Genomic DNA, 43,703 nt, shown 5'->3' on the forward strand with positions numbered 1-43,703 from the left:
AGTCACACCAGAAACCGAGGTGATCTGAACCGCTTCTTTGATCCCACACGCCTTGATCTTTCCGGGTACACGACCGACCGGTTTACCCTGAATGGCGATATCCCCACAAACCGAGCTTTTGCGCAGCTTGCGCTTTTTGAACAGCGCCTCTTGCTCTAACGCCTTTGGCCGCAGATAGGGCATCAGCGAGGTATCCGGCCCCAGCAAGGGTAAATTTGCAGGACGAGCAGCGACTGCCAGGGCTTGCGGAGACACTGGGCGCAGAGCCGGGCGAACCTTGACGTTTGGTACGGAGGACGCGAAAGCAAAGGATGTCCGCGCGACGGGAACCAGCGACTGTTCCGGAGGGGAGGCGTTGGACACTGTCGCACTAACGGCCACGCATCCGATCACCAACATCCTCCAGAGGTGTCTCATGGCTTCGCCTTTCCCCTTCCGAAATCCGGCGCATCCGTATCCTGCCCCGCGTCGATGATCCCACGGCGGATCGCGCGCGTACGGGTGAAGTAGTCGAACAGATGCTCGCCATCACCGGTACGGATAGCACGTTGCAGCGCAAAAAGCTCTTCGGTGAAGCGGCCTAGAATTTCCAGCGTCGCATCCTTGTTCGACAGGAACACATCCCGCCACATGGTCGGGTCCGAGGCGGCAATCCGCGTGAAATCCCGGAAACCGGCAGCCGAGTATTTGATAACCTCGCTGTCCGTCACCCGGCGCAGGTCGTCTGCCACACCCACCATCGTATAGGCGATCAGGTGCGGCGCGTGCGAAGTGACAGCCAGAACCAGATCATGATGCTCTGCGTCCATTTCATCTACATAAGACCCCATGCCCTCCCACAGCGCACGCAGACGAGCAATGGCGTCGGGATCCGAATCTGCAACCGGCACCAACAAGCACCAGCGGTTGTCGAAAAGCTCGGCAAACCCAGATTCGGGGCCGGAATGCTCGGTCCCGGCCAATGGATGGGCCGGAACGAAATGCACGCCATCAGGAACATGGGGTGAGACCGCCTGAATCACATGCCCTTTGACAGACCCCACATCAGTGACGGTCGCCCCCGGCTTCAAGGCCGGTGCAATTTCCTCGGCCACTGCGCCCATCACCCCGACGGGAATACACAGAACCACCAGATCGGCGCCCTCGGCCGCCTCTTGCGCTGTCTCACAGACCCGATCGCACAGGCCGATCCGCCGTGCAGTCTCACGGGTCGCCTTGGACCGTGCATAGCCGGTGACCTCATTGGCAAGGCCCGCGCGTTTGATAGCCCAAAACATGGATGACGCAATCAGACCCAGTCCGATCAGAGCGACGCGGTCATATACCTGACTCATGCGGCACCCCTTTTGAACGCGGTAATGGCCGCGACGACACGACGGCAGGCCTCTTCGTCACCCACGGTGATGCGCAGTGCGTTCGGCAGGTTATACCCTGCGACGCGCCGCACAATCAGACCTTGGGTCTTGAGAAAGTCGTCACAGGCCTCGGCCTCGGCCTGATCGGCAAAACGCGCGAGGATAAAGTTGGTGCATGAGGCATCCGAGGCAACGCCAATCTTGGCCAGTTCATCTGACAACCACACGCGCAGGCGCGCATTCTCGGCCTGACAAAAGGACAGAAAATCCTGATCAGCCAACGCCGCTTCGGCCGCAGCCAACGCCGTCAAAGACAGGTTGAAAGGCTGGCGCACCCGGTTCAGCACATCGATGATTGCCTTCGCGGCATAGCCCCAGCCAACGCGCATTCCGCCCAGCCCGTAGACCTTTGAAAACGTCCGGGTCATGATCACATTCTCGAACCGATCCACCAGCGATGCGCCGCCGTCAAATCCATCGACAAATTCGGCATAGGCCCCGTCAATCACCATCAGGCAGGTCTGCGGCAAAGCCTCGGCCAGTCTTACCAGTTCAGCCTCGGCAATCATGGTCGAGGTCGGATTGCCCGGATTGGTCACGAACACGATCCGCGTTTCGTCGGTGAGGGCGGCAAGAATATTGTCCACGTCCACGCGGCGCTCACGCTCTGGCACCATGACAGGCGTCGCCCCGGCCATGCGGGCGATGATCGGATACATCGAGAAACCATGCTCAGTATAAATGACCTCATCCCCCGGCCCGGCATACGCCTGAGCGACGAACTGCAGTACCTCATCGCTGCCAACGCCGCAGACGATCCGCGCGGGGTCCAACCCGTGACGCTTTCCAATCGCTGCCCGAAGACTGGCGTGGTCCGTACTTGGATAGCGGTGCAGCGTTGCCGCACTGTTTCGCACGGCCTCAATCGCTTTGGGGCTGGGACCGAAAGGGTTTTCGTTCGAGCTGAGTTTGATCACATGCTCAACCCCGGCCAGATGCGACTGGCCGCCCTGATACAGCGCGATGTCCATAATGCCGGGTTGAGGTGTGATCTTGTTCATAAGAGGCTCCGTTTATTGAAGCCTCTCATACCTGTCTCAACGGAGTGAGAAAAGCGGCAATTCCGTCACGCCGCCCGGAAACGGGCCGTCGCCGGGTCAGCGCTGTAAAACGGTGCAAATTCTTCGGTTCGGCGCGACAGGTCGTTAACGCTGTCGATGATGAACTGAACGGTATCCTCATGCATCAGATACGAAAAGTTCAGCCGCACCCAACCGGGCTTTTTCATCTCTTCCCCCGCAGACAGAGATGCATACAGCTGGTCCGACGCTGCACGGTCAATCCCCAGCAGACGATGCGCATACGGCCCGGCACAGGCACACCCGCCCCGTGCCTGTATGCCATAAACATCGCTAAGCATTCGGGTAAACAGTTGCTGGTGTACGGGCTGACCTGAATTGTCGCGTACAAGAAAGGAAAATATCGGCAGGCGATGCGGGTTGCCCGTGCCCAACAGGGTCAGGTTCGGGTTTCCGCGCCAACCTTCCAACGCCATATGGTTGTACTGCGCCTCGCGGCGGGCGATCTCATCGGTGCCGACAACATCCTTGACGATGAAAGCAAGCGCTGCACGAATGTCTCCGATCACATTGGGCGTACCGGCCTCTTCCCGCGTAGCCAGATCTTCGCTGTAGTCATGCCGCCAGGGCGAGACAAAGCTGACCGTGCCGCCACCGGGCCAACTGGGGCAAGCCCGCTTTACGGCCTTCTGGTTGACGATCAGGACACCTGAGGCCCCCGGCCCACCCGGAAACTTATGCGGTGAAACAACGATGGCATCCTTGCGCGCATCCTCGGGGCCCATGTCCATCGGCAGGTAGGGGCCGCCACCTGCGTAATCCCACACCGAAACTGCCCCATGCGCCTTGAGCAACCGCGTTATCGGGTCCGGATCGGTGATGATTCCCGTCACGTTTGAAGCCGCCGAAAAGGATCCGATAACCAGATCCGATGCGGCGTTCTCGACCAGAATTTGTTCCAGTACAGCCAGATCAACGCCCCCGTCAGCCGCCTCGGGCACCTCGATTACGCGCGCCTTGCTTTCACGCCACGGCAGGATGTTCGAGTGATGTTCATACGGCCCGATCAAGACAACCGGCCGGTCAGCTGTATTTACACCCAACAAGCTGACCAGCCGGTTCAGGCCCGCAGTGGCACCGGACCCGGTGAAAATCACCGCATCCTCTCCCCGTGTCGCACCAACGATGCGGGCTATTTCTGAACGCGCCTCGCGGCGTAAGCGCGTCATGTATGATCCGCAATAGGAGGCCTCGGTGTGGCTGTTCGCATAGAAAGGCAGCACCTGTTCGGCAACAAACCTTTCAACCTGACGCAGCGCACGCCCCGAAGCGACGTAATCCGCATAGACCAGCGGCACGTCCCCGTGCAAACCCGGGATCAGAACGTTGTCTCCGATCAGCCCATCACGCAGGCTAGCAATGCGAGTGGTGGTTTGGATGTCTGCGCGAAACTTGGACAGGGTCATGGTTTGGGCTCCGTATTGCACCACCCAATATGATTGAGGTGCTGCGCAGATACTTCACAATATTTTGCTGAATTTCTCCCTATTTTGTGTCAAATGACTTCATATGAATGAAAATTTAGATCGAATCGACACACGCATCCTGAAAGAGCTTCAGCAGGACGCCACCCTGTCCCAACGCGAGCTGGCCGACCGAGTCGGCCTGTCACAGAACGCCTGCTGGCGGCGGCTCAAGTCACTGAACGAAAACGGCGTACTGATTGGGTCAACCGCGAGAATCGCGCGTGAGAAACTTGGATTAAGCCTTGTGGTTTTCGTCATGCTGCGCACGCGCCATCACTCGGCCGAGTGGCTGCAGGCCTTTCGCCGCCACGTTCTGACCATCCCCGAGGTAGTGGATTTTCACAGGATCGGTGGTGACTACGATTATCAGCTGAAAGTAGTCACACAGGATATGACGTCATACGACAAGGTCTACCAGCGCCTGATTGAAAAGGTCGAACTGGACAGCGTGACCTCTTACTTCGCAATGGAAGCAATCGCCGAGGGGCGCCCGCTGCCACTCTGATCCGCTCTTCATCTGGCCGAAAATATCCCGGGGGAATCGCGGCCTGACGCGATGGGGGCAGCGCCCCCCTTTAACAAAAAAGACCGCGCCTTCCGGCGCGGCCTTTCGGAATTCGATATCAGCGAAGATTAGTTCTTCGCGTAGAATTCGACGACCAGGTTCGGCTCCATAACAACCGGGTAAGGCACATCACTCAGGCCCGGTGCGCGGACGAAAGTTGCCGTCATCTTCGAGTGGTCGGCGTCAATGTAATCAGGCACATCACGCTCGGCCAAAGCGGCAGCTTCCAGAACAACGGCCAGTTGCTTGGATTTGTCACGCACTTCGATAACGTCCCCTTCCTTCACACGGTAAGACGGGATGTTGACCCGCTTACCGTTTACTTTGACGTGACCGTGGTTCACGAACTGACGTGCAGCGAAGACAGTCGCTACGAACTTGGCGCGGTAAACAACAGCGTCCAGGCGGCGTTCCAGCAGACCGATCAGGTTTTCACCGGTGTCGCCTTTGACACGCTCAGCTTCGGCGTAGATGCGGCGGAATTGCTTCTCGGTCAGGTCGCCGTAGTAACCTTTCAGCTTCTGCTTGGCGCGCAGCTGCAGACCAAAGTCCGACAGTTTGCCCTTGCGGCGCTGACCGTGCTGGCCGGGGCCATATTCACGACGGTTGATCGGGGATTTCGGACGACCCCAGATGTTTTCACCCATCCGGCGGTCAATTTTGTACTTGGCAGACGTGCGTTTGGTCACGGCTGATCTCCTTCTTTAGTGGCATTGCAGCTTGATCCGAAAACCGGTTCCCACTTTTCGGGCTGCAATAGCGTCTCCGCTCAACCCGATGCGAGATAGTTTCGGCCGCACCGCAACAATGAAGGGCGTTGTCCTCTTGAGGTTTCCCCCATGACAGGCATCCCCTTGCGGGGGCCACCAACACCAATGAAGCCGCGCTTATATATGCGAAACCGGCGGAGTCAACAGAGCAAACCATGCGACGCAGGAATTTCCTCGGAAACTCATCCTTATCGGGGCTTCAATCGACCCTGCGACCAACTAAAACCGCTTTCCTTGGATCCAGATCGCCCACATCCGGCGTTGGCCTGAACGGAAACGCAACGATGGTCCTGTCCTGTTCAGCTGCTTCGTCGCTTTGGTTTTCGATCTCGATGAATTCACTGATCCAGAATTCCTGATCACGCCCCGGACATGCACCTTCGAAGATGAGTATTGGAGCCGATTCACCCGAAACAAGAAAGACGTGCCCCGTGAAGGTCTGGGCACCATTTGTCAAAACGATCAGTCCACGCGCTGCGTCCGGCAGGTTCTGTATCTGAACGTTCCGAACCGTTGGTGCCGCTTGGGTGCCGGCCACTCTGCCCAACTCCAAAGGCTGCGCGGCGGGCTCCGCCAGATACCGCGCCTGACCGCGCCATGACCACGCTGCTCCGACACTCAGAAAGGACAAGGGCGCAGCCTCAAGCCCATCGATTTCCGTCTGAGTCCAGAAAATGGCTACTCGACCGCTTGCTCCGGTTCTCATTTGACCGCCTGTACCGTTCAACTTATCACTGCTCACGTTTTTCATCCTTATCAGCGCAAAATGAGGCGGAAAAGAGACATCAATACAGTGATCGTTAAACTGTTGCGTAAGAGATTCAATTCACGTTCCCTTGTGGATCGGTAACGCACAGGGCGTGATATCAGCACTTTCTCGTGCTTGGCACGGGTTTCGCGGGCTCGTCGGCAGATACACCGAACGTTCGGCTTTGTTCACCGTCGCATTGGCACTTGCCGCGCCTCACCTGAAACCCGCAGGCGCGCTGCACGACCGAGGTTCCTCGGTCGTGTCTACAGACAGGTTCAAAGCAGATATTTTCGGGCTACTGCAAACTGCCACCCGAAGGCGGCAATCTGGATGGTGCTTATGCTGGGAGGTCAGATTTCCAAGGATTTGGGCAGGTCCACCCTTCGGTAGAGAATCGCGCCCGGGGTTTTCGGGTCGAAAGCCGGTTTAATTTCGTGAGCAGCCAGCATCCGTTTCAACTGAGGCTGATTGCATTTCGCCTCGATCAGAAGGCTTTTGAAAGTCACATATCTCCTGCGGAAGCAGGCCATGGCGGCGGGTGTGACCCACGCGTCTTCTTCACCTTGAACGCTGACAGTTTTCAAAACCGTCTGGCCAAACTGGGCTGAGATCAGCCGCTTACCGGCAGCCACTCCGATACCCAGCATCATGAACGCAAGACCAGCACTCATGCCTGTCAGGCCGCGCGGCGTAAGGGATTTCACCTCCCGCGGATCGACCAGGAGGCCGCTGAGGCCGGGCTCATTTTCGAGCCGCATGACGCGCCGCAGCCGGCCGCCAAATACAGCGGAAAGGACCAGCTTCATCTTCTGAGATGACGCCTTTGGCCCAGAGCACATTCTTGAGCGTGACATTATTCATCGGATTTGTGTCGATGGCACCGTATTGCAGCCCGACGCGGCACCGAACATGGCCTGATCGCCTGTTGATCCAACCGTTGCCTGCCTGATCGCAGGCCTTCGAGGTCCCGCGGGGACGTGGGTCCGATGATGCTGTGGTCCGGACCGTCGCTGACACCAATCAAGCAAGCCAATGAGATGGGCAGATCGGAACTATATCGAACCAGCATCATGTTGGCAGCCAAGGCGCTGAGCACGAACCGAAGCATGGACCCGAAGGACCCCAATCGAAGGCCGCGACAGAAAGCAGGGCGGGCAAGATTAGACACAGCGACACCGCCATCGCGGACCAATCATGCTGCGCAAAACAGCTTGACTGAGGCATCCCCGATGCAGAAGCCCGGGGCCTAGGCAGATTTCATTTTTTCACTGGTCTATCTGTAGGCAACTCAGTGCTCAATTTCTCTTCGAAGGCTTGCGGAAAGGTCTTGCTTCTCCACCCTTGCCGTTTCTGCTTTTTGAACGCGGCACGTTTGAGTCTTTGTGGTTGGCCTTTTGGCGCGCCTTTGGCGCTCGCAGAGATTTGGATGTGTCAGCGGCGTTCTTTTCTCGTTTTTGTCGCTTCTTTTCCCTCGCGGCGGGCTGTAGTTTTGCCTTTCCGTGCTCGCTTGTCGGCTGCCTATGCAGAGCTTTGTCCTGCTTTGGCGTATCCTCGCTTGCTTGTCTACTCGATGTGCTTGCAGCGGATATTCTTCGGCCCTTTGGGCGCTCGGATGCAATCCGGGCATTTTGGTTGGAATGTTCGGAGCCGCGCGCAGACTTCGACGGCTTGCCTGCACGAGGTCCTAGGTTTTTGACTGCTTTGTCTGATGAATTTGGTGCCGCAGGCGGTCCCTTAGGAGAGGCATCGAAATCTGGTGTGCCTGCCAGCTCAGTGAGGGTCGCACCTTGTTCTAAGGTGAGCTCGGCCCCCAATTCCTGTTTCATTGCGGGCACAGCATCATTGGCAATCTCGACAAAGGTCTCTTGGTATTGAACGCGGATTGCGCCGATGGCGTCTTTGGATAAACCCGCGTTGCGGCACAGCATTGGCAACAACCAACGCGGCTCCGCACGCTGTTTGCGCCCCAAAGAAAGTGAGAACCAGGTGCTTGGCCCAAACGCCGCGCGCCTATCAGTGTTGCGTTTTCCGGGCTCTGGCGCCGTTCCTATGATCTCCGGTGCCGAGTGGCGCTCTCGGTAAAGGCGCATGTAGGCTGCAGCGACCTGCTCTGGAGTTCTTCCGCTGAGCAGCCGTTCTGCAAAAGCCGTTTCCTCGGCACTTGGCGGCTCATCCAGGGCGGGATTGGAAATGATGCGTTCCTCTTCCCGTGCGAGCACCTCGTCCGCAGAGGGCGGGGCGCCCCATTCGGCCTCCAACTTGGCTGATTTCAGCAATCGTTGCGCCTTTGAGCGTTGTCGACCTGGCACAATCAGGATGGACATTCCTTTGCGCCCGGCGCGACCTGTCCGCCCAGAGCGATGCAGCAAAGTTTCCGCATTTGAAGGAAGATCTGCATGGATCACCAACTCCAGCCCTGGAAGATCAATGCCACGGGCGGCCACGTCCGTCGCAACACAGACCTGCGCGCGCTTGTCACGCAGGGCCTGCATCGCATTGGTGCGCTCTGTCTGGCTGAGCTCCCCCGACAGTGAGACGACAGCAAAACCCCGATTGGAGAATTTCGCGGTCAGACGCGCAACCATGGATCGGGTATTGGCGAACACAATTGCGGTCTCTGCGTTGTGATAGCACAGCAAATTGATGATCGCTTTTTCGATATCTGACGGGGCCACGTTCAGGGCACTATAGGTAATGTCCGAATGCTGTGCTTCTGCACTTCCGACCTTGATCCGCTGCGCATCTTCTTTCTGGTAAGTCTGGGCCAGCTTGGCAATGCCTCGCGGAACAGTGGCAGAGAACATCAAGGTGCGCCGGCTCTTGGGCGTTTGATCAAGGATGTATTCAAGGTCTTCGGCGAACCCCATGTCCAACATTTCGTCGGCCTCGTCGAGAACAACAGTCCGCAAATCACTCAGGTCGATCACACCACGCGCGATATGATCGCGCAGGCGCCCAGGCGTGCCGACCACGACATGTGCACCACGTTCGAGTGTCCTGCGTTCTGCGCGCGCATCCATACCACCCACCGCCGACGCAGTGACTATCCCGGCCTCAGCAAACAGCCAGTCGAACTCTCGTCGAACTTGCAGGGCCAGTTCGCGCGTGGGTGCGATAATCACGGCCAATGGCGCCGCTGGTCGGTCAAACCGACCGTACTTATCAAGAAGTTCCTCCGCCATTGCCAGCCCGAAGCCCACGGTCTTACCTGAACCGGTTTGTGCTGAGACAAGCAGATCTTTTCCTGCCAGCGCTTCATCTGACACAGCCTCTTGTACGGGGGTCAAGCCGCTATAGCCTTTTTGGGTCAGCGCAATGGATAGGGTTTTCGGGAGGGCTGAGAAATCTTGCATGGGTCACCAAATGCCGGGAAAGATCTGGCGATAGTAGTATTTGGGTCAGATGTATAGCCCGGAACGTGCGCCCGAAAGAGAAATGCGTCAGTCACGGGATTGCTGCGCTGCCTCCGAACTCTGGAACGAGCCCGAAGCGGATACTTTTTTGAAATGTAAAAATTGTGACACCAAACCTTTCGCGGTCGAGGAACGCCATGAGTTTGAAGCAAGGTCAATCAGGTCATTAAATGGTCAACAATCCCACACAGGTAATGTTTCTCTTTCGTATGAACTCCACTTCTGGCGCAGTGACGGTCTGTCCGTTGATTTGGATGTTCGGCATCAATACTTTAAAACTTGGTGGGAATTTTTTCTTGCCGAGGCTCAACGCATCCCCAATACGCCCAGCCAGATTTCTTGAGCTATCCTCCGGAATTTCGATATAGACATTTTCCCCTAAGACTTTTGGCCAATGGTAGTCTGGGTCACTAAAGCGATCTGCAAATTCAGTAATATAACCCTTGTCTATTAGCTCCTCGCCATTCGGGCTTCGAACGCTAATAATCTGTTCTGGGACTACAACGACAGCGTTGTATGGATTAAAGAAATCGAAAATGAAATGACACTCCTGCTCCCCGGCGAAGTTGCTTTGAGTACAGCTTACCCACATTTCTAAATTCACACCGTCTGTAAGCGGATAGACTGCTCGGGGAGTTAGATTCGCTCGCGGATAAAAAAATTGCTTTGGATCTTTTATCGTGGCGCCTTGTACCGAAGGTATATAATAAGGCCAGCTTACTGGAATTGCGCACGCGATGGTTACGTAAAAGATGAGACAAAGGGCTAAAAAGCCGACCGGCACAAGCAGAACCAAAGTTTCAACTCGTTTGAGCGAAGGCATTGCATAAACCCAGAATTTTCTGTCCGGCTGACCAAACTATCAATTACACTATTGGTCGAATTATTGTTTGATCGACATCAATTGCACTGCAAAACGAATTCCGCTTCGCTGCCACTGGCCTAGCACGCAGTTTCAGCCCGTTCCGCCACCACTTGCTTGAGGACTGCTATTCACCTCAGGGAACCGCTCCATAAAACGCAACGCCTCATCTGTGATGCAGTGGTCTTGAGCCTGCATATGCGGCTCATTTTCTGTGGATTGAGCGGACGGAGAAACTGCGTGCTCAATGATGGACCCCAGCCGCCTCCATCCCTTCACCCCTTGTCAGCATCCGGCTAACGTGCCGAAGGTTCAGCTCCGCACCGCGTCCGGAAATTTCCAACGCCTCAGCCACGGCCTCAACCGACGCCTGCGTCAATCCACGGCGTCGCACCTCACGACGGGCAAATTCGGCCAATTCCGTGACAGGAATTGAAGGAAGGTGAATAAGCCCTGCTCAAAACCGCCGTTTCAGTCAACAGGAGGTGCTGATCTTCGGAGGGGGAAACGCACCCCTTCAGCATGCAAAAGGCGGAGATCGCATAAGCTATTGTTTTAAAACAAAACCACCGGCCGAATTTCGGCCGATGGCAATTAACCTCGTGTCAATATGGCAGGAAACCCTTGCCAATGGCAGTTAATTCATGGGTCCGACATATGTCTAAGCTGCGCAATTACCCACACTTGGAATGACCGCAGCTTCGGCAGGTCATGCAGCCTTCAATCATCACCATGTCGTACTGACCACAAGACGGGCAGGCCTTTCCACGCGGCGCATCCATGTTCACAACCTGCGCTTGAGGGTCGGACTTGAGGCCCATGCCCTCACCTTCAAGGAAGCCTATGGCGACCATATGTTGCTCGATCACGCCACCAATTGCCGCCAAGATCGACGGGATGTACTTGCCCTGCACCCACGCACCTCCGCGCGGGTCAAAAACGGCTTTCAATTCTTCGACGACAAACGAGACGTCACCCCCACGCCGGAACACGGCCGAGATCATGCGGGTCAGCGCAACGGTCCAGGCGAAGTGCTCCATATTTTTCGAATTGATGAAAACTTCGAACGGGCGGCGACGTCCACCGATGATTATATCGTTAATCGTCAGATAGATGGCGTGCTCACTGTCGGGCCATTTCAGTTTGTAAGTCGAACCTTCAAGTGACTGCGGCCGGTCCAGCGGTTCAGACATATAAATGACGTCGCCGCCTTCGACTTCTTGCGGGGCATCCGCGCTTTCACCCGGCGCTTTGTCCGAGTTTTCCGACACACTCAAAACGCTTCCGGTTACATCATTCGGGCGATAGGTGGTGCAACCTTTGCAGCCCTGATCCCATGCCTGCATGTAGACATCCTTGAAGTCATCAAACCCGATATCTTCCGGGCAGTTGATCGTCTTCGAGATCGAACTGTCGATCCATTTCTGCGCTGCGGCCTGCATCTTGACGTGATCCGCGGGCGTCAGAGTCTGCGCATTGACGAAATAGTCAGGCAGCTCCACGTCGCCGAACTTGTTACGCCACATCTGCACGGCATAGTCCACGACCTCTTCCTCGGTGCGTGACCCGTCTTTCTGCAGCACTTTACGCGTATAGGCATAGGCAAACACCGGCTCGATCCCGGACGAAACATTGCCCGCGTAAAGCGAAATCGTTCCCGTCGGTGCGATCGAGGTCAGCAGCGCATTGCGAATACCGTGTTCCCGGATTGCATCGCGCACGTCTTCGTCCATTTGCTGCATCGTACCGCTGGCCAGGTATTTCTCGGTATCGAACAGGGGAAACGCCCCCTTTTCCTTAGCCAAATCGACCGACGCCAGATACGCGGCGCGGGCGATCGCGTGCAACCAGCGCTCGGTCTGACGCGCCGCCTCGTCGGAACCATAGCGCAGCCCAAGCATCAACAGGGCATCGGCCAGACCCGTAACGCCCAAACCGATGCGGCGTTTGTCCTGCGCTTCGGCCTCTTGCTCGGCCAGCGGAAATTTCGACACATCAACCACGTTATCCATCATTCGGACCGCCGTGGCGACAAGCTCTTGCAGGGCGTCTTCATCCAGATGCACAGCATCTTCGAACGGCTCGGCTACCAGCCGTGCAAGGTTGATCGACCCCAGCAGGCACGCGCCGTAGGGTGGCAGAGGCTGCTCGCCACATGGATTGGTCGCCGCAATGGTTTCTACATAGCTCAGGTTGTTTGCGGCATTGATCCGGTCGATAAAGATCACGCCGGGTTCGGCGTAGTCATACGTCGCCTGCATGATCTTGTTCCACAGGTCACGCGCCTGCACTGTGTGGTAGATTTTGCCGTCAAAGACTAACTCCCACGGCCCGTCCGCCTTGACCGCCTCCATAAAGGCGTCGGTCACCAAAACCGACATGTTAAACATGCGTAGTCTGGCCGGGTCGGACTTGGCTGTGATAAAGTGTTCGATGTCCGGGTGATCGCAGCGCATCGTCGCCATCATCGCCCCGCGACGGGATCCTGCGGACATGATGGTGCGGCACATCGCGTCCCACACATCCATGAAAGACAGCGGCCCCGATGCATCAGCAGCCACCCCATGCACATCAGCACCCCTTGGCCGGATGGTCGAGAAATCATACCCAATCCCGCCACCCTGCTGCATGGTCAACGCGGCCTCTTTCAACATGTCGAAAATGCCGCCCATGCTGTCTGGAATTGTTCCCATGACAAAGCAGTTGAACAGCGTCACCTGCCGTGCCGTGCCTGCCCCGGCTGTGATGCGTCCCGCAGGCAGGTATTTGAAGTCCTCCAGTGCCGCGTAGAACTTATCCTCCCAATGGGCCGGGTCCTGTTCTACCCGCGCCAGATCGCGGGCAATGCGTCGCCAGCTATCCTCAACCGTAAGGTCAATGGGTGTCCCATCCGCTTGTTTGAAGCGGTATTTCATATCCCAAATCTGTTCGGCGATGGGGGCAGCAAAGCGGCTCATTAGCGATTCCCTGAGTAGAAAGAGATAAGCAGCTTACCCCAAATCACACCCTCGCCACAACACCTTGATGGCAGCGCCCAGCAGTCTACAATATAAAGATGGTCTTCGGGACGACTCTGTGGGAAAGCTGTGGATAAATACGTTAATCTCATAAAACTTTCGGTTGGCTCAGAAAGCGTTGACAGCCTGATTGCGTGGCAGGACAGCTATCGCCAGCGGTTCGATGACGGTCTGCCCCGCCACGTCACCCGCATGTGGCCGAAACGCGAGGCCGAGATACTGAATGGCGGATCAATCTACTGGGTGATCAAAGGCGTCGTCCAATGCCGTCAGCGCATCCTTCGTTTGGATGAGGTGCGGGGTGAGGACGGAATCCGCCGCTGCGCCATCGTTTTGTACCCAGATGTTGTCCGCACACAAAACGCCCTAAAGCGCCCTTTCCAAGGGTGGCGTTATCTGCAACCGGAAGATACTCCAGCCGATCTGCCAAAAAGTCGCGCGCAAGACGACACGCTGCCCGATGATCTGAACCGCGCGCTGGCGGAAATCGGTGTGTTGTAATCAGGCAAGACGATCCAAAAGCTCGGATAACACGGCCTTGTCTTCAGGGTCATAGCTGGCGACCCGGCTGCGCCACAACGTTGCCTGAGACCGCAGGATCAACCCATCTGACAAAATCTTCAGGTGGTTGGCGCGCAAGGTTTCACCCGTCGATGTGATATCCGCAACCGCCTCAGCCGTTTCATTCATCACTGTGCCCTCGGTCGCACCCTGACTGTCGACCAGAGTGTAATCGGCCACGCCCGCATCTGTCAGGAACTCACGCACCAGCCGGTGGTACTTCGTTGCAATCCGCAACCGATGGCCGTGAACCTTGCGGAATGCGGCGGCCACGGCATCAAGATCGTCCAGCGTATCGACATCCACCCAACAGGCTGGTGTCGCGATGATAAGATCGGCCTTGCCGAACCCAAGTTGCGAGACTTCTTCGACCTGCTGTTCCCAACGCGGCAGTTTCTCTTGCACCAGATCAATACCGGTGACGCCCAAATGTATGCGCCCTGCGGCCAGTTCGCGCGGCATTTCCCCCGCGGACAGCAAGATCAGAGAAACGCCATCAATCCCTTCAACCTTGCCGGCATATTCCCGGTCCGATCCGCTGCGCGACAGAACAATCCCGCGCTTTTCGAACCACGCAAAGGTCTTTTCCATCAACCGGCCCTTGGAAGGCACGCCCAGTTTCAAACTCATTGCGCAGCCTCCTCGATTTCCAGCATCAGGTCGGGGCGCAGCACGCCGCCCACGGCGGGGATTTCGGCACCGTTACCCAATTGTCGGGTCAGCGCATCATAGCGCCCGCCAGTGGCAATCGGCGGCAGATCGGGGCGACCCTCGGCGTAAAAGCCGAAGACAAACCCGTCATAATACTCCATCGAAGTACGTCCGTAGGCGGCCTCAAAATCCAGGCGCGCGACGTCCACACCGCGTGCTTGCAGCGCGGCTACCCGCGCCTCAAGCCGATCAAGCGCCTGCGTAATCTGCGGCAGGTCTACCGCCACGTCGCGCAATTGCTCCAATGCAAAGGGCATGGTTTCGCGCACGTTCAATAGGGTCTCCAACCCTGCCAATTCGCTATCGGCGATCGGCGGCGTATCTCGGTCCTCGCGCAGGGCTTCGATCCGTGCCTCTATCTCGGCAACGCGGCGCTTGCCGATAAGCGAGGCGTCCGTTGCCAGCGGATCGTCAGCATCCAGCAGAGCGTCCCGCCCCTCGGGCGCGGGTTTGCGCCCGGCGAACCGCTCCAGCAGAGTTCGAAAGCGACGCGGGCGCCACAGGTGCCGCATCAACGCCGCCTTACGTCGGTCCGTGGTACGCAGCCCCTGAACCGCCGCCGTCAGAATGCCAATATCCCCGGTTGCCGCGCGCAGCGGTAGGCCGCGCAACTGGAGCGCAAAAAGCGAGAACACCTCGGCATCCGCGCCCGAAGGATCGTCACGGTCAAAGACCTCGTATCCGACCTGAATGTATTCGTTGGACCGATCCGGGTTGAGCTCTTGCCGGCGGAACACCTCGCCGGAATAGGTATAGCGCGCGGGCTCGGCCCCGTCTGCCATGTGCATCTGCACCACCGGCAGGGTGAAGTCGGGACGCAACATCTGCTCACCCCGCAGCGCGTCCGACGTCACATAAGCGCGGGCCCGGATGTCTTCTCCGTATAGGTCCAGCAACGTCTCTGCCGGTTGCAGCAGCGGCGGATCGACAACCTGCGCGCCCGCGGCCTCGAACCGGACGCGCATCATGGCCGCGCGGGCCTGAATCTGAGAACGATTAGCCATAACCTAGCCCTGACTGTCCAGAATTTCGCGAACCTTGGCGACCAGATCACCACGCGGCACTTCGAACTGGCTGGGGCGTTCTTTCCATTCCTCAAGCGTCGCGCTTTCGGCGATCTTGGCGCCAAGGATCAAATCTTTGATCTGAACGATGCCATTGGCCTTTTCGTCGCCGCCTTCGATCACGGCAATCGGCGAGTTTCGCTTATCCGCATATTTCAACTGATTGCCAAAGTTCTTGGGGTTGCCCAGATAAACTTCGGCCCGAATGCCTGCATTGCGCAGCTCGGCCACCATCGCCTGATAATCCGCCATGCGATCGCGATCCATGACAGTAACAACGACAGGCCCCTCGGCCTGCGCGCTGATCCGTCCTTTTTCACGCAGAGCAGCCAGCAAGCGGTCAACCCCGATTGAAATTCCAGTCGCAGGTACTTCCTGCCCGGTGAAGCGTTTGACCAGATCGTCATAGCGCCCACCGCCTGCAACAGACCCGAACTGCCGCTTGCGGCCTTTTTCATCGAAGATCTCGAATGTCAGTTCGGCCTCGTAGACCGGGCCAGTGTAATAGCCGAGGCCACGCACGACCGAAGGGTCGATGACGATGCGGTCCGCACCATAGCCTTGGGCATGCAATAAGGATGCAATCTCTTCCAGCTCCTTAATACCGTCTGCACCAATCGGGCTTTCACCAACCGCTTTTCTCAGGTTGTCCAGAGTTTCTTTTGTACTTCCGCCCCTTGACGTCAGAAACGCAATTACCGGCTCTGCTTGCTCGCTCGAAAGCCCCACTCCTTCTATGAAGGCCCCAGAACTGTCTTTTCTACCGACGGTCAGCAATTCGCGCACTCCATCGACGCCAACTTTGTCGAACTTATCAATTGTTCGGAGAACTGCATCTCGCTTCTCGGCGGTATCGTAAATTGCGCCAAGGTGTTCTCTTTCGTCCTCGGATTCAAAACCAAACACGGAGTGCAGTACGCCCGTCAGAACCTTCCGGTTGTTCACTCGGATCAAGTAATCACCGCGTGGAATCCCCACCGTCTCGAGCGTATCGGCCAGCATCGCGCAAATCTCGGCGTCCGCCGCCATCGAAGCGGTACCCACCGTGTCCGCATCACATTGATAAAACTGGCGATACCGCCCCGGACCGGGCTTTTCATTCCGCCAAACCGGCCCCATCGCATAGCGGCGATAGGGCGTAGGCAGATCATTGCGATGTTGCGCATAGACGCGGGCCAAAGGCGCGGTCAGGTCATAGCGCAGGGCCATCCAATCGCCCTTGTCGTTCTCGTCGACCTCCTGCCACGCAAACACGCCTTCGTTCGGGCGGTCCACGTCGGGCAGGAACTTACCCAGCGCCTCAACCGTTTCGACCGCGCTGCTCTCAAGCGCGTCAAAGCCATAGCGATGATAGACATCCGCAATAGCCCGCAGCATTTCAGTGCGCTGCGTGACTTCCTGGCCGAAATAGTCACGGAACCCTTTTGGCGTTACGGCCTTGGGGCGGGGCTGTTTCTTGGGCTTGGCCATGTGGGGCGTCCTTGGGAGTATCCTTGTTCCGCGCGCGGTCTATCCCATGCCCCGCATCGGGGCAAGGTACGCTTTCGCTGGCCTTGGACTGCCGGGGTCGCTATGACCGGCTCAAGACAGGAGATCCCAATGCAGCATCTGGAAGAGCAGATCGCCCACCTGACCCGCACAGTCGACGAACTGAACACAGTTGTCACCCGCCAACAAGGCGATATCGACCGTCTGGCGCGACGGGTCGAAATGCTGCTTCAGCGCGAGGCTGATCGTGCGCAGGAAGGCTCGGGCGGGGTCGTGTTCGGAGACGAACGCCCGCCGCATTACTGAACGTCTTTCAGCCCCAGCGTGGTTTTCACCGCGTTGTCGATGAGGCAAGCTTTTGGCCAGAGCTAGTCAATCCCGGCGCCAATCCGGCGCGTCAGATTTCCTCGACCAAGCTCACGCCGTCCAGCGATTTGATCGCGCCCTTGATCTGCGGATTGATGGGGAAATCCTGACCCAGATCCATCTCGACATCTCCGGGCAAACCGGGGTCCAGCAGGCAGATGTGGATCGGGCCTTTGGCAGCCCGTTTGGCGGCACCGGCGGCATCCTCAAGCACCTTGGCAACGGTCGGCAGCACTTCGGGCACGTCCACGAATATGCGTAACCCCGTGGCACCTGCCTCGGCCACGACGGAATCCGCCGGACCCACCGAACGCGCCAGCAACTTCAACTGATCGGATTCCATCGTAGCCTCAGCCGACAGAACCACCTGCGCCCCGGTTTCAAGAAACTCACGCGACTTCTCAAGCGTTTCCGAGAACAGCGTGACCTCATATGCCCCTGTCGGGTCGGACAATTGCGCAAAGGCAAAGCGGTTGCCTTTGGCCGATTTCCGTTCCTGCCGCCCGGCGACAACACCCGCCATTTTGGCAATGAACGGACCCGAGCGCGCTTTTTCCGTTACGTCGTCAAGCGTCATGACCTGCTTGCGCTTCAGCGCGGGCATGTAATCATCCAGCGGGTGACCGGACAGGTAAAACCCGATGGCTTTGAACTCTTCGCTGAGGCGCTCTGCCGGCAGCCAGTCCGCCGTGGGCGACAGGCGCGGTTCGGGCAGATCATCACCCGCCTCACCAAACAGCGACACCTGGTTCGAATTCTTCTGGTCATGGATCGCCGCCGAATACTGCACCAGTGGATCGAGGCTTTCGAAAACGCGGCGGCGGTTCTTGTCTAGCTCATCGAACGCTCCGGCCCGTGCCAGCATCTCCAACGGGCGTTTGCCAACTTTCTTAAGATCGACCCGGCGGGCAAAGTCGAACAGGTTGACAAAAGGTTTGCCCCCACGCCCCTCGACGACGAGGTTCATCGCTTCGACGCCTACGTTTTTCAAAGCGCCCAGCGCATAGACAAGTTGCCCGTCTACCACGTCAAACGTGGCGATTGACCGGTTCACACAAGGTGGAACATAGGGCAGCTCGAGCCCCTTGCGCACCTCTTCGAAGTACACAGCAAGTTTTTCGGTCAGGTGGATATCGCAGTTCATGACACCGGCCATGAACTCGACCGGGTGGTTCGCCTTTAACCAGCCGGTCTGATAGCTGACCACCGCATAAGCCGCCGCGTGGGATTTGTTGAAACCATAATTGGCGAATTTCTCAAGCAAGTCGAACACCTCGGACGCCTTCTTGGCATCCACGCCGTTCTCTGCCGCGCCCTTTTCGAATTTGGGGCGCTCGGCATCCATCGCCTCTTTTATTTTCTTGCCCATCGCGCGCCGTAGAAGGTCAGCGCCGCCAAGGCTATACCCCGCCATGACCTGAGCGATCTGCATCACCTGTTCCTGGTAGACGATGATGCCTTGGGTTTCCTCAAGGATATGGTCGATCAGAGGATGGACCGAAGTGATCTTGCGTTGGCCGTTCTTGACCTCGCAATAGGTCGGGATGTTCTCCATCGGGCCGGGGCGGTACAGCGCCACAAGGGCGACGATATCCTCGATACAGGTTGGCTTCATGCGCTTGAGCGCATCCATCATGCCCGAGCTTTCAACCTGGAAAACCGCCACAGTCTTGGCTGCGGAATAGAGCTTATACGTCGCCTCGTCATCCAGCGGGATCGCGTTGATCTGATTTTCGGCCCCCTCAGCCGGTTCATACAGCTCGGTCCCATCCGCCGCGACATGCAGAGGCCGCCCGGACTTGAAGATCAGATCCATTGCGTTCTGGATCACAGTGAGCGTCTTCAGGCCCAGAAAGTCGAACTTCACCAACCCGGCCTGTTCCACCCACTTCATGTTGAACTGGGTCGCGGGCATGTCCGAGCGCGGATCCTGATAAAGCGGCACCAACGCATCCAAAGGACGGTCCCCGATCACCACACCCGCCGCGTGGGTTGAGGCGTTGCGTAGCAGCCCTTCAACCTGTTGGCCGTAGGTGAGCAGACGATCGACCACCTCTTCATTCCGTGCCTCTTCGCGCAAACGCGGCTCGTCTTTCAGCGCCTTTTCGATCGAAACCGGTTTGACGCCTTCCACCGGGATCATCTTGGACAGGCGATCCACCTGCCCGTACGGCATTTGCAAAACCCGTCCGATATCACGCACGGCGGCCTTCGATAGTAAGGCACCAAAAGTGATGATCTGCCCCACCTTGTCGCGTCCGTATTTCTTTTGAACATAACGGATCACTTCCTCACGACGGTCCATGCAGAAGTCGATATCGAAATCTGGCATCGAGACACGCTCGGGGTTCAGGAACCGTTCGAACAGCAAGCTGTAGCGCAACGGGTCAAGGTCGGTGATCGTCAGTGCATACGCCACCAGCGACCCAGCCCCCGAACCCCGCCCCGGCCCAACCGGAATGTCATGGTCTTTGGCCCATTGGATAAAGTCGGCAACGATCAGGAAATAACCCGGAAACCCCATGCCTTCGATAATATCCAGCTCGAAATCCAACCGTTCCTGGTATTCCTCGGGCGTTACTGCGTGCGGGATGACAGCCAAGCGTTTCTGCAGACCTTCATTGGCGATGCGGCGCAGCTCGGCCACCTCGTCGTCAGCGAATTTCGGCAAGATCGGATCGCGACGATAGGCCATGAAGGCGCAGCGCTTGGCGATCTCAACCGTGTTTTCGATCGCTTCGGGCAGGTCTGCGAACAGCGTCGCCATCTCTTGTTGGGACTTGAAATAATGCTGCGCCGTCAGGCGGCGGCGACCCTGCTGCTGATCGACATAGGCCCCTTCGGCAATACAGATCAGCGCATCATGGGCTTCGTACATATCCGAGGTCGGAAAATAGACGTCATTAGTGGCGACCAAAGGCAGGTTCTTGGCGTAGGCCATCTCGACATGGCCGCGTTCAGTCAAACGTTCGGCCTCGGGCTGGCCATCCTCACCGGGATGGCGCTGCAATTCCACGTATAGGCGATCCGGGAACATCGCTGCCAGCCGATCCACCAGCACCTCGGCCGCCGGGCGTTGGCCTTGTTGCAGCAAACGGCCTACCGGCCCGTCTGGTCCGCCGGTCAGGCAGATCAAACCATTCGAGCGTTCGGCCAGCTCCTCAAGCGTGACCTGCGGCAACTGCCCGCCCTTGTCTACGTATAGACACGAACTGAGCTTCATAAGGTTCTCATACCCCGTCTCGGATTGCGCCAGTAACACCAGCGGCGCGGGTGCCTTGGGCTTTTCACCCGGCTGGGCCTGCACAAAACACAGATCCACCTGACAACCCATGATCGGCTGCACCCCCGCCCCGCTTGCAGTGACCGAGAATTCCAGCGCCGAGAACATGCTGTTGGTGTCCGTAACGGCGACGGCGGGCATCTCCATCTGCTCGCACAGGGCGGGCAGCTTTTTCAGCCGCACGGCCCCTTCCAGCAGGGAATATTCAGTATGAACGCGAAGGTGGATGAATCGAGGTGTACTGCTCATGCCGCCTACGCTACCCCAGCCAGCAGCGCGGCAAAAGCGGGAACCGACGCTTTTGGATGTTTAAAAAATCAGCACCTATTGTTCGGCTTTTTCAGAAGGTGCTTCGGCAGGGGCTGCTAGGTCAGAACGGAAAACGCATTGGTTTCAAATGGCTGAATGGTTCGGAAAACAGGCATTACCCTATCGATTGGTCGTAATCATGCATAGCATAATCAGTTTTTCTTGCCAGATAACCTGCCCTGTTTCTAACATCGAACGGCAAGCTATACGCCCGCCACTCTTTCTACGTCGCATCGAAGGAGGGCACCGCAGGGCGCAACCGGGTAAGGCGACGGGTTTCTCGAATGAATATCACGTTTCTTCTGAACGGAGAGACAGTTGAGCTGGCGGATGTCGATCCTACAGCCACACTGCTGGACTGGCTGCGCGAGGATCGCGGCCTGACCGGCACCAAGGAAGGCTGCAACGAAGGCGACTGCGGCGCCTGCACCGTAATGGTGACTGACACAGATGGGGCCAAGGCACTGAATTCCTGCATTCTGTTTCTGCCGCAGTTGCACGGCAAAGCAGTCCGCACCGTCGAGGGGGCCAGCGGCCCGAACAATGAACCCCATCCGGTACAACAAGCAATGGTGGACCTTCACGGCTCGCAATGCGGGTTTTGCACGCCCGGTTTCGTGATGTCGATGATTGCAAGCCACGCAAATGGCGCAACAGATCACGATACGCAGCTTGCCGGGAACCTGTGCCGCTGCACCGGCTACGCGCCGATCATCCGCGCAGCGGAAGCGGCTGAGGCCCAGCCTGTCCCCGTCTGGGTCAAGGACAAGCCCGTCGCTACGTCAGCCGCGCCGACCATGTTGCCCGGTTCGTCTGACGAATTGGCCGCCTTATATGCAAACCAGCCGGATGCCACCCTGGTCGCAGGTGCGACCGATGTAGGCCTGTGGGTCACCAAGCAGCTGCGCGATCTGACCCCGGTGATCTTTCTGAACCGCTGCGAGGATCTGAAAGAGATCACGATCACCGAAGACGAAATCGGCTTTGGCGCCATGGTGGACATGAACCGAATGGGCGAGGCGCTGGCCGATCTGCACCCCTCTTATGCCGAGATGATCCGCCGTTACGCCAGCGTTCAGGTCCGGCACGCCGCGACCGTCGGCGGGAATATCGCCAATGGCTCACCCATCGGGGACAATCCGCCTGCATTGATCGCGCTTGGCGCGACCCTTCACTTGCGCCATGGGGATAGGCGCCGGTCTATCCCGCTGGAGAATTTCTTTATCGACTACGGCAAGCAAGATCGCGGCCCCGGCGAATTCGTCGAAGCCGTCAACTTCCCGCGCCAGCCGGATCGTCTGAAGTGTTACAAACTCAGCAAAAGGTTCGATCAGGATATCTCGGCCGTATGCGGGTGTTTCAACATCACCATTGCAGAGGGCACCGTTACTGATGCGCGCATCGCGTTTGGCGGCATGGCCGGCACTCCAAAACGCGCCTCAAACGTTGAGGCCGCTTTGATCGGCCAACCGTGGACGCCCCAGACCATTCAGGCGGCATTGCCTGCTTTTGGAACGGACTATGCCCCACTTACGGACATGCGCGCCTCGGCCACCTACCGGCTAGAGACGGCCAAAGCGATGCTGGAAAGATACTTCCTTGAAGATCAAGGTGAAGTGACAAACGTGCTGGAGGTGTCAGCATGAGCGTGACCAAGGCTCTGCCTCATGACGCGGCCCCCCTGCATGTCTCTGGTGTGGCGCGATACGTCGACGACATCCCCACGCCAAAAGGAACGCTGCACCTGGCGTTTGGCCTCAGTCCGATTGCCAAAGGCAGAATTACCGCGATGGACTTGTCGGCTGTAGAGGCCGCGGACGGCGTGGTCATGGTCATGACCGCCAGCGACCTGCCTTTTGCCAACGATGTCTCACCGTCGATCCACGATGAACCGCTGTTATCAGATGGCACCGTTCACTATATCGGCCAGCCCGTATTTCTGGTCGTTGCGACCAGTCATTTGGCCGCGCGCAAAGCAGCGCGTCTGGGCAAGATCGACTATGACAAAGAGACGCCGATCCTGACGATCGAAGACGCCCTTGCCGCTGACAGCCGGTTCGAAGACGGTCCGCGAATCTATGCCAAGGGCGATGCGGATGCCGCCATTGCCGGCGCGGCACACGTGATCGAAGGCTCGTTTGAACTTGGCGGGCAAGAGCATTTCTATTTGGAAGGACAGGCCGCCTTGGCGGTTCCGAATGAAGGTGCGGACATGCTGGTGCATTCCTCGACCCAGCATCCAACCGAGATTCAGCACAAGGTGGCCGATGCTTTGGGCGTTCCGATGAACGCCGTCCGGGTCGAAACCCGCCGTATGGGCGGGGGTTTTGGCGGCAAGGAAAGCCAAGGCAACGCTTTGGCCGTCGCTTGCGCCGTTGCAGCGCGGGCCACCGGCAAGACCTGCAAAATGCGATATGACCGCGATGATGACATGATCATCACCGGTAAACGCCACGCCTTCCGCATCGCTTACAAGGCTGGGTTTGATGAGAATGGCCATATTCAGGGCGTCTCGTTCCACCATTACGTCATCTGCGGCTGGGCACAGGACCTGTCCCTGCCCGTCGCCGACCGCGCAATGCTGCACTCGGACAATGCCTATTTGCTGCCGAATGCCCGGATCGAAAGCCACCGCCTAAAGACCAATACCCAATCCGCCACCGCCTATCGCGGGTTCGGCGGCCCTCAGGGAATGGTTGGGATCGAGCGGGTCATGGACCACGCGGCCTATGAATTGGGGCTGGACCCCGTCGAATTGCGTCGTCGCAACTATTATGAGCCCGCAAACGCAGTAACCGAACATGCACCCGCCGAAAAACCGCTGGGTCATCCCGATCCGCATGAAGACCTGACCAGCCGTGGTGCTGTTGAAACCGGGAACGCTCCGGTGCGTCCTTTGCCTGCCGGTGGCAATACCACGCCCTACGGCATGGAGGTTAGCGACTTTGAGCTTCACGGTATGACCGAGGCGCTTTTGAAGTCCAGCGACTATGTCGCGCGCAAAGCGGCCATCCAGAAATGGAATGCCGCGAACCGCGTGATCAAGAAGGGTATCGCCTTTTCCCCGGTCAAGTTCGGCATTTCCTTCACGCTGACCCATCTGAATCAGGCGAGCGCCTTGGTGCACGTCTATCAGGACGGCTCGGTCCACCTGAACCACGGCGGCACCGAGATGGGCCAAGGGCTGTTCCAAAAAGTCGCGCAGGTCGCTGCGTCGCGCTTTGGCATTCCATTGGAGATGGTGAAGATCACCGCCACGGACACCGCGAAGGTGCCCAACACATCAGCCACCGCGGCATCATCCGGCAGTGACCTGAACGGAATGGCAGTGAAAGCTGCGTGCGACACGATCCGCGACCGAATGGCCGAGTATCTCGCTGAACGCCATCAGGCCGATCCATCGACTGTCATCTTCTCCGAAGGCACCGTTTCGGTCGGTGAAGAACGCTATACCTTTGCCGAAGCCGCAGCCCTTGCCTATCAGGGCCGGATCAGCCTGTCGGCAACCGGGTTCTACAAAACCCCGAAGATCGAGTGGGACCGGATCAAGGGGCGCGGCCGCCCGTTCTTTTACTTCGCCTATGGCGCGGCTGTGACCGAGGTCGCGATCGACACCATGACCGGGGAAAACCGCATCCTGCGCACGGATATCCTGCATGACGCGGGCGCCTCGCTGAACCCCGCGCTGGACATCGGGCAGGTCGAAGGCGGCTATGTGCAAGGTGCCGGCTGGCTGACGACCGAGGAACTGATCTGGGACGATACCGGCAACCTGCGGACGCATGCGCCGTCGACTTACAAAATTCCCGCCTGCTCGGACCGGCCGGATGTCTTCAACGTCGCGCTGTGGGAGGGTGAGAATCGCGAGAACACGATCTATCGCTCGAAAGCGGTGGGTGAGCCGCCCTTCATGCTGGGCATTTCGGCTTGGTTGGCGCTGTCAGATGCGGTAGCGGCCTGTGGCGACAGCTATCCGGCGTTGAACGCGCCCGCGACGGCCGAAGAAATCTGGCACGGCGTGCAAAGAATTAAGGGAGGCATTTGATGGGATTTGACCTGGAGGCTTTGAGGGAGGCGGTCAAAACCCACGGGACGGTCACCCGTGTGGTCATCGCTGCGATCAAGGGATCGTCCCCGCGTGAGGTTGGTGCTGCAATGCTGGTTTGGGAGGACGGGCAAAGCGGCACAATCGGGGGTGGCACCCTTGAGTTTCAGGCGACCAAAGCCGCGCGGTTGCAAACATCGCAAATTAAGCTGACCCACCATGTGCTTGGGCCCGAGATGGGACAATGCTGCGGTGGCGCGGTGTCGTTGTTAAGTGAGGTCTATGACCGTGAGGCCGTAGACGCGCTGGACAAAGCCGTTATCGCACGGTCAGCGAAGGATGGTGACATGCCTTTATCCGTCAAACGCCTGCTGGCATCCGCCCGCAGCCAAGGCATCGCACCCGAGCCGCAACTGGTTGATGGCTGGATGGTTGAACCGGTGCACCAACCCACGCGCAATCTGTGGATCTGGGGCGCAGGCCACGTTGGCCGCGCGCTGGTGGATGTCCTGTCCCCACTGCCCGATCTGGCGATTACCTGGGTCGATACCACGCAAGATCGGTTCCCGGACAGCATTCCACCCGGTGTAACCGCGATTCCGGCTGCCAAACCGGCGGCGCTGGTCCATCATGCACCACGTAGTGCCGAGCATCTTGTGCTCACCTATTCTCATAATCTGGACCTGGAACTGTGCAACAGGCTGCTTTCGCACGATTTCCGCTTTGCTGGCCTGATCGGCTCGGCTACGAAATGGGCGCGATTCCGGTCTCGGCTGGCGGCCCTAGGGCATTCACCTGAACGGATAAGCCGGATCACCTGCCCAATCGGTGATCCGTCACTGGGCAAACACCCGCAAATGATCGCCGTTGGCGTCGCCGCGCAAGTGTTGCGCCCGGCCCGGCAGAATGAGTTGAAGAAGGACCTGAGCGCGTGACCACTCCACTCCTAAGTTTGCAGGGGCTGACCAAGGCCTATCCAGGTGTCGTGGCCAATGATCAGGTGTCCTTTGACATTGGTGAGGGCGAAGTCCACGCCCTGTTGGGCGAAAACGGCGCGGGCAAATCGACGCTGGTCAAGATGATATACGGCTTGGTCAAGCCCGACAGCGGCACCATGACGCTTCGTGGCCAGTCTTTTGCGCCTGCTGAACCCAGGGCTGCGCGCGCGGATGGGATCGCGATGGTGTTTCAACATTTCTCGCTGTTCGACGCGCTGAACGTGGCCGAAAACATTGCCTTGGGAATGGAGAACCCGCCTCCGATGGGCGATCTCGCCTCGCGCATTCGCGAAGTGTCCGAGACCTATGGCCTGCCTTTGGACCCTTACCGTACAGTTGGTGACCTATCTGCTGGTGAGCGTCAGCGGGTCGAGATCATCCGGTGCCTTCTTCAAGACCCCAAGCTGTTGATCATGGATGAACCAACCTCGGTTCTGACCCCGCAAGAGGTCAACATCTTGTTCGAAACACTGAACAAATTGCGGTCCGAGGGGACATCCATCCTGTATATCTCCCACAAGCTCGAGGAAATTCGAACGCTGTGTGACCATGCAACAATCCTGCGGCTGGGTAAGAACGTGGGCGAATGTGTCCCCTCACAGACCTCTGCCCGTGATATGGCCGAGTTGATGGTGGGTTCGACCCTGCAAACGCCCGAACGTGCAGGACGTGATTTCGGTGAAACCGCGCTGGATGTCAGCGGATTGTCGGTGCCCTCGCCTTCGGAATTCGGAACCGCGTTGAAAAATGTGCACATGACGGTTCGAAAGGGTGAAGTACTTGGCATTGGCGGGGTTGCCGGGAACGGTCAGGACGAACTGCTGGGCGTGCTGTCCGGTGAAATCCTGACCACCGCGGACGCGATCAAGTTCAATGGAAAGCCCATCGGAAAACTCGGCCCAACAGCGCGCCGCAAGCTGGGCGTTCTGACCGCCCCCGAGGAACGGCTTGGACACGCGGCAGCCCCGGATATGAGCCTGACCGAAAACGCGCTGCTGACCGGGTCGGTCCGCGAGAGTCTTGAGAACAACGGTTTTCTCAAATGGGCCGAAACGAAAAACTTTGCAGAGAAAATCATAAAAGCGTTCGATGTCCGAACCCCCGGCCCCGAGAATGCGGCCCGATCGTTGTCGGGTGGCAATCTGCAAAAATTCGTCATTGGCCGCGAAGTTATGCAAGACCCGGATGTTCTGGTTGTGAACCAGCCAACCTGGGGCGTTGACGCCGCTGCGGCGGCGGCAATACGGCAGGCCATTCTGGATTTGGCCGCCAAGGGTACCGCGGTTGTCTGCATCTCGCAGGATCTGGATGAGCTGATGGAAATCTCGGACAGTTTCGCCGCCCTGAACGAAGGCCGGCTAAGCGCACCGCGCCCGACCTCCGGCCTGACCGTGGATGAGATCGGCCTGATGATGGGTGGCGCTCATGGCATGGAGGTGGCCCATGTCTGAAACACAACAAAAGAGAACAATAACAGGGGGATGAGCGGATGATTGTGTTGGAGAAACGGCCCCAGCCGTCCAAGGCGTGGTCTTATGCCACCCCGTTGGTCGCGGTGGTGGCAACAATGATTTTTGGCGGCGTTTTGTTCGCCATCCTGGGAAAGAACCCGATCGAAGCCATTGGCACCATTTTTTGGGAACCGCTGTTTGGTGAATTTGCCTTCTACTACCGTCCGCAATTGCTGGTAAAAGGCGCGCCGCTGGTGCTGATCGCAATCGGCCTGTCGCTGGGTTTTCGCGCGGGCATCTGGAATATCGGTGCCGAGGGTCAATACATCATGGGCGCTATCTTTGGTGCAGGCGCGGGCTTGGCCTTCTATCCGCTGGAAGCGTTCTATATCTTTCCGATCATGGTGATCGCTGGCGCGTTCGGTGGCTGGCTGTGGGCTTCTATTCCGGCCTTTCTGAAGGTTCGCTTTGGCACTAACGAAATTCTTGTGTCGCTGATGTTGGTCTATGTGGCCGAGCAGATGCTGGCCTCGGTCTCACTTGGTCTGCTGAAGAACCCCGAAGGCTTTGGCTTTCCCGGCTCGCGCAACCTGCAATCCTATGACAGCGCGCATAATGCCGAACTGATTGCCGGATCAGGGATGCACTGGGGCGTCGTAACGGCACTAATCGCCGTGATCTTTGCCTATATCCTGCTGAACCGGCATATGCTGGGGTTCCACATTCGCCTGACGGGTGAGGCCCCTCGGGCGGCGAAATTCGCCGGCGTGAACCCTGCCCGGCTGATCCTGTTCTGTCTGGGTTTGTCCGGCGCTCTGGCAGGTCTGGCGGGGATGTTCGAGGTCTCAGGTCCTTCGGGCGTGGTCAGCATCGACTTCAACGTGGGCTACGGCTTTACCGCGATCATTGTGGCCTTTCTGGGCCGCCTGCATCCGGTGGGCATTCTGCTGGCCGGTGGCCTGATGGCGCTGACCTATATCGGCGGTGAAATCGCACAGTCTCAGTTGGGCCTGCCAGCCGCTGCCATCCAAGTTTTCCAGGGGATGCTGTTGTTCTTCCTGCTGGCTTTCGATCTTCTGACAAACTACCGCATCCGTGCGGCCCGTAGCGAGGTAGCGTAACATGGACCTTGGTGAAATTAACCCCGTCCTTCTAATCGCCTCACTGATGGTGGCCGCAACCCCCCTTTTGCTTGCCGCGATCGGAGAGCTGGTTGTTGAAAAAGCAGGCGTTCTTAACCTTGGCGTCGAAGGCATGATGATCGTCGGCGCAATCAGCGGCTTTTCGATCTCGGTCGAGACGGGCTCGCCCTATTTAGGGTTTGTTGCGGCCGCTGTTGGTGGCGCCGTGTTGTCACTGTTGTTTGTGCTGCTGACGCAGGTGGCGCTGGCCAATCAGGTTGCCAGCGGGTTGGCGTTAACGCTTTTTGGACTGGGCTTCAGCGCCTTGATAGGGCAGGGCTACGTTGGGGTCAAACCGCCCAGCATGGGTGAAATCCATATCCCGGTAATCAGCGATATCCCGGTAATCGGCCCGATCCTGTTTCAGCATGACCCGATCCTCTATGTCGGTATCGGTCTGACTGCCGCCGTCTGGGCGACGCTGAAATACACCCGGGTCGGCCTGATCCTGCGCGCCGTGGGCGAAAACCACGATGCCGCGCATGCGCTTGGCTACAAGGTGATCAAGATCCGCATACTGGCGATCCTTTTCGGCGGAGCCTGCGCGGGCCTTGGTGGAGCCTACATCAGCCTGATCCGCGTCCCACAGTGGACCGAAGGGATGACCGCAGGCGTGGGCTGGATCGCTCTGGCCTTGGTCGTGTTCGCCAGCTGGAAGCCGTGGCGCGCGTTACTGGGTGCCTATTTGTTCGGCGGTATCACCGTGTTGCAGCTTAATTTGCAGGCAGCGGGCGTTGCCATCCCTGTCGAGTATCTGGCAATGTCGCCCTACATCATCACGATCCTTGTGCTCGTGATCCTTTCGGCCGACAAGAGCAGCGCACCTGCCTCACTGGGCCGGATCTTCCATGCCTCTCACTAGGGGCCAACTGAACCAACTTGGGGAGTAACACATGAAATTCACTTCAGTTCTGACAAGCGTCGCCATCGCGCTTGGTCTGGCCACAAGCGCCATGGCCCAAGATAAAACCAAGGTCGGTTTTGTCTATGTCGGCCCCATCGGCGACGGCGGCTGGACCTACGAGCACAACAAGGGTCGCCTGGCCGTCGAAGAACATTTTGGCGACAAGGTTGAAACCGTGTTCGTCGAATCCGTTCCAGAAGGTCCGGATGCCGAACGCGTGATGACTCAGATGGCGCTGGACGGTGCAGATCTGATCTTCACCACGTCATTTGGCTATATGGATCCGACTATTAACGTTGCCAAGAAATTCCCGGATGTGAAGTTCGAGCACGCAACAGGTTATAAGACCGCGCCGAACGTTTCGGTTTATTCTGCTCGTTTTTACGAAGGACGCGCCGTTCAAGGCCATATCGCCGGTAACATGACCGAGTCGAATATCATCGGCTATATCGGCTCCTACCCGATCCCCGAAGTGATCCGTGGCATCAACTCGGCTTATATCCACGCCAAGAAGGTGAACCCGGATGTCGAGTTCAAGATCGTCTGGGCCTACACATGGTTCGATCCGGCGAAAGAGGCTGATGCCGCCACCGTTCTGATCGAACAGGGCGCGGATGTAATCCTGCAGCATACCGACTCGACCGCACCGCAAGCGGCTGCGCAAGAGGCAGGCAATGTGGTAACCTTTGGTCAGGCCTCGGACATGAGCGAATACGCGCCGTTCCCGCGTGTGTCTTCGATCATCGACGACTGGGCGCCCTACTACATCGCCCGGACCCAGGCCGTCATGGACGGCACATGGGAAACCGCCAACACATGGGATGGCATCCGCGAAGGCATGGTTGCAATCGGAGAAATCTCGGACGCCGTACCGGCCGATGTCAAAGAAGAGGCACTGGCGCTGAAAGCCGCAATGGCCGCAGGTGAATACCACCCCTTCACCGGCCCGCTGAAAAAGCAGGACGGCAGCGACTGGTTGGCAGAAGGCGAAGTGGCCGATGACGGCACGCTGGCGGGTATGAACTTCTATGTCGAAGGTCTGGAAGGTGACATTCCGCAATAAGCGGCACCGCAAAAACACCGAAGGGCTGGCTGCTTGGTCAGCCCTTTTTTTCTGCATTACACAGTAGTTTTGGAACGCTTTCGCTCCCTTTGATGCAGGGCGATCAACGCCGCTTTTGGTCAAGCGGCTTGATGCGTTCCAGCAAGACTGCTTTAAGCGTCCAAGCAGGCTCAGGTGGCGGCGTCTTGCTGGCCTGCACCGTTCAATCGAAGCGTACCGCAGAGGACAAATGATTGATTTCCTTGTCATAGGCGGCGGCATCGCTGGCCTGAGTGCCGGCGCGCGCCTGTCAGCCCGTGGGCGGGTGACCGTTCTTGAGGCTGAAGATGCGATTGGCTATCACGCGTCCGGTCGCTCGGCCGCATTGTTTGAACAAAGCTATGGTCCGCCTTCGGTTGTTGCGTTGAACAGTGCCAGCGCGGCGTATCTGCACGATGAGAATGGCGGATACCTTACACCACGCGGTATTTTGTTGGTCGGTCGCAAGGAACAGCAAGCTGCGTTTGAAGCAGATGCTGCCGCGTTGAACATGCGTGCCATTTCTGCGGCTGATGCAATAGATCGCGTGCCCATTCTGGACTCAGACAAACTTGCCTATGCGGCTGTCAGCCAATCTGCATTCGATATCGACACCGACAGGTTGATGCAGGATTTCATCCGAACAATCCGCGCCAATGGTGGTGCGGTGCTGACCAAGGCGCGCGTCACCTCAATTCGGAAAGAAAAGCATTGGATCGTGGAGGCTGGGGATGTTTACGACGCGCGCAAATTGGTGAATGCAGCAGGTCCTTGGGTCGATGAGGTCGCCGCGCTGGCGGGGATCAAACCCATAGGTATTACGCCAAAACGCCGGTCAATGGCGCGCCTGCCTGCCCCTGGTGGACATGACATCAGGGGCTGGCCGATGCTGTTCGGTGTGGGTGAGGCATGGTACGCCAAACCTGATGCGGGCAAACTGCTGGTCTCACCGTCCGAGGCCGAGCCTGTGCCGCCTCAGGACGCATATGCCGACGATATGGTGCTGGCCGAAGGCTTAGCCCGCTACGAAGAGATGGTCACCGAACCCGTCACACGGGTTGAGGCGAACTGGGCCGGGCTGCGCAGCTTTGCACCTGATGGGACGTTGGTGCTTGGCCCCGATCCGGCAGACCCGTCCTTTATTTGGTCGGCGGGTCAAGGCGGGTATGGATTCCAGACCTCGCCTGCCGCGTCGCAACTGGTTGCTGATCTGGCGACAGGTATGACCCCCGATCTTGATACAGAAACCACAGCCGCCCTCAGCCCGGAAAGACTGCGCCGATGATCAAACGAACCCTTCCCCCTAGCGCCAGCGTTGCAACCAAAGGTCAGGACGGGCGGCTTGTTGCCCCCGCTGCGACCCGCAACGCGGATGCACTATGCGGTCTGCTGGTGAAGTGGGCACCGACCGAGGGTCAGGCCTTGGAAATTGCCAGCGGCACTGGCCAGCATGTCAGCGCCTTTGCACATGGCTTGCCCGCCTTGAAATGGCAACCGACCGAAGTTGAGCCCGAACGACGCGCAAGCATCAATTCCTATACCTCGGATTTGCCCAATGTTGCAGAAGCGGTCGCACTGGATGCAACGGCCCCCGGTTGGCATGCGAAATTTTCGGATCAGAACCTTATCGTCTTGATCAATCTGGTGCATCTGATCAGTTGGCCGGAAACGCAGGTGCTGATTGCCGAAGCCGCGCAGACGCTTGCCCCAAAAGGCCGATTTATCCTCTATGGTCCGTTCAAAAGGTCGGGCCGACTGACGAGCGATGGCGACCAGAGGTTCCATGATGCGCTTGTCCAGCAAGATCCGGAAATCGGATACAAGGATGACGGTGACATCGCCAGTTGGATGGCCACCCAGGGCCTGAACGTCCTTGAAGTGGTTGAGATGCCGGCAAACAACCTGACGTTTGTTGCAGAAAAACCTGCTAGCTGATCAAGATCAAAGTCGGGCTCAGCACGCTGCAGCATATCCATATCACATTATGTGAAATGGAATGGTGACATGAACTGGCAGGAAAAGATCAAGGACACGCGACTAGGTCTGCGCGCCCTTAACGGTGCGCTTCCGGATACCACCCGCGCATTCGGTGCGCTTGGGGCAGCGGTCAAGCAAGGGGGTGAGCTGGACTACAAAACCAAAGAGTTCATCGCTTTGGGCATCTCGATCGCGATCCGGTGTGAGCCCTGCATCACGCTCCACACAGAAGCCCTGATCAAAGCCGGGGCGTCGCGCGCTGAGTTTTCAGACGTGTTGGCGATGGCCATCCAGATGGGCGGAGGCCCGTCGATGATGTACGCCGCCAAAGCGTTGGAATGTTTCGACGAACTGTCCCAATAAAAAAGACCCCGGAGTTCTCCGGGGTCTTTGACTAATCACCCATCCTTGCGGATGGTTTCGTTTTTCGGGTCATAGGGGCTGTCGCAGGTCACGACCGCGTCCCACAGCTTGTCTTGCATCTTGACCTTCAGTTTGGTGCCTTCGACCGCCAATTCGGGCTTCACATAGCCCATGCCGATGGATTTCTCGAACGCCACCGAATACCCGCCCGAGGTCAGACGCCCCACGCGCTCACCTTCCGGAGTGTACAACACCTCGCGGCCCCACGGGTCGGCATCGTTCGGCCCGTCGATCAGCAGGGTACAACACTTCACCCGTACGCCGGTCTCTTCCAGCTTGGCCTTTCCGTAGAAGTCTTTCGACAGATCGACAAAGCGCGGCAGGTCGGCCTCAAGCGGGGTTGCGTCGCGGCCCAGCTCGGTGCCGAAGGCACGATAGGATTTCTCCTGACGCAGCCAGTTCTGGGCGCGGGCTCCGACCAGCTTCATACCATGTTTCTCACCGGCTTTTTCCAGCAGGTCGAACAGGTAGTTCTGCATTTCGATCGGGTGGTGCAGTTCCCAACCCAGCTCACCTGTATAAGCCACACGGATCGCGTTGACCGGGCACATGCCGAGTTCGATCTGGCGGGCCGACAGCCACGGGAAGCGTTTGTTGGACAGTGCAGTTTCGGCGTCAGCGTCCTTGATGACCTCTTTCAGAACATCACGCGACTTGGGCCCGGCGATGGCGAAGACGCCCCATTGGGTGGTCACGTCCTGGATTTCGATGTAACCGAACTCCTCCATCTTGTCCTCAGCCGCCTTGCGCAGATAGTCGGCGTCATACTCGGTCCAGGCACCGGCGGAGACGATGTAATAGCTGTTCTCGCCATTGCGGACGATGGTGTATTCGGTGCGGGTGGTGCCGTGCGATGTCAGCGCGTAGGTCAGATTGATGCGTCCAACCTTGGGCAGCTTGTTGCAGGTGAACCAATCCAGGAACTGGGTCGCGCCGGGGCCTTTGACAACATGCTTGGTAAAGGCCGATGCGTCGATCAGGCCAACGCCGTTGCGGATCGCTTTGGCTTCTTCGACGGCATATTGCCACCAGCCACCACGGCGGAAGGAACGGCTTTCCTTGTCGAAGTTGTCCGGCGCGTCCAGCGGTCCGAAATAGTTCGGACGTTCCCAGCCATTGACCCAACCGAACTGCGCGCCGCGGGCCTTCTGACGCTCATAAGCCGGAACGGTGCGCAGCGGGCGGCAGGCTTCACGCTCTTCATCCGGATGGTGCAGGATGTAGACGTGCTCATAGCATTCTTCGTTCTTGCGCGCGGCGAACTCGGTGGTCATCCAGTTGGAAGAATACCGCTTGGGGTCCAGCGAGGCCATGTCGATCTCGGCTTCGCCATCGACCATCATCTGCGCCAGATAATAGCCGGTGCCGCCTGCAGCGGTGATCCCGAAAGAGAAACCTTCGGCCAACCACATGTTGCGCAGGCCCGGAGCCGGGCCAACCAGCGGGTTTCCATCAGGTGTGTAACAGATCGGCCCGTTGAAATCGTCCTTCAGGCCCGAGTCGGCGCAGGACGGCACGCGTTCTGCCATCGCCATGTATTGCTCGGCAATCCGGTCCAGATCCAGCGGGAACAGATCCGCACGGAAGCTGTCAGGCACGCCGTATTCAAACCGCGCAGGAGCGCCATGTTCGTAGATACCCAGAATCCAGCCGCCGCGTTCCTCGCGTGCATAAGATTCGTTGTCAGCGTCGCGCACAACGGGATGCTCGGGGTTGCCTGCCTCACGCCATTTGACCAGTTCAGGGTCTTTGTCCATGACGATGAAGGTGTGCTCAACCGGGATTGCGGGCATCTTGATGCCCAGCATCTTGGCCGTGCGCTGTGCATGGTTGCCCGATGCAGTCACAACATGTTCGGCCGTTATGACAACCTGCTCATCTGATGGGACAAGGTTGCCACCTTGCTCGACCATCTTGGTGCAGGTGACTTCCCAGTGGGTGCCGTTCCAATGAAAAGCGTCGGCCTGCATTTTGCGTACAATCTCAACACCCCGCTGACGCGCACCCTTGGCCATCGCCTGGGTCACGTCAGCAGGGTTAATGTAGCCATCTTCGGTGTGATAGATCGCACCTTTCAGGTCGCCGGTTTCGATCAGCGGCCAGCGTTCCTTGATCTGATCCGGGGTCAGCCATTCGTATTTGACGTCGCAGGTTTCGGCCGTGGACGCATAGAGCATGTATTCATCCATACGCTCTTGCGTCTGCGCCATACGCAGGTTCCCGACCACGGCAAAGCCCGCGTTCAAACCGGTCTCTTCCTCAAGCGTCTTGTAGAAATCGACCGAGTATTTGTGGATGTGGGTTGTCGCATAGGACATGTTGAACAATGGCAGCAAACCGGCTGCGTGCCAGGTTGAGCCAGACGTCAGCTCATCCCTTTCGATCAACATCACATCGTCCCAGCCTGCCTTGGCCAGGTGATAGGCAATCGAGGTCCCGATGGCGCCGCCGCCAACGACCAATGCTTTGACTTGGGTTTTCATAACCGGGCGTCTCCCCTTGAATTCAGTTGACACCATATGGCGCAATTGAAGACCCCGGCGCGACATTCATCCGACCAGTGAGAGAAAGAAAACGACCCGCTATTCAATACGGGCCGTTGATTCAATGGATTTGACCTATTGGCCGGCAGCTGCGCATCGTTTTATGCTGCCAACTTGTGCGCAGGATGTCCCCAACCCGCCCTTGTGCACGCGCACAGGCTGCGACTGCTTCTCAGGCGCAGCAGGGTCCGCAGACGCGCCCGTGACCCCTGGTATCCCGAAAGCTGGTAATTTGTCTTTCAACCTTTTGAAAAAGCCCGACCCCTGCGCCGTGTCGTCGGCAAGCGCAGCTTGGCGTTGGTCGGACTCCAACAACAGCTTTTGCGCCCGACCATATCCGATTTGCAGAACATCCTGGTTTTCGAACACCTTGCCACCGGTAATGTCCATGATGCCATCGCTGTTATACCCAGATGCCGTCATCGCGTTGACCATCACCGCAGCAAAGTTAAGATTCTCGAGTTTTTCGTCAGTCATCTTTTCCTGCACCAATATAATCTCAGAGTATAAGTCATCCATCTTCTCTGCGACTTCTGCTTGCCGGTCTTGCGGGATCAGGACACCTGCCCCCACGACGGGCGAAGGGAAGGTCAGCAACGCATTCAGGGCGGCATAATCGACAGCTTGCAACAGTTCGAGAATGGCTTCGTCGGACGCATTGGTGTTCATTCGGATCACGACTTCTTCATCGATTCCGATGCGCCCGGTAATCCTGCGATAGTCAGGGGCTTCGTCAGACTCCAACATGGAATATGTGGTTTCCATGAACGCGACGCCATCAATGACCGCGAAACCTTTGGTGATCTCGGTCATCGCTGCAAAGTTCTGCTGCCGCGACAAGGCGATACCAACCAATGAGTTGCGCGCGGATTTGGGCTTGAGGCTAATGTCGAACCAGGCGACCTCATTCCCGTTGGCATAGACCAGCCCCGTCTTGCTTAGCTTGCGGGCGAAGCCCTCTTTTCCCGCTTTGGACAGGCGTATCAACTCGGACGTACCAGAAACCGAGCTTATCAGCGGCGTTGGGTCATACTCTGCAAGCACAGTGTCCACCGGTGCGCTGTCGAGGTCTGTCAGCTCGTACCGATCCCAACCCTGTGCGGCCGCAGGAAGATAAAGTTTGGCACCGGCGTTCCAGCGGTTCTGACGATCGCGCTCAACGGCTTTGGCCTCACGTTCGCCCTGTTGCTGCGCGAAACGCTGTTTGATCGTGTCAACATAACCACTTACGGACAAACTGCCGTCGTGTTTTTTACCCTGCTGGAAATAGTCGAGGCCAGCGATGACCAAACACACGATCATTGCAAAACCCAAAATCCGTAAAACGCCCATTCGAGACCCTAAAATCAATCACTGCTCTTGAATGCGAAAGATAGTCTGCGAATAGGGCAGCCATGTGGCTTCAGGGTCAGATTTTTGTCGAAGGTCAGTTTCCGGGGAAAGACAGGATTTTACCTGGATTCATGATGTTATCCGGGTCCAGCGCCTTTTTTATGGCATCCATGTAAGTGACCGCCGCACCTAGCTCTTTAAGTAAATAGGGGCGTTTTCCCTGTCCGATTCCATGCTCACCAGTGCACGTACCTTCCATCGAGATCGCCAGATCGTTCAACCAGCCAACGAACGCATCTCCACGGGCCACTTCCTCGGCATTGTCCATGTCGATCAGCAGCAGAGTGTGGAAATTTCCATCCCCCACATGTCCGACAATTGGTGCCATGAGGCCCATCTCTTCGGCCTTGTCCCGGGTGGTCGTGACACATTCCGCAAGACGCGATATCGGAACACAAACGTCGGTTGAGATTCCCCGTGCACCGGGGCGCAGTTGCAAGCTGGCCCAATACATATCATGCCGGGCTTGCCAGAGCTTGTTCCGCTCTTCGGTGGTCGAGGTGGCGGCGAAATCGGCACCGCCGAATTCTTCGGCGATCTGTCCAAAGGTGTCCGCCTGTTCGACCGCGCCCGCGTCCGAGCCGTGAAACTCCAAAAGCAGTAACGGCGTTTCTGGCAAACTCAGCCCGGAATAGGCGTTGGCAGCCTTGACCGACAACGCGTCCAGCAGCTCGATCCGGGCCACAGGCACACCATACTGGATCGTCGTCATCACGGCCTGACAGGCCGCATCGACGGACGGAAAGGAACACCGGGCCGAGGTGATCGCCTCGGGGATGCCATGCAGGCGCAGGGTAAGCTCGGTGATGATGCCCAAAGTGCCCTCAGCCCCGATCAAAAGGCGGGTCAGATCATACCCGGCAGAAGATTTCCGCGCCCGATGCCCGGTGCGAATGATCTGACCGTCAGGCATCACCGCCTCAAGGCTGAGGATATTGTCTTTCATCGTGCCATAACGCACGGCGTTTGTGCCTGACGCCCGCGTTGCCGCCATACCACCAAGCGAGGCATTTGCCCCCGGATCGATGGGGAAGAACAAGCCCTGATCCCGCAAATGAGTGTTCAGATCTTCGCGCGTTACGCCGGGCTGCACAACGCAGTCCAGATCATTTGCATGTACGGCCAGCACATTGTTCATCCGTGACAAATCTACTGAGATCCCCCCCGCCGGGGCGTTCACATGCCCCTCAAGCGAGGTGCCGGTGCCGAAGGCAATCACAGGGACTTTGTGCAAGGCGCAGGTTTTGACAATCTGTGAAACCTCCTCGGTCGACTGGGGAAAGACCACTGCGTCCGGCGCTTGATTTTCGATCCAGGTGGTCGTGTGGCCATGCTGTTCGCGAATAGCTTGGCCCGTTTGCAGACGGTCGCCAAACTTTTGCTTGAGTATGCCTACAGCCGTTTCAATCCCGGCCTCGTTTCGCGCCAAAGCTACAGCCTGCACCATTTGTAGTTCCCTTTATTCGCCCAGCGCGATGCCTTCGCGGCGCGGGTCTGCGCCACCGATCAGACCTTCGCCAATTTCAATCGCGTGCAACCCAGATGTCAGATCGCGTGGATTGACCTCATAGCCCAGTTCGATCAGCGAATCCAAGAACCCCTCGGCTGCCGTACCTTGTTCGACATCGTAAGTGCCGAACCGATTGACAAGATGCGGCAGCGACAACGCTTGTTGCACATCCATATCCCAATCTGCCCAGGCAATGATCGACTTGGCCACGTACCCGATGATCCGGCTACCACCCGGCGAGCCGATCGCCAGCACCGGCGCGTTGTCCTGCATAACGATGGTTGGACTCATGGATGAACGCGGACGTTTGCCGGGTTCAAGCCGGTTCGCGATTGGCACACCGTTGCTGTGGGTTTTGAATGAGAAATCCGTCAACTCGTTATTCAGCAGGAACCCATTGGTCATCAGGCGTGAGCCAAACCCGTTCTCAATGGTAGTGGTCATCGACAACACGTTTCCGTACTGATCCACGATCGAGATGTGCGAGGTCGAAGGCAGTTCCAACGACACATCATCCGCCCAGTTGGATGCGTGATCGAATTCCGGATTGCCGGGCGCTACCTCAGTCAGTGCGCCCTCAGTGTTCAGCAACTGGCTGCGTTCAGAAAGATAGTCGGGGTCAACCAGCCCCTGCGTGGGCATCGGAACAAAATCATGATCCGCCATGTAACGACCACGATCCGCAAAGGCGAGGCGCGAGGCATCGCCGATCAGCCTCCAGGCATTTGCGTCCTCTGGCCCCATCGCGGCCAGATCATAATCGTTCAACATGCCCAAAATCTGCCCAACCGTCAGCGCCCCCGACGATGGCGGGCCCATGCCGCAAACCTCAAAGCTACGATAGGCGGCGCAGACAGGTTCACGCTCGATCACTTGATACAGCGCCAGATCGACACCGGAAAGAACACCGGGATTACCGGGGGCGTTGCGCACGGTGCTGACGATCCCGGCAGCGATTTCGCCACCATAGAACCCGGCAGATCCCTCGCTGGCCAAGACGCGCAAAGTTTCTGCGTAATCCGGATTCATCAGACGCTGACCTTGCTGCAACGGCTCGCCGCCCGGCAGGAAATACTCGGCTGTGGCCGGAAAGCGTGATAGCCGTTCAGAATCCGCTTCGACAAGGGACGCCAGGCGCGGAGACACAAGAAACCCTTCTTCCGCCAACCTGATGCCATCCTGAAACAGGCCCGGCCATGGGCTGCGTCCCCAACGGCGGTGGGCGTCTTCCATCAGTGCAGGCGTGCCGGGCGTGCCGACCGAGAGACCGCCAACAACGGCATCGAAGAATTGCAACGGCTCACCGTCCTTGTCCAAAAACAATCGGTGGTTCGCTTCCAAAGGTGCTGTCTCGCGCCCGTCCAGCGTGGTCAATGTGCCAGTCGCGGCGTCGTACCAGACCAGAAACGCACCGCCACCAAGGCCCGAGGATTGCGGCTCAACCAAACCCAAAACGACTTGAACGGCGACCATGGCATCAGCCGCCGACCCACCGGCACGCAACACCTTGGCCCCGGCCTCTGCGGCCAAAGGATGCGCCGCAGCAACCATCCAGTTGTCAGAACGCACGGGTACCCCGGCCATTTTCGCCTCAAGAGAGGCGATGACCTCATCGGTCAGAGCCTGAACCTGACCTTCGGAGGCACCCTCGGGCGCGACCGCATCTGCCGTTTCCTGTGCAAGGGACGCACCGCCAAAGGTCAACGCCGCGAAAAACAACCCCGAAATCAGATTTCTATTCATCGTATCCTCCAGAAAACTGTTTCTGCGGCGCGGGCGCGTCACAGCATAGATGGGACAACCTGATCCGGCGGGCGGTGTCCGTCCTCAAAGGTCTTGATGTTGATAATGACCTTCTCCCCCATCTCGATCCGCCCTTCCAGCGTGGCTGAGCCCATGTGGGGCAAAAGAACGACATTCGGCAATTGCCGCAAACGCGGGTTCACCTGGGTGCCGTGTTCATAGACGTCGAGGCCTGCACCCGCGATGTCACCAGACCTGATCAGGCGGGTCAGTGCGTTTTCGTCAATCACCTCACCCCGAGAGGTATTGATAACCACAGCGGAGGGTTTCAACAGCTTCAACCGACGCGCGTTCATCAGGTGAAATGTCGATGGGGTCGAAGGACAATGGACCGAGATAACATCCATCCGCGCCACCATCTGATCAAGACTTTCCCAATAGGTTGCGTCAAGCTCCTGCTCAATCTCGGGGCGCAACCGGCGACGATTGTGGTAATGCACTTGCATCCCAAACACGCTGGCACGTCGCGCCACGGCCTGCCCGATCCGGCCCATTCCCAGAATCCCAAGACGCCGGCCACCGATCCGACCACCCAGTAAGGCCGTGGGCGCCCAGCCAGACCAATCCCCCTGTTGCATCAGGCTGATGCCTTCGGGCAGTCGTCGTGTGACGGCAAGGATCAGCGCCATCGTCATGTCGGCCGTGTCATCGGTCAGAACGCCGGGTGTGTTAGAGACCAGGATACCGCGCTGTCGTGCTGTCGCGACGTCGATGTTGTCGACACCCGCCCCATAGTTGGCAATCAGGCGCAGGTTTTCGCCCGCCTGCCCCAACAAGCCACCATCAATTGTATCGGTAACTGTGGGAACCAGTACATCCGCACTTTGAACCGCGGCGACCAGTTCTTCGCGCGACATGGGGGCATCATCGTCGCGCAGTTGAACATCGAACAACTCGCACAGTCTGGTTTCCACTGCCTCGGGCAACCGTCGCGTTACGACAACACTCAGACGTTCTCTTGGCACCTTTGCCCTCCCATCGCTTTGCAAATCTTTGCGCGCCATGGCATCGTGGCGCAGGATCAGGCGGGGCACAAGAACCCCAATCGCATTGAGACGACCTTTTTTCGAAACCAGATCAACAGGCACAAGAGCAGGCAGTCAGTGAGTGGTTTTCTAACGGTAAAACGCCGCCTTCTGGTGATTTCGTGCGCATTTATTGTGTTTCTGGGGGCATTCAGCGCCAACGCACAAGACAAACGGGGCCAAGTCACAAACCTGCCGATACCCCGCTATGTTTCGATGAAGGCCGCCGAGGGCAACGTGCGCCGCGGCCCGTCACTGACACATCGAATCGATTGGGTTTTCAAGCGACGCGGTATGCCGCTGCAAATCACGGCCGAGTACGGCAATTGGCGCAAGGTGCAGGATCGTGACGGTGCTGGGGGATGGGTACACTACGCCCTGCTTTCAGGTGTGCGCACTGTCCTGATCGATTCCGAATTGCTGTCCGTCTACACAAACCCCGACCCCAATTCCCAAGTCAGCGCCAAATTCGAATCCGGTGTGGTGGCACGCCTTGGCAAATGCAGCCTGGATTGGTGCCACATCTCGGCTGGCGGGTATCGTGGCTGGGCAGATAAATCCAAACTCTGGGGCGTCGACCCCTCTGAAATTCGCGAATAGCGTAGCGATTGGGCCGCAACACAAAACCGGGAAAGTCCTGCGATTCGGATCAAGCGCCCAAGTTTTTTTGCATGTTATGAACACATGGGGCAGACCTTCAAAACGTAGGTTTGCGAGCTCTGTTACCTTCACCATTTCGTGACTTGCAAACTTGGGGTGAAATGGGGCGGCGCTGTCTGCGCCATGTCCCCCAAGGAATGTCGGTTTTGCTATTCCGGACTATAGGCATGACTAAAAATAATTTTGCCCAATGCCGATTTTTTCGCCCAAAGGCTCTTGAACCCTCCAAACAACAATCGTAGACAGCGCCTCACTGTTGGGGTGTAGCCAAGTGGTAAGGCAGCGGTTTTTGGTACCGTGTATCGTAGGTTCGAATCCTACCACCCCAGCCACCCACTCTCGCATATCCAGACCGTGCAAGGTAAGCTTCGAATAGTCGCGCGTTATCAGCGGTTTAGCGGCGTCGTGCGCTGGCGCAGACCATTGACCGAGCCGGAACACGGCGGCAAATAGCCAAAAGTCTGTGCTCGGCGTTTTCGCGGTAGCAGGTTTGGGTTTGGTGGATCAGAGAGTCGCGAGAAGCGCGCGCTGCTCCTGCCAGTCTGATGGCAGGGTTCGCGATTTGCACCAGTCGGACGTAAAGCCAAGGGGCTGTTTGCCTTGAAGTACATCTCGCACGAGATCCGGCGCGAGGAAGGCAAGATCGATCATGTGCTGGACGCGTCGTTTGGAGCTGCCGTCGGCTTTCGCAATGTCGCCGAAGGTCTCCCCCGCCTTGATCCGGTCCAGCCAGTGATGTGCGAGCGCGATGTTTCGAATAAGAGTTTCGTCTTTATTGCCGTTCGTTTCGGCCAGGATGATTTTCGTCTCCACGCCGCGTTTCCGTATCTGGAACGGTGCTTCGACCTGCAGGGCGTTTGCATCGATCGCATCGATTTTAATATCCAGCCTCTCTGCGATGGCTTTGGGATCGAGCTTGAGCAAAATCTTTCCGGGAGCGATATCGATGCGTTCCACGAGAGGGAGAATATTTCGGCTATCCGGCTCGGCGCTCAGAATCGGCAGCTTGCTTCGAACGCGGGCGATGTCACCGGCGTCGGACTGCTGGCAAACATGGCTCGCGAAGGTTGGTTCTGCGAGATGGCGACGGGTAAGAGTGCTGGTCTGTGCCTCAAGATGATCTGCAGGCAGGCGCCAGCCATCGAGGTTTTCCTCGCCGCTGCGCGCAATCAGCCGGTGCGAGACGTAGTAGCGCAAACGGGTACCCTTCTTTGTGCGTGAATGCGATGGCGTCAGCCGGTCTCCGGTCTCATCGAAGATCTTCCCGCAGAGCAGCGACACGCGGCGCGGCGTCTTTCTGAAGCGTATCCGGGAGGCCGACCCCTGCAGCCTGAGCTGAACTGCATCCCATTGGTCGGGGGCGATGATCGGGTCGTGCTGACCGTAGTGCACTTGATCTTTGTGCCGGATGCGCCCGGCATAAACCGGGTTGGTCAGAATGTGATGGATATGCCCGCGGTCGAAGGTGCCGCCGCCGCGGGCCTCACCCGATGACAGTATTCTGCGCCGGGTGCGTAACCCCAGCGCATCGGCCTGCTCTTTTACCTCCCGGATAATACCATGCTGCTCGTATAGCGCATAAAGGGTCCG

Annotated in this window: 35 protein-coding genes and 1 tRNA gene (1 of these 36 cut by a window edge); 15 read left to right on the forward strand and 21 right to left on the reverse strand. The window is 58.0% G+C overall.

Features of this window, described 5'->3' with window-relative positions; genetic code table 11:
• The 4 genes from LCM21_RS12305 to LCM21_RS12320 all read right to left on the reverse strand — a co-directional run.
• Positions 1-417, reverse strand: the 5' portion of a protein-coding gene (locus LCM21_RS12305) for an extensin-like domain-containing protein (protein WP_224890864.1). It extends 402 nt beyond the left edge of the window; the window shows 417 of its 819 coding nt (coding positions 1-417); its start codon is at positions 415-417; the stop codon falls past the left edge of the window.
• Positions 414-1,334, reverse strand: a complete 921-nt coding sequence (locus LCM21_RS12310; protein ID WP_224890865.1) for a prephenate/arogenate dehydrogenase family protein — start codon at positions 1,332-1,334, stop codon at positions 414-416. Before LCM21_RS12310 ends, LCM21_RS12305 begins: the two co-directional genes overlap by 4 nt.
• Entirely contained in the window at positions 1,331-2,416 is a 1,086-nt protein-coding gene (hisC, locus tag LCM21_RS12315) for a histidinol-phosphate transaminase (RefSeq protein WP_224890866.1), read from the reverse strand. Before hisC ends, LCM21_RS12310 begins: the two co-directional genes overlap by 4 nt.
• 65 nt (positions 2,417-2,481) lie before the next feature.
• On the reverse strand, positions 2,482-3,900 hold the full coding sequence (locus LCM21_RS12320; RefSeq protein WP_224890867.1) for an aminotransferase class V-fold PLP-dependent enzyme: 1,419 nt from the start codon (positions 3,898-3,900) through the stop codon (positions 2,482-2,484).
• A gap of 103 nt (positions 3,901-4,003) precedes the next feature.
• On the opposite strand from LCM21_RS12320, the gene LCM21_RS12325 reads away from it, so the two are divergent.
• Entirely contained in the window at positions 4,004-4,465 is a 462-nt protein-coding gene (locus tag LCM21_RS12325; protein ID WP_224890868.1) for an Lrp/AsnC family transcriptional regulator, read from the forward strand.
• Positions 4,466-4,593: 128 nt separating this feature from the next.
• Here the strand turns inward: LCM21_RS12325 and rpsD are convergent, their stop codons facing one another.
• The 7 genes from rpsD to LCM21_RS12360 form a co-directional block, all read right to left on the reverse strand.
• On the reverse strand, positions 4,594-5,214 hold the full coding sequence (gene rpsD / locus LCM21_RS12330) for a 30S ribosomal protein S4 (RefSeq protein WP_224890869.1): 621 nt from the start codon (positions 5,212-5,214) through the stop codon (positions 4,594-4,596).
• 280 nt (positions 5,215-5,494) lie between these two features.
• A complete protein-coding gene (locus LCM21_RS12335) occupies positions 5,495-6,037 on the reverse strand; it encodes a hypothetical protein (RefSeq protein WP_224890870.1) in 543 nt (180 codons plus the stop codon).
• A 359-nt stretch (positions 6,038-6,396) separates the two neighbouring features.
• Positions 6,397-6,852 carry a hypothetical protein gene (locus LCM21_RS12340; RefSeq protein WP_224890871.1) on the reverse strand — a complete coding sequence of 152 codons (456 nt, stop codon included), beginning with the start codon at positions 6,850-6,852 and terminating at the stop codon, positions 6,397-6,399.
• 489 nt (positions 6,853-7,341) lie between these two features.
• Positions 7,342-9,399, reverse strand: a complete 2,058-nt coding sequence (locus LCM21_RS12345) for a DEAD/DEAH box helicase (RefSeq protein ID WP_224890872.1) — start codon at positions 9,397-9,399, stop codon at positions 7,342-7,344.
• A gap of 226 nt (positions 9,400-9,625) precedes the next feature.
• Positions 9,626-10,282 (reverse strand): hypothetical protein, encoded by a 657-nt coding sequence (locus LCM21_RS12350; protein WP_224890873.1) that lies wholly within the window; start codon positions 10,280-10,282, stop codon positions 9,626-9,628.
• 283 nt (positions 10,283-10,565) lie between these two features.
• Positions 10,566-10,739 carry a hypothetical protein gene (locus LCM21_RS12355; RefSeq protein WP_224890874.1) on the reverse strand — a complete coding sequence of 58 codons (174 nt, stop codon included), beginning with the start codon at positions 10,737-10,739 and terminating at the stop codon, positions 10,566-10,568.
• 256 nt (positions 10,740-10,995) lie between these two features.
• Positions 10,996-13,278, reverse strand: coding sequence for an adenosylcobalamin-dependent ribonucleoside-diphosphate reductase (locus tag LCM21_RS12360; protein WP_224890875.1), 2,283 nt, complete (start codon positions 13,276-13,278; stop codon positions 10,996-10,998).
• A gap of 129 nt (positions 13,279-13,407) precedes the next feature.
• On the opposite strand from LCM21_RS12360, the gene LCM21_RS12365 reads away from it, so the two are divergent.
• The gene (locus LCM21_RS12365; RefSeq protein ID WP_224890876.1) at positions 13,408-13,839 is read left to right on the forward strand and encodes a DUF1489 family protein; all 432 of its coding nucleotides are present in this window, start codon (positions 13,408-13,410) and stop codon (positions 13,837-13,839) included.
• On the opposite strand, the gene hisG is transcribed toward LCM21_RS12365, so the two are convergent.
• From hisG to hisS, 3 genes are read right to left on the reverse strand one after another with little or no spacing between them, the layout of a single operon-like run.
• The gene (gene hisG / locus LCM21_RS12370) at positions 13,840-14,529 is read right to left on the reverse strand and encodes an ATP phosphoribosyltransferase (RefSeq protein WP_224890877.1); all 690 of its coding nucleotides are present in this window, start codon (positions 14,527-14,529) and stop codon (positions 13,840-13,842) included. It abuts the gene before it with no gap.
• Positions 14,526-15,614 (reverse strand): ATP phosphoribosyltransferase regulatory subunit, encoded by a 1,089-nt coding sequence (locus tag LCM21_RS12375; RefSeq protein ID WP_224890878.1) that lies wholly within the window; start codon positions 15,612-15,614, stop codon positions 14,526-14,528. The genes hisG and LCM21_RS12375 overlap by 4 nt, the downstream gene beginning before the upstream one ends.
• 3 nt (positions 15,615-15,617) lie before the next feature.
• On the reverse strand, positions 15,618-17,144 hold the full coding sequence (hisS, locus tag LCM21_RS12380; RefSeq protein WP_224890879.1) for a histidine--tRNA ligase: 1,527 nt from the start codon (positions 17,142-17,144) through the stop codon (positions 15,618-15,620).
• A gap of 129 nt (positions 17,145-17,273) precedes the next feature.
• Here hisS and LCM21_RS12385 point away from each other — a divergent pair, with 129 nt between their 5' ends.
• Positions 17,274-17,468 carry a SlyX family protein gene (locus LCM21_RS12385; RefSeq protein WP_068340971.1) on the forward strand — a complete coding sequence of 65 codons (195 nt, stop codon included), beginning with the start codon at positions 17,274-17,276 and terminating at the stop codon, positions 17,466-17,468.
• Between the two features lie 91 nt (positions 17,469-17,559).
• On the opposite strand, the gene dnaE is transcribed toward LCM21_RS12385, so the two are convergent.
• On the reverse strand, positions 17,560-21,060 hold the full coding sequence (gene dnaE, locus LCM21_RS12390; RefSeq protein WP_224890880.1) for a DNA polymerase III subunit alpha: 3,501 nt from the start codon (positions 21,058-21,060) through the stop codon (positions 17,560-17,562).
• A 344-nt stretch (positions 21,061-21,404) separates the two neighbouring features.
• On the opposite strand from dnaE, the gene xdhA reads away from it, so the two are divergent.
• The 10 genes from xdhA (at position 21,405) to LCM21_RS12440 (ending at position 33,120) form a co-directional block, all read left to right on the forward strand.
• Positions 21,405-22,766: a xanthine dehydrogenase small subunit gene (xdhA, locus tag LCM21_RS12395; RefSeq protein ID WP_224890881.1), complete on the forward strand. Its 1,362-nt coding sequence runs from the start codon at positions 21,405-21,407 to the stop codon at positions 22,764-22,766.
• Positions 22,763-25,165, forward strand: a complete 2,403-nt coding sequence (gene xdhB / locus LCM21_RS12400; protein ID WP_224890882.1) for a xanthine dehydrogenase molybdopterin binding subunit — start codon at positions 22,763-22,765, stop codon at positions 25,163-25,165. The genes xdhA and xdhB overlap by 4 nt, the downstream gene beginning before the upstream one ends.
• Positions 25,165-26,100 carry a xanthine dehydrogenase accessory protein XdhC gene (gene xdhC, locus LCM21_RS12405; protein ID WP_224890883.1) on the forward strand — a complete coding sequence of 312 codons (936 nt, stop codon included), beginning with the start codon at positions 25,165-25,167 and terminating at the stop codon, positions 26,098-26,100. Before xdhB ends, xdhC begins: the two co-directional genes overlap by 1 nt.
• The gene (locus LCM21_RS12410; protein WP_224890884.1) at positions 26,097-27,614 is read left to right on the forward strand and encodes an ABC transporter ATP-binding protein; all 1,518 of its coding nucleotides are present in this window, start codon (positions 26,097-26,099) and stop codon (positions 27,612-27,614) included. Before xdhC ends, LCM21_RS12410 begins: the two co-directional genes overlap by 4 nt.
• A 38-nt stretch (positions 27,615-27,652) precedes the next feature.
• Positions 27,653-28,735, forward strand: coding sequence for an ABC transporter permease (locus LCM21_RS12415; protein WP_224890885.1), 1,083 nt, complete (start codon positions 27,653-27,655; stop codon positions 28,733-28,735).
• Between the two features lies 1 nt (position 28,736).
• On the forward strand, positions 28,737-29,657 hold the full coding sequence (locus LCM21_RS12420; RefSeq protein WP_224890886.1) for an ABC transporter permease: 921 nt from the start codon (positions 28,737-28,739) through the stop codon (positions 29,655-29,657).
• 31 nt (positions 29,658-29,688) lie between these two features.
• Complete coding sequence (locus LCM21_RS12425; protein WP_224890887.1) at positions 29,689-30,762, forward strand: BMP family ABC transporter substrate-binding protein; 1,074 nt, start codon at positions 29,689-29,691, stop codon at positions 30,760-30,762.
• A 229-nt stretch (positions 30,763-30,991) separates the two neighbouring features.
• Positions 30,992-32,065, forward strand: a complete 1,074-nt coding sequence (locus LCM21_RS12430; RefSeq protein WP_224890888.1) for an NAD(P)/FAD-dependent oxidoreductase — start codon at positions 30,992-30,994, stop codon at positions 32,063-32,065.
• Entirely contained in the window at positions 32,062-32,715 is a 654-nt protein-coding gene (locus LCM21_RS12435) for a DUF938 domain-containing protein (protein ID WP_224890889.1), read from the forward strand. Before LCM21_RS12430 ends, LCM21_RS12435 begins: the two co-directional genes overlap by 4 nt.
• A gap of 69 nt (positions 32,716-32,784) precedes the next feature.
• On the forward strand, positions 32,785-33,120 hold the full coding sequence (locus LCM21_RS12440) for a carboxymuconolactone decarboxylase family protein (RefSeq protein ID WP_224890890.1): 336 nt from the start codon (positions 32,785-32,787) through the stop codon (positions 33,118-33,120).
• A 35-nt stretch (positions 33,121-33,155) separates the two neighbouring features.
• Here LCM21_RS12440 and LCM21_RS12445 read toward each other — a convergent pair whose 3' ends face one another.
• The 5 genes from LCM21_RS12445 to LCM21_RS12465 form a co-directional block, all read right to left on the reverse strand.
• Positions 33,156-35,663: a GcvT family protein gene (locus tag LCM21_RS12445; RefSeq protein WP_224890891.1), complete on the reverse strand. Its 2,508-nt coding sequence runs from the start codon at positions 35,661-35,663 to the stop codon at positions 33,156-33,158.
• A gap of 135 nt (positions 35,664-35,798) precedes the next feature.
• Positions 35,799-37,055: a hypothetical protein gene (locus tag LCM21_RS12450; protein ID WP_224890892.1), complete on the reverse strand. Its 1,257-nt coding sequence runs from the start codon at positions 37,053-37,055 to the stop codon at positions 35,799-35,801.
• A 94-nt stretch (positions 37,056-37,149) separates the two neighbouring features.
• Positions 37,150-38,562, reverse strand: a complete 1,413-nt coding sequence (locus LCM21_RS12455) for an FAD-binding oxidoreductase (RefSeq protein WP_068340934.1) — start codon at positions 38,560-38,562, stop codon at positions 37,150-37,152.
• A gap of 12 nt (positions 38,563-38,574) precedes the next feature.
• Positions 38,575-40,368, reverse strand: a complete 1,794-nt coding sequence (ggt, locus tag LCM21_RS12460) for a gamma-glutamyltransferase (protein ID WP_224890893.1) — start codon at positions 40,366-40,368, stop codon at positions 38,575-38,577.
• Positions 40,369-40,406: 38 nt separating this feature from the next.
• Entirely contained in the window at positions 40,407-41,393 is a 987-nt protein-coding gene (locus LCM21_RS12465) for a 2-hydroxyacid dehydrogenase (protein WP_068341001.1), read from the reverse strand.
• A gap of 171 nt (positions 41,394-41,564) precedes the next feature.
• On the opposite strand from LCM21_RS12465, the gene LCM21_RS12470 reads away from it, so the two are divergent.
• Positions 41,565-42,053: an SH3 domain-containing protein gene (locus LCM21_RS12470; RefSeq protein WP_404818127.1), complete on the forward strand. Its 489-nt coding sequence runs from the start codon at positions 41,565-41,567 to the stop codon at positions 42,051-42,053.
• A gap of 317 nt (positions 42,054-42,370) precedes the next feature.
• Positions 42,371-42,445 (forward strand) — tRNA-Gln (locus LCM21_RS12475).
• Positions 42,446-42,617: 172 nt separating this feature from the next.
• Here LCM21_RS12475 and LCM21_RS12480 read toward each other — a convergent pair.
• Positions 42,618-43,703 (reverse strand): recombinase family protein (locus tag LCM21_RS12480; protein WP_224890894.1); only part of this gene is annotated, 1,086 nt, incomplete at its 5' end.

It is taken from the genome of Ruegeria profundi, from assembly GCF_020171505.1.
Taxonomy (GTDB): Bacteria; Pseudomonadota; Alphaproteobacteria; order Rhodobacterales; family Rhodobacteraceae; genus Ruegeria; species Ruegeria profundi.

Excerpts from the sequence above, each read along its gene's own strand:
- LCM21_RS12310 (WP_224890865.1), bottom strand. The coding sequence starts at position 1,334 with ATGAGTCAGGTATATGACCGCGTCGCTCTGATCGGACTGGGTCTGATT.
- hisC (WP_224890866.1), bottom strand. The coding sequence starts at position 2,416 with ATGAACAAGATCACACCTCAACCCGGCATTATGGACATCGCGCTGTAT.
- LCM21_RS12320 (WP_224890867.1), bottom strand. The coding sequence starts at position 3,900 with ATGACCCTGTCCAAGTTTCGCGCAGACATCCAAACCACCACTCGCATT.
- LCM21_RS12325 (WP_224890868.1), top strand. The coding sequence starts at position 4,004 with ATGAATGAAAATTTAGATCGAATCGACACACGCATCCTGAAAGAGCTT.
- LCM21_RS12340 (WP_224890871.1), bottom strand. The coding sequence starts at position 6,852 with ATGAAGCTGGTCCTTTCCGCTGTATTTGGCGGCCGGCTGCGGCGCGTC.
- LCM21_RS12345 (WP_224890872.1), bottom strand. The coding sequence starts at position 9,399 with ATGCAAGATTTCTCAGCCCTCCCGAAAACCCTATCCATTGCGCTGACC.
- LCM21_RS12350 (WP_224890873.1), bottom strand. The coding sequence starts at position 10,282 with ATGCCTTCGCTCAAACGAGTTGAAACTTTGGTTCTGCTTGTGCCGGTC.
- LCM21_RS12360 (WP_224890875.1), bottom strand. The coding sequence starts at position 13,278 with ATGAGCCGCTTTGCTGCCCCCATCGCCGAACAGATTTGGGATATGAAA.
- hisG (WP_224890877.1), bottom strand. The coding sequence starts at position 14,529 with ATGAGTTTGAAACTGGGCGTGCCTTCCAAGGGCCGGTTGATGGAAAAG.
- LCM21_RS12375 (WP_224890878.1), bottom strand. The coding sequence starts at position 15,614 with ATGGCTAATCGTTCTCAGATTCAGGCCCGCGCGGCCATGATGCGCGTC.
- hisS (WP_224890879.1), bottom strand. The coding sequence starts at position 17,144 with ATGGCCAAGCCCAAGAAACAGCCCCGCCCCAAGGCCGTAACGCCAAAA.
- LCM21_RS12385 (WP_068340971.1), top strand. The coding sequence starts at position 17,274 with ATGCAGCATCTGGAAGAGCAGATCGCCCACCTGACCCGCACAGTCGAC.
- dnaE (WP_224890880.1), bottom strand. The coding sequence starts at position 21,060 with ATGAGCAGTACACCTCGATTCATCCACCTTCGCGTTCATACTGAATAT.
- xdhA (WP_224890881.1), top strand. The coding sequence starts at position 21,405 with ATGAATATCACGTTTCTTCTGAACGGAGAGACAGTTGAGCTGGCGGAT.
- xdhB (WP_224890882.1), top strand. The coding sequence starts at position 22,763 with ATGAGCGTGACCAAGGCTCTGCCTCATGACGCGGCCCCCCTGCATGTC.
- xdhC (WP_224890883.1), top strand. The coding sequence starts at position 25,165 with ATGGGATTTGACCTGGAGGCTTTGAGGGAGGCGGTCAAAACCCACGGG.
- LCM21_RS12415 (WP_224890885.1), top strand. The coding sequence starts at position 27,653 with ATGATTGTGTTGGAGAAACGGCCCCAGCCGTCCAAGGCGTGGTCTTAT.
- LCM21_RS12420 (WP_224890886.1), top strand. The coding sequence starts at position 28,737 with ATGGACCTTGGTGAAATTAACCCCGTCCTTCTAATCGCCTCACTGATG.
- LCM21_RS12425 (WP_224890887.1), top strand. The coding sequence starts at position 29,689 with ATGAAATTCACTTCAGTTCTGACAAGCGTCGCCATCGCGCTTGGTCTG.
- LCM21_RS12430 (WP_224890888.1), top strand. The coding sequence starts at position 30,992 with ATGATTGATTTCCTTGTCATAGGCGGCGGCATCGCTGGCCTGAGTGCC.
- LCM21_RS12435 (WP_224890889.1), top strand. The coding sequence starts at position 32,062 with ATGATCAAACGAACCCTTCCCCCTAGCGCCAGCGTTGCAACCAAAGGT.
- LCM21_RS12440 (WP_224890890.1), top strand. The coding sequence starts at position 32,785 with ATGAACTGGCAGGAAAAGATCAAGGACACGCGACTAGGTCTGCGCGCC.
- LCM21_RS12445 (WP_224890891.1), bottom strand. The coding sequence starts at position 35,663 with ATGAAAACCCAAGTCAAAGCATTGGTCGTTGGCGGCGGCGCCATCGGG.
- LCM21_RS12450 (WP_224890892.1), bottom strand. The coding sequence starts at position 37,055 with ATGGGCGTTTTACGGATTTTGGGTTTTGCAATGATCGTGTGTTTGGTC.
- LCM21_RS12455 (WP_068340934.1), bottom strand. The coding sequence starts at position 38,562 with ATGGTGCAGGCTGTAGCTTTGGCGCGAAACGAGGCCGGGATTGAAACG.
- ggt (WP_224890893.1), bottom strand. The coding sequence starts at position 40,368 with ATGAATAGAAATCTGATTTCGGGGTTGTTTTTCGCGGCGTTGACCTTT.